58 protein-coding genes and 1 pseudogene (2 of these 59 only partly in view) are annotated in these 57,435 nt (G+C 48.2%); 40 read left to right on the top strand and 19 right to left on the bottom strand.

The window, feature by feature from the left end; genetic code table 11:
• A protein-coding gene (locus AZF00_RS18110) for a TetR/AcrR family transcriptional regulator (RefSeq protein WP_081482731.1) crosses the window boundary here: on the top strand, positions 1-617 show its 3' portion. It extends 40 nt beyond the left edge of the window; 617 of the gene's 657 nt are visible here — the last part of the coding sequence; its start codon lies off the left edge, out of view; it ends in the stop codon at positions 615-617.
• Positions 618-656: 39 nt separating this feature from the next.
• Here the strand turns inward: AZF00_RS18110 and AZF00_RS18105 are convergent, their stop codons facing one another.
• From AZF00_RS18105 to AZF00_RS18095, 3 genes are all read right to left on the bottom strand, one after another.
• A complete protein-coding gene (locus AZF00_RS18105; protein ID WP_008252918.1) occupies positions 657-1,790 on the bottom strand; it encodes a TRAP transporter substrate-binding protein in 1,134 nt (377 codons plus the stop codon).
• Between the two features lie 25 nt (positions 1,791-1,815).
• Positions 1,816-3,990: a DNA helicase II gene (gene uvrD / locus AZF00_RS18100; protein WP_008252916.1), complete on the bottom strand. Its 2,175-nt coding sequence runs from the start codon at positions 3,988-3,990 to the stop codon at positions 1,816-1,818.
• A gap of 341 nt (positions 3,991-4,331) precedes the next feature.
• Positions 4,332-5,957: a hypothetical protein gene (locus AZF00_RS18095; protein ID WP_008252914.1), complete on the bottom strand. Its 1,626-nt coding sequence runs from the start codon at positions 5,955-5,957 to the stop codon at positions 4,332-4,334.
• Between the two features lie 219 nt (positions 5,958-6,176).
• Between AZF00_RS18095 and AZF00_RS18090 the strand changes: the two genes are divergently transcribed.
• The 17 genes from AZF00_RS18090 to AZF00_RS18010 all read left to right on the top strand — a co-directional run bounded on the left by AZF00_RS18090 (position 6,177) and on the right by AZF00_RS18010 (position 19,119).
• Positions 6,177-7,040 (top strand): MurR/RpiR family transcriptional regulator, encoded by an 864-nt coding sequence (locus AZF00_RS18090; RefSeq protein WP_335338871.1) that lies wholly within the window; start codon positions 6,177-6,179, stop codon positions 7,038-7,040.
• Positions 7,041-7,091: 51 nt separating this feature from the next.
• Entirely contained in the window at positions 7,092-8,513 is a 1,422-nt protein-coding gene (locus AZF00_RS18085; RefSeq protein ID WP_062384615.1) for a COG3014 family protein, read from the top strand.
• A 12-nt stretch (positions 8,514-8,525) separates the two neighbouring features.
• Positions 8,526-8,909 (top strand): YcfL family putative periplasmic lipoprotein, encoded by a 384-nt coding sequence (locus tag AZF00_RS18080; protein ID WP_008252908.1) that lies wholly within the window; start codon positions 8,526-8,528, stop codon positions 8,907-8,909.
• 12 nt (positions 8,910-8,921) lie between these two features.
• Positions 8,922-9,524, top strand: a complete 603-nt coding sequence (gene lpoB / locus AZF00_RS18075; RefSeq protein WP_062384612.1) for a penicillin-binding protein activator LpoB — start codon at positions 8,922-8,924, stop codon at positions 9,522-9,524.
• A 245-nt stretch (positions 9,525-9,769) separates the two neighbouring features.
• Positions 9,770-10,522: a thermostable hemolysin gene (locus tag AZF00_RS18070; protein WP_197465690.1), complete on the top strand. Its 753-nt coding sequence runs from the start codon at positions 9,770-9,772 to the stop codon at positions 10,520-10,522.
• Positions 10,515-12,125, top strand: coding sequence for an AMP-binding protein (locus AZF00_RS18065; RefSeq protein WP_062384607.1), 1,611 nt, complete (start codon positions 10,515-10,517; stop codon positions 12,123-12,125). Before AZF00_RS18070 ends, AZF00_RS18065 begins: the two co-directional genes overlap by 8 nt.
• Positions 12,112-12,783 carry an iron-containing redox enzyme family protein gene (locus tag AZF00_RS18060; RefSeq protein WP_062384605.1) on the top strand — a complete coding sequence of 224 codons (672 nt, stop codon included), beginning with the start codon at positions 12,112-12,114 and terminating at the stop codon, positions 12,781-12,783. Before AZF00_RS18065 ends, AZF00_RS18060 begins: the two co-directional genes overlap by 14 nt.
• A 40-nt stretch (positions 12,784-12,823) precedes the next feature.
• Positions 12,824-13,633, top strand: a complete 810-nt coding sequence (locus AZF00_RS18055; protein WP_062384602.1) for an SDR family oxidoreductase — start codon at positions 12,824-12,826, stop codon at positions 13,631-13,633.
• A gap of 63 nt (positions 13,634-13,696) precedes the next feature.
• The gene (locus AZF00_RS18050; protein ID WP_062384598.1) at positions 13,697-14,359 is read left to right on the top strand and encodes a response regulator; all 663 of its coding nucleotides are present in this window, start codon (positions 13,697-13,699) and stop codon (positions 14,357-14,359) included.
• The gene (locus AZF00_RS18045; protein WP_062384594.1) at positions 14,356-15,741 is read left to right on the top strand and encodes a sensor histidine kinase; all 1,386 of its coding nucleotides are present in this window, start codon (positions 14,356-14,358) and stop codon (positions 15,739-15,741) included. Before AZF00_RS18050 ends, AZF00_RS18045 begins: the two co-directional genes overlap by 4 nt.
• Complete coding sequence (locus AZF00_RS18040; RefSeq protein WP_008252891.1) at positions 15,738-16,082, top strand: cupredoxin domain-containing protein; 345 nt, start codon at positions 15,738-15,740, stop codon at positions 16,080-16,082. Before AZF00_RS18045 ends, AZF00_RS18040 begins: the two co-directional genes overlap by 4 nt.
• 22 nt (positions 16,083-16,104) lie before the next feature.
• Positions 16,105-16,911 (top strand): FTR1 family iron permease, encoded by an 807-nt coding sequence (locus AZF00_RS18035; protein WP_062384591.1) that lies wholly within the window; start codon positions 16,105-16,107, stop codon positions 16,909-16,911.
• The gene (locus tag AZF00_RS18030; RefSeq protein WP_062384588.1) at positions 16,911-17,627 is read left to right on the top strand and encodes a hypothetical protein; all 717 of its coding nucleotides are present in this window, start codon (positions 16,911-16,913) and stop codon (positions 17,625-17,627) included. The genes AZF00_RS18035 and AZF00_RS18030 overlap by 1 nt, the downstream gene beginning before the upstream one ends.
• A 149-nt stretch (positions 17,628-17,776) precedes the next feature.
• A complete protein-coding gene (locus AZF00_RS18025) occupies positions 17,777-18,088 on the top strand; it encodes a hypothetical protein (RefSeq protein WP_062384585.1) in 312 nt (103 codons plus the stop codon).
• Positions 18,089-18,177: 89 nt separating this feature from the next.
• Positions 18,178-18,543 carry a YajD family HNH nuclease gene (locus AZF00_RS18020; protein WP_008252877.1) on the top strand — a complete coding sequence of 122 codons (366 nt, stop codon included), beginning with the start codon at positions 18,178-18,180 and terminating at the stop codon, positions 18,541-18,543.
• Between the two features lie 16 nt (positions 18,544-18,559).
• Positions 18,560-18,730, top strand: a complete 171-nt coding sequence (locus AZF00_RS19515) for a hypothetical protein (RefSeq protein ID WP_197465689.1) — start codon at positions 18,560-18,562, stop codon at positions 18,728-18,730.
• 50 nt (positions 18,731-18,780) lie between these two features.
• Positions 18,781-19,119: a DUF805 domain-containing protein gene (locus tag AZF00_RS18010; RefSeq protein ID WP_062384579.1), complete on the top strand. Its 339-nt coding sequence runs from the start codon at positions 18,781-18,783 to the stop codon at positions 19,117-19,119.
• Positions 19,120-19,169: 50 nt separating this feature from the next.
• Here AZF00_RS18010 and AZF00_RS18005 read toward each other — a convergent pair whose 3' ends face one another.
• The 4 genes from AZF00_RS18005 to AZF00_RS17990 all read right to left on the bottom strand — a co-directional run bounded on the left by AZF00_RS18005 (position 19,170) and on the right by AZF00_RS17990 (position 23,809).
• A complete protein-coding gene (locus AZF00_RS18005) occupies positions 19,170-19,544 on the bottom strand; it encodes a hypothetical protein (protein WP_062384575.1) in 375 nt (124 codons plus the stop codon).
• A gap of 65 nt (positions 19,545-19,609) precedes the next feature.
• A complete protein-coding gene (recG, locus tag AZF00_RS18000; RefSeq protein ID WP_062384572.1) occupies positions 19,610-21,733 on the bottom strand; it encodes an ATP-dependent DNA helicase RecG in 2,124 nt (707 codons plus the stop codon).
• Positions 21,730-22,704 carry a hydrogen peroxide-inducible genes activator gene (locus AZF00_RS17995; protein ID WP_008252861.1) on the bottom strand — a complete coding sequence of 325 codons (975 nt, stop codon included), beginning with the start codon at positions 22,702-22,704 and terminating at the stop codon, positions 21,730-21,732. The genes recG and AZF00_RS17995 overlap by 4 nt, the downstream gene beginning before the upstream one ends.
• A 106-nt stretch (positions 22,705-22,810) precedes the next feature.
• Positions 22,811-23,809: an NAD(P)H-quinone oxidoreductase gene (locus tag AZF00_RS17990; RefSeq protein ID WP_082793693.1), complete on the bottom strand. Its 999-nt coding sequence runs from the start codon at positions 23,807-23,809 to the stop codon at positions 22,811-22,813.
• 114 nt (positions 23,810-23,923) lie between these two features.
• On the opposite strand from AZF00_RS17990, the gene AZF00_RS17985 reads away from it, so the two are divergent.
• Positions 23,924-24,841, top strand: coding sequence for a sugar nucleotide-binding protein (locus AZF00_RS17985; RefSeq protein WP_156474878.1), 918 nt, complete (start codon positions 23,924-23,926; stop codon positions 24,839-24,841).
• 8 nt (positions 24,842-24,849) lie between these two features.
• Here the strand turns inward: AZF00_RS17985 and AZF00_RS17980 are convergent, their stop codons facing one another.
• The 4 genes from AZF00_RS17980 to gmk form a co-directional block, all read right to left on the bottom strand.
• On the bottom strand, positions 24,850-25,233 hold the full coding sequence (locus AZF00_RS17980) for a RidA family protein (protein ID WP_062384562.1): 384 nt from the start codon (positions 25,231-25,233) through the stop codon (positions 24,850-24,852).
• 104 nt (positions 25,234-25,337) lie between these two features.
• Positions 25,338-27,518 (bottom strand): RelA/SpoT family protein, encoded by a 2,181-nt coding sequence (locus AZF00_RS17975; RefSeq protein WP_062384559.1) that lies wholly within the window; start codon positions 27,516-27,518, stop codon positions 25,338-25,340.
• Between the two features lie 22 nt (positions 27,519-27,540).
• Positions 27,541-27,804 carry a DNA-directed RNA polymerase subunit omega gene (gene rpoZ / locus AZF00_RS17970; protein ID WP_008252847.1) on the bottom strand — a complete coding sequence of 88 codons (264 nt, stop codon included), beginning with the start codon at positions 27,802-27,804 and terminating at the stop codon, positions 27,541-27,543.
• Between the two features lie 83 nt (positions 27,805-27,887).
• Positions 27,888-28,505, bottom strand: a complete 618-nt coding sequence (gene gmk / locus AZF00_RS17965; protein ID WP_062384556.1) for a guanylate kinase — start codon at positions 28,503-28,505, stop codon at positions 27,888-27,890.
• 506 nt (positions 28,506-29,011) lie between these two features.
• Between gmk and abiEi the strand changes: the two genes are divergently transcribed.
• From abiEi to darG, 7 genes are all read left to right on the top strand, one after another.
• A complete protein-coding gene (abiEi, locus tag AZF00_RS17960; protein WP_062384553.1) occupies positions 29,012-29,536 on the top strand; it encodes a type IV toxin-antitoxin system AbiEi family antitoxin in 525 nt (174 codons plus the stop codon).
• A gap of 2 nt (positions 29,537-29,538) precedes the next feature.
• A complete protein-coding gene (locus AZF00_RS17955) occupies positions 29,539-30,426 on the top strand; it encodes a nucleotidyl transferase AbiEii/AbiGii toxin family protein (protein ID WP_062384550.1) in 888 nt (295 codons plus the stop codon).
• Positions 30,427-30,964: 538 nt separating this feature from the next.
• A complete protein-coding gene (locus AZF00_RS17950) occupies positions 30,965-31,108 on the top strand; it encodes a helix-turn-helix domain-containing protein (RefSeq protein ID WP_471633756.1) in 144 nt (47 codons plus the stop codon).
• Entirely contained in the window at positions 31,108-31,290 is a 183-nt protein-coding gene (locus tag AZF00_RS17945; RefSeq protein ID WP_008252834.1) for a hypothetical protein, read from the top strand. Before AZF00_RS17950 ends, AZF00_RS17945 begins: the two co-directional genes overlap by 1 nt.
• Positions 31,291-31,320: 30 nt before the next feature.
• Positions 31,321-31,905, top strand: coding sequence for a restriction endonuclease subunit S (locus AZF00_RS17940; RefSeq protein ID WP_008252833.1), 585 nt, complete (start codon positions 31,321-31,323; stop codon positions 31,903-31,905).
• Positions 31,906-32,547, top strand: a complete 642-nt coding sequence (gene darT, locus AZF00_RS17935) for a type II toxin-antitoxin system toxin DNA ADP-ribosyl transferase DarT (protein ID WP_008252832.1) — start codon at positions 31,906-31,908, stop codon at positions 32,545-32,547.
• A gap of 51 nt (positions 32,548-32,598) precedes the next feature.
• Positions 32,599-33,657 (top strand): type II toxin-antitoxin system antitoxin DNA ADP-ribosyl glycohydrolase DarG, encoded by a 1,059-nt coding sequence (gene darG, locus AZF00_RS17930; RefSeq protein ID WP_008252831.1) that lies wholly within the window; start codon positions 32,599-32,601, stop codon positions 33,655-33,657.
• A gap of 382 nt (positions 33,658-34,039) precedes the next feature.
• Here darG and mobF read toward each other — a convergent pair whose 3' ends face one another.
• From mobF to AZF00_RS17900, 5 genes are all read right to left on the bottom strand, one after another.
• The gene (gene mobF, locus AZF00_RS17925; protein ID WP_008252830.1) at positions 34,040-36,832 is read right to left on the bottom strand and encodes a MobF family relaxase; all 2,793 of its coding nucleotides are present in this window, start codon (positions 36,830-36,832) and stop codon (positions 34,040-34,042) included.
• A gap of 4 nt (positions 36,833-36,836) precedes the next feature.
• On the bottom strand, positions 36,837-37,157 hold the full coding sequence (locus AZF00_RS17920; RefSeq protein WP_008252829.1) for a hypothetical protein: 321 nt from the start codon (positions 37,155-37,157) through the stop codon (positions 36,837-36,839).
• Positions 37,158-37,385: 228 nt separating this feature from the next.
• Positions 37,386-37,634, bottom strand: a complete 249-nt coding sequence (locus tag AZF00_RS17915; RefSeq protein ID WP_008252819.1) for a hypothetical protein — start codon at positions 37,632-37,634, stop codon at positions 37,386-37,388.
• Positions 37,635-37,644: 10 nt separating this feature from the next.
• Positions 37,645-39,243, bottom strand: a complete 1,599-nt coding sequence (locus AZF00_RS17910) for a type IV secretion system DNA-binding domain-containing protein (RefSeq protein WP_008252817.1) — start codon at positions 39,241-39,243, stop codon at positions 37,645-37,647.
• Between the two features lie 336 nt (positions 39,244-39,579).
• Positions 39,580-39,894, bottom strand: a complete 315-nt coding sequence (locus tag AZF00_RS17900) for a hypothetical protein (RefSeq protein ID WP_008252813.1) — start codon at positions 39,892-39,894, stop codon at positions 39,580-39,582.
• A gap of 414 nt (positions 39,895-40,308) precedes the next feature.
• Between AZF00_RS17900 and AZF00_RS19675 the strand changes: the two are divergent.
• Positions 40,309-41,043 (top strand): annotated as a pseudogene (locus AZF00_RS19675) (IS30 family transposase).
• Positions 41,044-41,534: 491 nt separating this feature from the next.
• Here AZF00_RS19675 and AZF00_RS17890 read toward each other — a convergent pair.
• The 3 genes from AZF00_RS17890 to AZF00_RS19220 form a co-directional block, all read right to left on the bottom strand.
• Complete coding sequence (locus AZF00_RS17890) at positions 41,535-42,755, bottom strand: NAD(P)/FAD-dependent oxidoreductase (protein WP_008252809.1); 1,221 nt, start codon at positions 42,753-42,755, stop codon at positions 41,535-41,537.
• Positions 42,756-43,022: 267 nt separating this feature from the next.
• Positions 43,023-44,090, bottom strand: a complete 1,068-nt coding sequence (locus AZF00_RS17885; RefSeq protein ID WP_008252808.1) for a 2Fe-2S iron-sulfur cluster-binding protein — start codon at positions 44,088-44,090, stop codon at positions 43,023-43,025.
• Between the two features lie 24 nt (positions 44,091-44,114).
• Positions 44,115-45,233 (bottom strand): NAD(P)-dependent alcohol dehydrogenase, encoded by a 1,119-nt coding sequence (locus tag AZF00_RS19220; RefSeq protein WP_082793692.1) that lies wholly within the window; start codon positions 45,231-45,233, stop codon positions 44,115-44,117.
• A gap of 363 nt (positions 45,234-45,596) precedes the next feature.
• On the opposite strand from AZF00_RS19220, the gene AZF00_RS17870 reads away from it, so the two are divergent.
• From AZF00_RS17870 to dmpG, 13 genes are all read left to right on the top strand, one after another.
• A complete protein-coding gene (locus AZF00_RS17870) occupies positions 45,597-46,658 on the top strand; it encodes an alkane 1-monooxygenase (RefSeq protein ID WP_062384540.1) in 1,062 nt (353 codons plus the stop codon).
• 58 nt (positions 46,659-46,716) lie between these two features.
• Positions 46,717-49,059 (top strand): TonB-dependent receptor, encoded by a 2,343-nt coding sequence (locus AZF00_RS17865; RefSeq protein ID WP_062384537.1) that lies wholly within the window; start codon positions 46,717-46,719, stop codon positions 49,057-49,059.
• A gap of 43 nt (positions 49,060-49,102) precedes the next feature.
• Positions 49,103-50,362 carry an aromatic ring-hydroxylating oxygenase subunit alpha gene (locus tag AZF00_RS17860; protein ID WP_062384534.1) on the top strand — a complete coding sequence of 420 codons (1,260 nt, stop codon included), beginning with the start codon at positions 49,103-49,105 and terminating at the stop codon, positions 50,360-50,362.
• A 54-nt stretch (positions 50,363-50,416) separates the two neighbouring features.
• Complete coding sequence (locus AZF00_RS17855; protein WP_008252797.1) at positions 50,417-50,920, top strand: aromatic-ring-hydroxylating dioxygenase subunit beta; 504 nt, start codon at positions 50,417-50,419, stop codon at positions 50,918-50,920.
• A gap of 18 nt (positions 50,921-50,938) precedes the next feature.
• Positions 50,939-51,685 (top strand): SDR family NAD(P)-dependent oxidoreductase, encoded by a 747-nt coding sequence (locus AZF00_RS17850; RefSeq protein WP_008252795.1) that lies wholly within the window; start codon positions 50,939-50,941, stop codon positions 51,683-51,685.
• A gap of 24 nt (positions 51,686-51,709) precedes the next feature.
• Positions 51,710-52,021 (top strand): non-heme iron oxygenase ferredoxin subunit, encoded by a 312-nt coding sequence (locus AZF00_RS17845; RefSeq protein ID WP_008252794.1) that lies wholly within the window; start codon positions 51,710-51,712, stop codon positions 52,019-52,021.
• Positions 52,022-52,053: 32 nt separating this feature from the next.
• Positions 52,054-52,656 (top strand): TetR/AcrR family transcriptional regulator, encoded by a 603-nt coding sequence (locus AZF00_RS17840; protein WP_040804053.1) that lies wholly within the window; start codon positions 52,054-52,056, stop codon positions 52,654-52,656.
• 66 nt (positions 52,657-52,722) lie between these two features.
• On the top strand, positions 52,723-53,586 hold the full coding sequence (locus tag AZF00_RS17835) for a VOC family protein (protein WP_062384532.1): 864 nt from the start codon (positions 52,723-52,725) through the stop codon (positions 53,584-53,586).
• Between the two features lie 38 nt (positions 53,587-53,624).
• The gene (locus AZF00_RS17830; RefSeq protein WP_008252791.1) at positions 53,625-54,308 is read left to right on the top strand and encodes a P44/Msp2 family outer membrane protein; all 684 of its coding nucleotides are present in this window, start codon (positions 53,625-53,627) and stop codon (positions 54,306-54,308) included.
• 24 nt (positions 54,309-54,332) lie between these two features.
• The gene (locus AZF00_RS17825; RefSeq protein ID WP_008252789.1) at positions 54,333-55,160 is read left to right on the top strand and encodes an alpha/beta fold hydrolase; all 828 of its coding nucleotides are present in this window, start codon (positions 54,333-54,335) and stop codon (positions 55,158-55,160) included.
• A gap of 11 nt (positions 55,161-55,171) precedes the next feature.
• Positions 55,172-55,969 carry a fumarylacetoacetate hydrolase family protein gene (locus tag AZF00_RS17820; RefSeq protein ID WP_008252786.1) on the top strand — a complete coding sequence of 266 codons (798 nt, stop codon included), beginning with the start codon at positions 55,172-55,174 and terminating at the stop codon, positions 55,967-55,969.
• Positions 55,970-56,015: 46 nt separating this feature from the next.
• On the top strand, positions 56,016-56,930 hold the full coding sequence (locus tag AZF00_RS17815; RefSeq protein ID WP_008252785.1) for an acetaldehyde dehydrogenase (acetylating): 915 nt from the start codon (positions 56,016-56,018) through the stop codon (positions 56,928-56,930).
• 12 nt (positions 56,931-56,942) lie between these two features.
• Positions 56,943-57,435, top strand: the beginning of a protein-coding gene (dmpG, locus tag AZF00_RS17810; protein WP_008252784.1) for a 4-hydroxy-2-oxovalerate aldolase. It continues 527 nt past the right edge of the window; the window shows 493 of its 1,020 coding nt (coding positions 1-493); its start codon is at positions 56,943-56,945; its stop codon lies off the right edge, out of view.

The following is a 57,435-nucleotide window of genomic DNA, read 5'->3' as shown; positions in this document are numbered from 1 at the left end:
CACAAGAGAAGCCGAGTAAACTCAGTATTGATCAGCGTCTTTTGGAGGCGATGGAAAGGCTGCTTGAAGACAATAAAAATTTTGCGACTTTATCGATTGAGCAGTTAACGAAAGAAGCGGGTATTTCACGCGGCACTTTTTATTTACATTTTAAAGATAAGAATGAGCTCGTTGTCCGTTTAATAGAGCATCTAACTGGCATTATTGTGGATAGTATCGGCAATTGGGGTTTAGATGTTGAGTGGGCTAATGCGGCCGACGTTGAGGTTGCCGTAGACGGGATGATGCGCACGCTCTATAAACATCGCGCCATCATGGTGGCAATTCGAGACATGATGGTTTCTGATGGGAATATTCGCGAGCTTTATGAAAACATGATTAATCATGTTTCGTTGCGCGCTCAAAAATCAGTGGCTACTGTGATGAAGCGCGGTGAAGCAAGAGACGGCATGAGTACCAACGTGGGTAATGTACTCACTTGGATAGTCGCGCTTTACACCAACGATATTATCGATAAAGTTGATGAAGCTGGACTGGAGGATGCAATCCGCTCCATGAAGTATATCTGTGTAACGACGATTTTCAGCGGCGCGAAAGGAGTACCCGTGTCAAAGTAAAGCATGGGCAGCGCCAGTCAGCCGCTTACAAAGTGTTAGCTACAGGTCCCGCGCATTAATATACGCTTGCTCTGAGATGTGATGATACTCTTTGGCATCTTCCATAAACTGTTTCCAGCTTTGGTAAACTCGGCCGGTGAGTTCGTCAGTTTTAGATAATTCGAGTAAGTAGGTATCTGATACCCGATGTAATTCGCGCAGCACATCGTCTGGTAATTTGCGTAGCTGTACCTTATGTTTCCCCACTAACTCCTTTAACGCGGTATTATTGCGCGCGGTGTATTCGTCGAGCATATCGGCATTGGCGTAGCGGGCGGCGGCTTCAACAATGGTTTGCAAATCTTTGGGCAGCGCTTCAAAGGCGTCTTTGTTAATGATTAGTTCTAGAGTTGAGCCGGGCTCGTGCCAGCCGGGGTAGTAATAATATTTAGCCACTTCGTGAAAACCAAAGGCCATATCGTTTGATGGTGCTACCCACTCGGTGGCGTCAATAACGCCAGTTTGCAGCGAAGTGTATAGCTCACCGCCGGGAAGGGTTACTGCGCTGCCGCCGAGGCGATCCCAGACTTCGCCGCCGGAGCCGGGAATGCGCATTTTTAGGCCTTTAACATCTTCAATAGAATTGATTTCTTTATTAAACCAACCCGCCATTTGCACGCCAGTATTACCACCGGCCATGGGAATTATATTGAAAGGCGCATAGGCTTCGCGCCATAGCTCTATGCCGCCGCCGTGATACAGCCAGCCGTTCATTTCTTGGGCTGTCATGCCGAAGGGCACCGCGGTAAAGAAAATTGAGGACGCCAGTTTGCCTTTCCAGTAATAGGCGGCACCGTGGCCAGCTTGGGCGCTGCCCGCAGATACTGCGTCAAAAACCCCCATGGCGGGCACTAGCTCTCCGGCGCCATACACTTTGATGAGCAGGCGGCCCTGGCTCATGGCGTTGACGATGTTGGCGAATTTTTCCGGTGCAGTGCCTAAACCGGGGAAATTCTTAGGCCAGGTGGTAACCAGCTTCCAGTGAAACACTTGTTGGCCGCTGCTGCTCTTTTGTTGCTCGCTGCGGCTGTGGTCGCGACTGCGCTCGCCAACATAAAGCCAGCTCATGCCGACCAGTGCGGCGAGCAAAACGAGAATAATGAGCGGCGTATAATTATTTTTACTGGGCTTCATGGTCTTCCCTATTTCAAAATCGGTCTTACAAAATTTGAAGATTGGCGTATTGCAGTACCAGCCATTTACTGCCTTCGTCTTCGAAATTAACTTGCACGCGGGCGCTAGCGCCCTGGCCTTCAAAACTGAGTACTACGCCTGCGCCAAAAATGCTGTGTAAAACGTGTTGACCCAAGGCAATGCCCATTGCCGCTGCCGAGGCTTGTTGCGCCGTGGTTGCGCCGCTTTGAGCGTAACTACTTGGCCGACTAACGGTATTATTAATGCGCACTTCGTCAATGAGTTCATTGGGTATTTCGCGGATAAAACGTGACAAGCTATTAAAGCTTTCTTGGCCGTGCAGACGACGAGACTCCGCGTAGCTTAAGAACAGCTTTTGCTCGGCGCGGGTTATACCGACATAGGCGAGGCGACGTTCTTCTTCCAAACGCTCGGGATCTTCCATCGACATTTTGTGGGGAAAGAGGTTTTCTTCCACGCCCACAATAAACACCGCCGGAAATTCCAAACCCTTGGCCGAGTGCAAAGTCATTAACTGCACGCTGTCTTCGTGTTCGTCGGCCTGCTGGTCTCCGGCGTCCAGCGCGGCGCGGTCGAGAAAGGCGCGCAGGGGTTCGATGTCTTCGTCTTCCGGTTCAAAGGCGGCGGCGGCCGTAATCAGCTCGTGTAAGTTTTCGACCCGGGCCTGACCCTTTTCACCTTTTTCTTTTTCGTGAAAGGCCAGTAGCCCCGAACGATCAATGGCGATGTTGATCTGCTCATCGAGGGGTTTATCCCGACATTGCTCGGCTAAATCCTCAATCAGTGCTAAAAAGCCGCGCAGGGCGTTACCAGCACGAGCGGGGAGCAGGCCATTTTCGATGATGGCCAGTGCGGCACGCCACAACGAGGTTTGATGCTCGCGGGCGTATTCGCGCAGAATTTCTACGGTGCGGGTGCCAATGCCACGGGTGGGAGTGTTAATCACCCGCTCGATGGCGGTGTCGTCGTCGCGCAGTTCAACAATGCGCATATAGGCCAGCGCGTTTTTAATTTCTAGGCGGTCGTAAAAGCGCTGACCGCCGTAGATGCGGTAGGGCAGACCGGCGCGAATCAGATATTCTTCCAGTATTCGCGACTGGGCATTGCTGCGGTATAGCACGCCAATATCGCTGCGGCGGTAATCGTCGCGGACCAGCTCGGCAATGCGGTCGGTGAGAAAGCGCGCTTCATCTTGTTCGTTAAAGGCGGCAAACAGCGAGATTTTGTCGCCGTCGCCGTCTTCGGTCCACAGTTCTTTACCGAGGCGCTGGCTGTTATTGGCGATCAGCGCATTGGCGGCTTTGAGGATGGTGGCGGTGGAGCGATAGTTTTGCTCTAGGCGCACCACATGGGTGTTTTCAATGTCTTTTGAGAACTGTTGAATATTCTCAATGCGGGCGCCGCGCCAGCCGTAAATAGACTGGTCGTCATCGCCCACTGCGGTCATCGCCATGCCCTTGCTGGCTAGCAAGCGCAGCCAAGCGTATTGCACGGCATTGGTGTCTTGAAACTCGTCAACCAAAACGTGCTTAAAGCGTTGCTGATAATGGTCGAGAATCGCTGGATTGTCGCGCCACAGCTCCAGTGCGCGCAGCAGCAGTTCGGCAAAGTCGATTACCCCTTGCTGGCGACAGATCTCCTCGTAGCGGCGGTAAACCTTGAGCATGGTGGTCAGGTAAAGATCGCCGCCAAAATCGTCGATGTGGGCAGCGCGGCGGCCTTCATCTTTGTGACCATTTATAAAATACTGAGACTGCCGGGGCGGCCAGCGGCTATCGTCGAGCGCTAGCTCGCGATGGATACGCTTGAGCTGGCGGAGTTGGTCGTCGCTGTCCAAAATTTGGAAATTATTGGGTAGCCCAGCTTCTTGGGCGTGGGCCTTGAGCAGGCGATGAGCCAAACCGTGAAAGGTGCCCACCCACATACCGTGATTTAAACTGCTACCTAGCAAGTTTTCGATGCGCCCGCGCATCTCCTTGGCGGCCTTATTGGTAAAGGTCACCGCCATAATGCTGTGGGTCGACAGCCCCTCTACCTTGATTTTCCAGGCAATACGGTGAACCAGCACCCGGGTTTTACCGCTGCCAGCTCCGGCAAGTACTAAGGTGCCTGTGCTGTCGGCGGTGACCGCGTCGCGCTGTGCGTCATTGAGTTCGTCAAGAATATAAGATACGTCCATGGCGCCGTATTCTACTGGGATTATCCGCCGCTGGCACCGCTAAAATGGAGATTAGCGGTGGGTGAGTGGCAATATTCGCAGCGAGTTTTATGGCTAAGGGCCTAAATCGATAGGGTGAGGAGGGTATGGCAGGCTTTTCACGCTTTACGATCAGCGTTAATCGTATGCAGAAAAATGCAGAAAGCCCTAGGCATCATGCTCGGATGGGCAGAATACCTAGGGCTTTTGTGGACCAGTGTATTGTTATGCGCTTTGTCGCGTCCGCATTTTGAGTTTCTTTGTCGCCAATGGCAGCTTCAATTCCACGGGTCCAGTCACTTTAACGTGATGTGGTGTTGTCCTTACTTTTGTAGCTCCTTGCTTGTTATGGGTGTAAAGCTTGCTTCAACGAGTACATCGGCAAAATCTTCTTGGCCGGCGGGGCTTTTGCTATCAATTAACACACTATTTGCCGCGCCTTTTACCGGTGCAATGTTGAGGCGCCAAGTGTCGCCAGAGTCATCGGTCTCTGTGTAAGACAGGGTGCCCGCTGAGTTGACCTCCCAGACAAGAGTGGTGACATCATCTTCTCCGAAAGTTACGGTGCCGGTGCCATCTGTCTTGAGCTGAACGCTAAAGCTTTCAACAAAGCCCACTTTGTCGTGATAAGACGGCGAGGTCGAGGTGACCTGCCAATTGCCAACTAAGGCGGTTTCATCAAAGCCGACGCCACGATTCACAAGAATATCGACTAAATCGTCACCCTCGGCAACGAGTGTGCTTGTGAACTGTCCTACTCGCGCAAAAAATATTTGATCGCCTTCGTCCACGAACTTTAAGTCGCCCCACCGCTCGGCCGTTAAGCCACTGATGTTGTAACTCAGCTCATCCTTATTGTATAAGCCGCCATCACCGTCGCTATCTACACTGGCAGTGAAGGTGTAGCTGCCCCCATCCACCGTAAACGTACCAAACTCACCCGATAAAGCCTGTGGAGGGAGGTCCTCGTAGCTTTCGAGGTTATTGGTGTGCGCGAGGACGTACTCGGAGTTAGACAGGAAGGTGAGGATATTGAGGTTATCTGCTTCGGGCTCATAGAGTTGCCACGCGCCCTGTATTTCATTGTTCAGATTTTTTACGCGGCTAAACGCGATTGTGCCGCTGTCGGTGTCGGTAAAACTGAGTGTCAGAGTGTCGCCGGTGACGCTGGCCGTTGATACTGAGCTGCCTTCATCGTAAAGGCCGCCAGAATTATCGGATTGGGCGATTAGCGAGGTGCTGAATGCCCCATCCTCCACGTCCCAGGTGTAGTTGCCAAATTCAACTGAACCGGCAGTTTGATCACCGTCATCGCTGTGTTCATGAATAATGATATAGCGTGATTCGTCAATAAAGGTCAGTACATTGCGCTTACCTTCCCCTTCACTGTATAGCCAGCTGCCGAGAATTTGCGATTGCTGCGCGCGTTGAAAATGCGCTTCAGCCTGGGCTTCGCTGACAAGCTGAATACCGTCTTTGATGGTATCCAGTATCGTTTGGGCTTCGCTGTCGAAGTCGGCGCTTTCTAAATCTAAGGTGCTGCCTTTAAAGGCGTTTTCTGCTTCCGCTGAGATCTCAATGCCATTGTCGGGGTTGCCATCGCTGTCTAGCGATTGCAGTAACTGCAAGATATTGGTGCGAACCTCGCTGTTATCTTGGGCGAGGTCGGTTGGGGTGATTTGCTCATTAGCGCTGATGCTGGGGAACTGTAAGTCGCCAATAGAGAATACAATTGACTCACCCTCGCGGTAGTTGAATTCGCCGAGGGCATTGGTCAGACCCTGCAAGCTATCGGTTTGGTATTTAACACCGTACACCGGGCTATCGGTAAAAATGCCTTGCAGGCTATCATCGGCTGCGGGCGAGCCGCCGCCACCGCTAGAGCCACTTCCACCGCCGCAGGCACTGATAAGAAATATACAGTTCAAACCAAGCAATTTTAACTTCATTGTCGCTACTCCAATAGCCGCACTATTTTTAATAAGATCAAACCCTAAATACACATCTTGTGCAGAGCCTCCCCTAGAGTAAGGCTAGGGCTTATTGCGCGGGGTGACCTCCCCAATATTGGGGGGAAGCGCCGTTTAGCGGCGAGTAGGCGCCAATACTTCTAGGCTGAGTTACAATAAAGGGCCTAAATAACTAAAACTGAGCTGTCGGAGTTAAATTTGCGACCGAGAAATATTATCCGCGCCATGGAAACCTGCAGGGAGCAAATGCGTCGCTCCGAGCGCAAGGTGGCCGACTATATTCTTGAAAACCGCAAAGAAGTCATTCATATGCGGATTGTCGATTTAGCTCAAGAGGCCCATGTTAGCGAGCCAACGGTGGTGCGCTTCTGTCGCGCGATAGGTTGTGATGGCTTTCAGAACTTTAAGGTTGCCCTCGCTCAGCATATCGCCCACAGCCCAGACTACGAAGAATTCAGCTTTGGCGACGAAGACTCCGCCCGCCAGTACACCTTTAAGGTGTTTGATTCCACCATGGAAGCTTTAAAAAAAGTGCGCGACAGCATTGAAGTCAGCGCCATTGAACAGGCTGTAGCCCTGCTTAGCGCCGCGCGGCGGGTGGAGTTTTACGGCTTTGGCGCCTCGGCGGCGGTGGCCACCGATGCCCAGCACAATCTGTTTCGTTTGCAAATTTCGGCCAGTGTGTATTCCGACCCCCATGTGCAAGCGATGTCGGCCATGTCACTGCAGAAAAACGACGTGGTGGTGGCCATCTCCCAGTCGGGCCGAACCCGCGCCCTACTTGACGCCATCAAGTTGGCCCAGCAAAGTGGCGCACCGGTGATTGCTTTGGCGCCCTCGGGTTCGCCAGTAGCGGTGTTGGCTGATCTTGCCATTGCCATTGATGTCGATAAAGACGACGGCGATTACACACCGCTGCCGTCGCGCCTCGCCCATATGGCGGTATTGGATATTCTTGCGGTGGGTATCTCGCGTAGCAAAGCCGGGGTTCGCGAGCATTTGAACACCATTGAAAAAGGCTTGCAGGCACTGCGCACGGATTCTAAAAACAGCGGTCTATAGCGCACAGCCTTAGGGCTATTCAGCGTATTTGTATTGGGAGTGGACTAATAAGTGATAGATCAAGTAAAAAGGCTTAGTCAACTTTGGCCGCTACTTGCTCACGCCTGCTATTTATTATTGCTGTCACTATTTCTAAGCGGTTGCGTTAGCTACCAAAACAGCGATTTTGTCCAAAATATCGACCAGCGCTACCAGGCAGGGCAATACCTCGCTGCCGCTGAGGCTATTGAGCAGCAGCTCGGCTTAATGGATCTTAAAACTCGAGAACTACAGCCGGTTGTGGCTCGCTCTGGCGAAGTATTATTGCATCTTGAGGTGGCCGAAAATTGGCGTTTGGCGGGCAATCCCCGCCGGGCGATTGCCCATTACGACGCCCTAGAGAACCTATTTAAAGACAAAGATGTGCAGGGCGGCGCCCGAAAACTCGGTGAAAATATTGGCGCAGTCTTGGTGAACGACGCGGTGCGCTCCTATGAGCCGCCGCCGGCCGAGCGTATTTTAAGCAATTTTTACAAGGCACTGGCATTTTGGTCATTGGGCGAGAAAGACAATGCCCGGGTGGAATTTAACCGTGCCAATGAGCGGGCACGGATTGCGGTAGAACGCTATCAAGAGATGATTGTCGAAGCGCAACAAGAAAGTGCGGAGGCCAAACGTAACCTGCGCTCACCCGGTGTGCAGAGTGCGTTGCGCCAGAACTTTCCGAATATGGATCAGTGGCAGGTCTACGACAGCTTTGTGAACCCCGCCGTGGCCTATATGAATGCGATGTTTCTCGCGAGTGGTTCGGGTAGCGACATTGGCCAGGCCGAGACCTTATTAGAACGAGTGAATGGGATGGTTGGTGGCCACCCCATTATCGCTGAGGATTTATTGAACTTGCGGCAGCGGGGGCGCTTGAGTACGGGAGCTGCTCAGCGCTGGATAGTATATGAAAGCGGCTTAAGCCCGGTGTATAGCGAAAAGCGCTTTTCGATACCGTGGTTTACCATGAATGCCTTTATTCAGGTAACGGTGGCGCTCCCGGAGCTAGTAAACCGACCTAGCCGCAGTGTAAATAGCATTGCGCTGGGCGCACAGGTGGTGGAGCTGCAGCCCTTTGCGCGTATGGACAGAGTCATGCAAACCGAGTTTCAAAAGCGCTGGTCGGCAACGGTAACACGGGCAATTGTGTCGGCGGCGAGCAAGGCCGTGCTCCAAGATCGCATGGCAAAAGAGTTGGGGCCGCTGGGCAATATTGCGGGCATGGTCTACGCCAATGCCAGCGCCTCAGCAGATACCCGTGGCTGGCATGCCATGCCGGAACAGTGGTCTTTAGCAAAAATGCCCGCTAAACAGGCAGTAGATTTACGAATACCTTATGGTAGTGGTTTGGCGACGACAATGAGTTTGCCTGCAGATAAAGATGTGTTGATCTATATTAAGCAGCCAAGCCCAAATGCCGCGCCTTATGTCGAGTTGTTTTATTTATAAAAGGAATCATCGATGACTATATTAAAGCGGATTATGGTGGTTTTTGGACTAGCCCTATTGGTCTCGGCTTGTGCCGGTTTACGGCAGGGAGACGATGCGCCAGCGTGGGCGGCACACGTTAGCTACGACGGTCGCTACCTCGATATTTTGGAGCTGCGAGAGTGGCCAGACCGTGAAACCGGTACCAAATTAATGCTGCGGGCTGAGTCCAAGGCCATGAGCACAGTGCGGATTTCTTTCCGTGTACTGTGGTATCGAGCCGATGGCCAGCCAGTGACAACCGTATTAGGTAAATGGCAGGAGCGCACGATTGAGCCGGGTCAAACCGTGGAAATTGTGCAGAGCGGGCCGGGGCCAGAAGCCGTTGATTATCGTTTTGAAATTGCCGAAAAATAAAGGGGTAAACACATGAAAAAATTATTTGCAGCCTGCGCTATGGCGCTGGTACTAACGGGCTGTGCCAGCGGCGTGAAAATTGTTGACACCAACAACGACACCGCCGATTCGGTAATGGGCTTGGAATACCGGGATTTTGAAAAGGCAGCCGGTGAAGCTGTGCAGTCGATGATTGCCAGTGGGGCGGTGAGTAAGCCTGGCGGCGGTCGTTATATTTTGGCGATTGGGCGCATGATTAACGACACCATGCAGCGGATTGATACCGATCAATTGGTAAAAAAAATCCGCATTGAATTACTGAATTCTGGCAAGGTCGTAGTGACCACTGCTGTGGCGTTTAATGGCCCCGAAGACGAAATGAGTTATGTTGCCCGCGAACTGCGTGGTAATAGTGAATTTGACCAGAAAGGTATTGCCGCAAAGGGGCAGTTGCAAGCACCAGACTTGTCGCTCACGGGTAAAATATTGCAGCGCAATCACAGCATGGGTCGTAACAAAACCCAGGTGGAGTACTTCTTTCAGTTGAGCTTAACAGAGATTAAATCTGGTTTAGCTATTTGGGAAGGCGAAACCCCGATTGTAAAGCGTGGCTCCTCTAAGTCGGTAAGCTGGTAAGTTTTGTAGTGCTTGTTTGGCTGGTACCTAGCGAGCGCTAGGCATTCATTTTTCCGAGTGCTGTGTAACGCGGCACTCGTGACAAAGTGCTGCCGCATACCTTCCCGTCGTTACTGCTTGTCATTGCCAATGTATTCTTTGCTCGATAGATGAAGGCAGCCACAATATCGCCGTGGCTGCCCTTGTTTTCTCCCTTCCGTTATTTTCTTAAGTATTCCTTAAAATTTGATCTTTACGCTACCAGCATGAAATTGCGATGTGAGGGCGAAAAGATGTACTCAATGCAAAGCGCTTCGGTAGAAGCCCGATTAAGCACCACGGCAAATAATTTGCGGCGAGATACCAGTCACGATACGTCGCCGAGACTGTGTGTTATTAGCCGCAATGCACCGGAACGTGCCGAGATTGAGACGTATATCGCCAAAAAATTTGCGGCGAGTTATGGCGCGACGCTGCGAGAATTTCTGCCCTATTTACTTGTGCTACGTGCAGCCAATGGCTTCGGCGGTGTGCTTGGTATGCGCCGCGCCGCTTATGATACGCAACTATTTTTAGAGCAGTACCTAGAGGCCCCTGCCGAGCTTATTTTGGGCGACTTACTTAAAATTTCCGTTGCACGAGGCAGCTTGGTGGAAATCGGCAATCTTGTTGCAACATGGCGTGGCAGTAGTCAAATGCTGTTCATTGCACTTGCGGCGCTTATTGTTCAGGTGGGCGCGCAGTGGGCGGTATTTACCGCAACCCCAGAGGTGCAGAAGTTATTGGCTCGTCTCGGCGTAAAGCAGTATGTTTTGGGTAAGGCCGACGGCAGTAAGCTCGGTGAGCAATTGGTTGACTGGGGAACCTACTATAATAGCTCGCCCTCTCTGGTTGCGGTGAACGCCGTTGACGCGCTGACCAGCTTTGCCCGCCAGTCCACGTCGAGCATGTTATTAGCCAGCTGCAAATACCAAATAGAAGCCTGCAGCAGCGATAGCGTTGGCGCTTTATATGACTGATTTAATAAGCGAATTACGCCGTATTGCAAGCGCTTTGGGGGCGCGGCCGGCCTTGTCGGGCGAGCGCGATCACTATGTATATAAAGACTTGATTGCAGTGGTAGATACGCTTGCCGGGGAGCTGAGCGCAAAAGGAATTCGTCGTGCTGCGCTAATTGCTGATAATAGTCCCGCATGGGTTATTGTCGACCTTGCCTGCTTGCAAGCGGGTATTGCGCTAATTCCCATTCCCGGTTTTTTTAGTCAAGCGCAGTTGACCAATGTTTTGGCGAGCAGTGCGGCGGATACACTAATCAGTGACCGTCTTAGTAGTGATCCGCAACTGCAGATTGTGTGTGACAGTGCTGGGGTGGTGGCCACCGCGTTTAATTGTTTGCCAGAGCTTACGGCGTGGCCGCTTGCCGTGGCAGCACACAACACCAGCATGCCTCGTGGCACTGCGAAAATCACCTATACCTCTGGATCGACCGGGGCGCCAAAAGGCGTATGTTTGTCTGCGCCAAATCTATTTGCTACGGCCACGGCGCTGAACGCTGCGCTGTCGACAAGCACCTTGCGACGGCATTTGGCGGTGTTGCCTCTGGCCACCTTATTAGAAAATGTGGCTGGTGTGTACGCGGGGCTGCTACGCGGCGCCGAAGTTGTATTACCCGGCTTACAGAGCTTGGGCTGGGCGGGCAGCTCTGGACTTGAGGTAAGCGAATTGGCGAACAACATAAGTCGGTGGCAGCCCGACAGCTTTGTGTCACTGCCCCAGATACTTAAGGACTTGATCGCCCTCGTGGAACGAGACCATTGGCAGCCGCCTGCCAGTTTATTGTTCGTGGCAGTGGGCGGTGCGCGAGTCGCGCCGGAACAAATTGCCCAGGCGCGGGAACTGGGCTTTCCTGTGTATGAAGGATATGGCCTGTCTGAGTGTGGTTCAGTTGTGAGTTTGAACACGCCTGGCGGCGAGCGGCCAGGATCAGCCGGTAAAGTTTTATCTCACTGCGATGTTGAGATTGTCGAGGGCCAGGTGATAGTTAAGGGCAATGTATACCTCGGCTATCTTAACGGCGAGGAGGATCCATTCGCCCAAGCATTAGCTACCGGAGATCTCGGTGAAGTAGATGATAATGGCTTTCTGTGGCTCAAGGGTCGTAGCAAAAATCTATTGGTGAGCAGCTACGGCCGGAATATATCGCCGGAGTGGCCAGAGAGCGAATTAATGGCTTACGCCGGTGTGACTCAATGTCTGGTGATTGGTGATGCTGAAGCCTATTGCAGCGCCCTGATTTTCATCACACCAGGCTATAGCTACGACGATATTGGCCAATATATTCGCGAGTGCAATCAGCGTTTACCTGATTACGCTCAGCTCAAATGTTGGGCGGCTTTGCCCAAACGTTTGACGGTTGCAGACGGTCTGCTCACGGCGAATGGACGTTTACAAAGAGACGCCATTTTAACTGCCTACCCAGAATTGCTTGCGCACTGTTACCCCAGCATTGTTTATTCACAAGCTGGATCGCAGCGTCATTTTAGATCGTCCGGTCAAACAATTCGTCGATTAGATACTGATACGCAGCGCAGAAGCAACGGAGAACAGCATGACCTTTTATGATCGTTTACAAGAAGAGACCCAAGCCGACCGAGGGGCCCTGTATCACATCCCATTCCTGCAGCGTGGCGTGGCGGGTGAGTTAAGTTTGCAAGATTACATTGGCTTTTTAAGTCAGGCCTTTCACCATGTTAAACACACCGTACCCTTGTTGATGGCTTGTGGCGGCCGTTTACCGGATCATTACGAGTGGCTGCGAGAGGCAGTGGCGGAATACATAGCAGAAGAGCTTGGCCATCAGGAGTGGATACTTAGCGATATTCGCGCTTGCGGCGGTGACAGTGAATTTGTTCGTCATAGCCTAGCGGGGCAGGCGACCGACGTGATGGTGGCCTATGCCTACGACAAAATTAACCGAGTGAATCCAGTGGGCTTTTTTGGCATGGTCCAGGTATTGGAAGGCACCAGTATCGCCATTGCCGACAGCGCGGCGGATGCTATTCAAACGAGTTTGAGTTTGCCCAATAAGGCCTTTAGCTATTTGAAATCCCACGGCGCCTTAGATGTAAGCCATGTCGAGTTCTTTAAAGACTTAATGAACCGTATCAACAATACCGCTGACCAAGCTGAGATTATTCGCAGCGCAAAAGTATTTTACCAGCTCTATGGCGATATCTTTCGTGAGCTGGGGGATACCGCCACGCTATCGAGTGCCGCATAAGATTGGGCAATAAAGCTAAGCGGCTTAACAGGGCGACAACATGACTGTGCTTAAAATTGTAATAACGGGCGCTACCGGTGGAATCGGTAGCGCCATGGCGTTAGCCTTTGCGCAAGCGGGACATCGTTTGGTATTAGTCGGAAGAAATAGTGACGAGCTGGCCGTGCTACGAAATCGCTTGGCTCAGCCTGAACGCCATCAAATTATGCTAGCCAATTTAAATAGCGCCGCGGCTATTACTAGCCTCGCAACTGAATTGGCCGACATCGGAGGCGTGGATGTCCTCATTAACAATGCCGGTGTTGCTGGTTTTGCTTTGCTCCCTGAGGTGCAAGATGATGATCTAGCGCAGATGCTGGGATTAAATTTACTGGCGCCCATGCGCTTGTGCCGCGGCCTCTTACCCCTGCTCAGCGCAAGTGCGAACGCCTGTATTATTAATGTTGGTTCAAGCTTTGGCAGTATCGGCTATGCCGGTTTTAGCACCTACTGTGCCAGCAAGTTTGGTTTGCGCGGTTTTACCGAGGCTTTACAACGAGAATTGGCAGACCAAGAAATAGCAGTGCATTACCTTGCCCCACGCGCAGTGCGAACTAAAATGAATAGCGCGGCTGTGGTCGCAATGAACGCAGAGCTGGGTAATCGCGAGGACGAGCCTGCAGTGGTTGCGTTAGCCGCTATGCGACTACTAACTGAGCGGCACAGCTGTAACCGTTACCTGGGTTGGCCAGAGAAGTTTTTTGTGCGCTTAAACGGCTTGTTTCCCTGCCTAGTCGCAAAGGCACTGAAAAAACAGCTACCGATAATAAAACGCTATGCCAAGCAGCAAGGCGATGCTCCCTTGCGCTAAAGCAGTACGTGTTAGTATGCCAACACCGAATGCGCTACGCTTATTAAAAAGTGAGTTTCAATAATGCGTTTACTGCTTATCGAAGACGATGAAAGTTTAGCCCAAGGTATGTTGACCGCGCTGCGGCGGGCGGGGTATGCCGTTGACCACGCGGCGACTGGCGCCAATGCTCTGCGTTTTTATGAAGCAGGCCAGTTAGATTTAGTAATATTGGATTTGGGCTTGCCAGATATCGACGGTCTTAGTCTGTTGCAGGCGTTGCGCAAAATTCAAGCCGGTATACCTGTTCTTATCCTCACCGCCCGGGACGGTCTTAGCGATAAAATTGCTGGACTGGATGCCGGCGCCGATGACTATCTTACAAAGCCATTTGCTTTCGAAGAACTATTGGCTCGCATTCGCGTGCTGTCGCGGCGCAGTGGGCCACTGCGCGAAGCAGAAATTCATATTGGCAATGTCAGCCTTAATATCGCCAGCCATGAAGTGCAATTGAATGGTGAAGTGCAAAAGGTCTCTCGCCGCGAATTTGCCATTTTACGGGCCTTGGCTGACCGCCCTGGTCAGGTATTTAGTCGTGAGCAATTAGAGGAAAAACTTTATAGTTGGGGCGATGAAGTCAACAGTAATACTGTGGATGTACATGTGCATAACCTCCGCAAAAAATTAGGTCACTCGGTTATCAAGACCATTCGTGGGGTTGGCTTCATTCTCGGTGACAGTGAATGACCTCGCTGCGCCGTTTTTTGATCATTAGTGTGTTGTCGGCACTTATGCTGGTTAATTTTATTGCCGCGCTGCACGGTTATCGCTCAAGTATGCTCGAGGCCGAAAGCCTATTTGATCAAAAGCTAAGCGAAATGGCCGCGCAATTTGCGGCTATGCCATTGCCGAATGAGGAATCGCCACCGTCGGCAGATGATGAGCAAATGGTCTTTCAAATTTTTTCAGGCGAAGGCAAATTACTGTGGCGTTCTGTCCACGCGCCCGCGCAAATTATTAGCGAAGTACCGGGTTTTGGTGAGCATAATTTTAATGATTACCGGTGGCGCACGCTAAGCTATTTAAACCCGAATACGGGGCGACGAGTGGTGGTCGCTGAGCGCGTAGATCAACGCTATCGCTTAGCCGAGAGTGTGATATTAGAATCTATTGTACCAGTGGTTCTGGTATTACCCGTGGCGGGAATATTAATTTGGTTAATCATTGGTCGCGGCTTAAGTAGCCTTGGCGTACTGGCGGGCATTCTGCGCCGAAAACCGACCGACGATTTTGGCGCCATTCGAGTCGATGGTGCACCGGTAGAACTGTTGCCGGTTATTCAATCGGTAAACTCTATGCTAAGTCGCTTGAGCGCCTCGTTTGAACGAGAACGCCGCTTCTCTGCTGATGCCGCACATGAATTACGGACACCCATCAGTGCAATTAAAATGCACCTTCACAATGTGCGCGATGAGCTGCCCAACGGCAGCGATTCTCTGCGCAGCTTGACTAAAGACGTAGACCGCCTTGCACATTTAGTAGAGCAAATGCTATTGCTACACCGCACTACACCAGATCACTACCCAGCAAAATTTGAAAAAATCTCATTGCCAGGCTTAGCTCGCGATGCGATTGCGGAGCGCTACGCCGATTGCGCTGCTAAACAGCAAACCATCGAGTTAGCGGGCGATGCGGTAACAGTGGATGGCGACCGCTTTGCACTCGGGATTTTACTGCAAAACTTGGTCAATAATGCCAGTAAATATACCCAGCAGGGCGGACGCATTGAGTTGCGCACCGAGGTCAAGAGCAGCGAGGTTTGGCTAACCGTTGCAGACAACGGACCGGGGATATCGGCTGAGGCGCAGAGTCGGGTGTTCGAACGTTTTTATCGGCTGGGGGGAGACCGCCACAGCTCGGGAGTGAGCGGCTGTGGTTTAGGCTTATCGATCGTTGAGCATATTGCAGAATTACACGGGGCTAACATCGTCATGGCAACAGGTTTAGAGGGCAGGGGCTTGGCGGTATCGATCGTATTCCCCGCACCGTTGCGCAGTGATAAGGCATTACCGCCTAGCGCTAAATCAAAAAAAGCGCTCGGTCGTAGCGATGAGGGCGAGCAGGTATGAGCAAATTAATGTCGACCTTGAGCCATTCAATCGGCGCTGCGCTATTGTTGTTAGCCGCGACCTCAGTTTGGGCAGAAAAGCCCAGCTTCAACCTGGAAATACGCGAACATTTATTTACGCCCTCAGAATTGCGGGTGCCCGCCAATACCAAAATAAAACTTTGGGTATACAACCGCGATAGCACGCCGGAAGAATTTGAAAGTTACGAGTTGAATCGCGAAAAAGTAATTTTGGGCGGCCAGAAGGCCTTACTATTTATTGGCCCGCTACCGGCGGGAGAGTATCCATTTTTCGGCGAGTTTAATCCCAAGAGTGCTCAAGGCAAGATAATTGCTGAATGAGAATTAAATCGAGTAAGGTAAAATGCTGCTGACTAGCGTCGTCATTATCATTCGTGAAGTACTTGAAGCGGCACTGCTGATAAGTATTCTATTGTCTATGTGCCGACAATTGGGCGTGAGCCAGGCCTGGTTTAAATGGGGGGTATTAGTAGGCTTGCTTGGGTCCGTAGGTTATGGTCAGCAGATGGGCAGTATTTCATCGGCCATGGGTCGCGTGGGCCAAGAGCTGAGTGATGCGGGGATTCAATTATTGATTTATCTCTGCTTACTGTATAGCTGTCAACAATTAGTGTTTTACCTTAATCGTCGTCAGTCACTAAATAGTATTTTATTCGTGGCGATGGCCGTCGCTATTGCCTTGGCAGTGATCCGCGAAGGTTCAGAGATTTATATTTATTTATCAGCCTTTCAAGGTAATCAAGAATCGCGCTTAGGTTTATATAGCGGCGCGGTAATTGGCTTGGGTATCGGCTTTAGTTTTTGCGCCTTATTTTATTATTGGCTGCTGAGTTTTAGTCCGCGTCGCGCCGTATTTTTTGGCAGTATGTTACTTACCCTAGTGGCGGGCGGCATGATTTTACAAGGCTGTAAAATGCTGATTCAGGCGGATTACCTACCCGACGGTCAAGCTTGGGATAGCAGCGGGTTTTTACCCGAAGACGGCCTGCCGGGGCAATTGCTTTACGCCATGGTGGGCTATGAAGCCACTCCCGCACCAGCGCAAGTTGCGATTTATGTATTTGCGATTGCGGTCATGCTTGCCACCTTAACATTGCGTTATCGCGCGGGTATAAATGCGGCATCGCCAACTAAGCCGGATGAGCAATAATGCTAGGCTCGCGCAAGCTTGAATTAGGCCTGTTGGTATTGAGTTCATTGACTGGCGCGGTGTTTGCCGACGGTTTGGCTGTAGACAAAATTTACGCGCCTTACGTTAATGTCCTTGAAAAAGAATTGGAATACCGGGTCAGCCGAGCGCAGGGAGGCGTTCAAGCGCCAAATGGCATTGTTATTCAGCGTCTCGGTTTTGGCGCGGCAGTTAGCGAAACCCTCGCCCTCGAGGCCTATGTCATCGGTCGCGGCGATGACGATGCTGCAAGCTTCAGTGGTTATGAACTCGAAGCTCGCTGGCAACTCACCGAGCAGGGCGAATACGCAATAGATTGGGGTGTACTGCTGGAGTACGAAAATAGCCGCGACAGTGATGTGGAAGAACTGGCGACCAAAATCATCGCGCTGCGGGAGTGGCACAGCTATATCTTCACCGCCAATGCTGGATTACTTTACGAAGACAGCGAGGTTAACGGCGACGAGTTTGAAACCAGCTTTTCGGCACAGGCCCGCTACCGCTATAAACCCTATCTGGAACCCGCGCTAGAATTTTATGCCGCCGAAGATTATCACGGTATTGGCCCCGCGCTGGTGGGGATGACTCGCTTAAGCAGCACCAACAGCATTCGTTGGGAATTGGGCAGTGTCCTTGGTTTAAATGAAAGCAGTGCTGATTACACCCTTCGCTTAAAGCTTGATTATGAGTTTTACTAGCTGCTGGTCGACAATCTAGCGCAATTCCTGTATTGAATAACGGTGTGGCTACTTTCTATATCAAGGTGGATTTTTGATCAGTTAAATTTTATAAGCCGGCGCGCAGTATTGGTGTCCTCTCTTGAATAAGTAAGGAATTATTAAATACTATGAGCAATTCGGCGCTAGACCAAAACGGCGATACAGTGTGGAACCCATCAGTAAAGCAGAGGCGGAGTCTTCTTGGGTCGCTCAGCGCAGATGACGCAGAAGCCTGTGTTTCGCTGATACATGATGGCCAGTGGAGTATCTCGGCGTTTCACTCCGGGCTAGTTTGTCTTGAAAACGCCGTTACCGGCGAAGGTCCTTGGCATATGGCCGAAATTCCCGTGACCAAGATTCTTGATCTATGGCTATTGCTAGCCGATGGTAGTCTTCAGGAGCTTCGCCAGTTACCGTGGCAGGACGGTGATGGCTTCTAGGTCGCACTGGAATTCATTTTCTGGGCTGTGCTAAGAAGAGCTAAGCTCATATATCAATAATTTAAATATTTCCATTTATAGGCAAGTTAATGAGCGGTCAAAAGAAGACACTGGATCAAGTTTTAGCAGAACAGCGCGAGTACAATACTAAGCGCGCCAGCGGTTATCGAGAAAAAGCCTTAAAGCTGTACCCCTGGGTTTGCGGGCGGTGCGCGCGTGATTTTGAGCGTAGGAATTTATCTGAGTTAACGGTCCATCACGTCGACCACGATCATGATAATAACCCGCCTGATGGTAGTAATTGGGAACTGTTATGTATTTATTGCCATGACGAGGAGCATACCAAATACGAAAACTTAGTCCGCTATGGCAGTACCACGGAGAAAAAGTCAAAAGCGGCCACATTCAACCCCTTTGCTGATCTCAAGGCAAAGATGGACAGCGATAAAAAATAGTCTGGTGGAAAAATTTATGTCAAAGAAAGTCCTTAAATTTGAGTTTGAAAAAGAGACAAAAAACAGTGTTCGCTATAAAGAAGTTCCCGACGAAGGAACTGCGCCTATTGTCGGTTCCTTATATATACAAAAGTGGTTTGCGGGTAGTAGTAAAACCATTGAGATTACAATCGACAAAAAAGATTAAATAGCCTGTGACGCCTCTTTACAGCAGAAAAAATGAATAAAGGATTAACGATGGAATATTTTACTGACGCGTTTAAAAAGTATGCTGAGTTTTCCGGCCGGGCAAGTCGACAAGCGTATTGGATGTTTGTGCTGGCTTACTTCCTTATTTATGTTGCCATTTCTGTTGTCGACTATGTGCTGAACACGGTTTGGCTGGCCTCGCTTTTTTCTTTGGTGGTATTAATGCCAAGTATTAGTATTACCGCGCGGCGGCTTCACGATACGGGCCGGTCGGGTTGGTGGCAGCTAATTTATTTGGTGCCGCTCATAGGTCTCATTGTGATGCTGGTGTTTCTTTGTCAGGCGAGTGATGGCGACAATGAATACGGCTCAGTTAACGCATCTTAATATGGCGCAGCTTTTTCGGTGACGGAGGCTTAGCTGGGGGCGGCAGTCAGTTAATGGCTTGCCTTAAAGTTCTCTCGTATCGTGTAGCGGAAAAACACCGGGAACGTATTTTTGACGTAAATTTGTTCCTGCATCATGTATTTGGGGCTAATGCCTTGGCTTAAGGTAATAATCACCCCACGGGAGTCTAGGCGGTACACTTGGCCTTCGATTTCTTCGCAGTGTTGGTCGTGAAACCTAATATTGCCCCGTAGGGTTTCGCCGATTTGTAGTGGCGCATCTGATTTTTGGGCCAGTAAAATACCGCGCTCGGAAATTTCTAGAACGCGGTAGGTGGTGTCTTTATCTACGGTGAGCGGCGGTTCGGCGGCCTTGGGGTAGGGCAGCCGGAAGAAGCGGCGCAGGTTTTTAATTTTATCGATCATTCTTTATGTGTAGTCGATGTTTTCGGTGATGTCGACTAAGAGCGCAAGGCTTTTGCAAAAAGGCTTTATACCGAGGCGTATACACTGCGCCCTGAAAGCCAGCGTTGGATAAGCGGTTTAATGTTATTTGGGTGGTTTTCGATGATGTGCTGGGCTTGTTCGCGCACCGCGTCGAGCAAGTCGTCGTCGCGCTGTAAATCGGCTATTTTAAAACTCATTAAGCCGGTTTGGCGGGTGCCAAGTACTTCGCCGGGGCCGCGCAGTGCTAAATCTTGCTCGGCAATAACAAAGCCGTCATTGCTGTCGCGCAGGGCGGCTAAACGCTCGCGACCATTGCGTGACAGCGGCGTTTGGTAAAGCAGTACGCAAAAGCTTTGCTGGCTGCCACGGCCGACCCTGCCTCGTAATTGGTGTAACTGAGCTAGGCCGAGGCGCTCGGCGTTTTCAATGATCATTAGCGAGGCGTTGGGCACGTCTACCCCGACTTCAATTACCGTGGTGGCGACGATTAAATCTAATTCTGCCGCTTTAAAGTCGGCCATGACAGCGGCTTTTTCTTTGGGCTTCATGCGGCCGTGCACTAGACCAATGCGCAATTCCGGCAGGGTTTCTTTTAATAGCTCCCAGCTGGCTTCAGCGGCTTGCGCTTGAAGCTTGTCAGATTCTTCGATCAGGGTGCACACCCAATAGGCCTGCTGGCCGCTGGCGCAAACACCTCGGAGTCTTTCCATTACATCGCCGCGCCGGTCGTTGGCCAGTACCACGGTATTGACTGGGCTGCGGCCCGGTGGCAATTCATCGATGACCGAGGTATCGAGGTCGGCGTAGGCGGTCATCGCCAAGGTCCGTGGAATAGGGGTTGCGGTCATGATGAGCTGATGGGGCTGGCCGACTTGGGCCGCGGCTTTTTGTTTTAGCGCTAGGCGCTGGTGCACACCAAAGCGATGTTGCTCGTCGATGATGACTAAACCGAGTCGGGCGAACTCTACATCGTTTTGGAATAGCGCGTGGGTGCCAACCGCGACATGGGCGCTGTGATCGGCAATAGCGTCGCTTTGCAATTGACGAGCTTTGCCTTTTAATTTGCCGGTAAGCCAGGCCACATTTAAACCGAGGGGCTCAAACCACTGGCTGAAGCTTTGGTAGTGTTGCTCCGCCAAAATTTCAGTGGGCGCCATAATCGCGACCTGGTAGCCGCTGGCGACTGCCCGCAATGCGGCGAGTGCCGCCACGGCAGTTTTGCCGCTGCCAACGTCACCTTGAACCAAACGCAGCATGGGGGTGTGGCTGCGCAAGTCCTTGGCAATTTCCTTGGCTACGCGTTGTTGTGCGCCTGTTAGCGTAAACCCCAAGCCTTTTAAAAATCCGCGCTGTAGTGTTGTTGGGCCGTCGAGGGCCGGGCCGCCACCGCGCTGGGTTTCGCGTCGCAACTCTTGCAGGGCTAAATTATGGGCAAGCAATTCTTCAAAGGCCAGGCGCCGCTGGCTGGGATGCAAGCCTTCTTGTAATTGACTGATCGAGGCGTCAGTCGGCGGATGGTGTAAGTAGCGCAGCGCCTCGGCCAAGGTCCATTGGCTGTTACTAAGGGCATAGGGCAGTGATTTAGTTGGTAACCATTCACTTACTGGGTGGTGGTCTAGATACTGTAGCGCTTGATCGCAGAGCTTGCGCCAACTGGTTTGGGCAAAGCCCTCTGTGCTTGGGTAAATCGGCGTGAGTCGCTCTTCTACAGGTACGGGTTCGTCGCCGCCGAGAACGCGGTATTCGGGGTGGTAAAATTCTAGGCCACCGCTGCCCCGGCGGGGTTCACCAAAGCAACGCAGTCGCGCACCAGGGGTGAGTTGGGCTTTTTGCGCCGCACTAAAATGGAAGAAGCGCAGGGTGGTGGTGCCGCTGCCATCTTGGATTCGGCAGACTAAGCTGCGACGACGGCCGAATACGACATCGGCAACCAGCACTTTACCTTCAATGACGACGTCGGTACTTAATTGCATGGCCCCAATCGGCGTAATACGGGTGCGGTCCTGGTAGCGCAGGGGCAGGTGGAACAGTAAATCTTGTACGGTTTTAATGCCCAGTGCGTCGAGCTTTTCGCGCACCTTGGGGCCCACACCTTTTAAGGTGGCGACACCAAGTTGATGTAGCGCCACGGTGGTAGCCGGATTGCGCTTGTCAGTGGCTTGGCTCATCCGGACTTTTTAATTTTACGTTTTGTTTTGGATGGACTTTGTGAGCTTGGCAGCGAGGTTAGTGCCGCCGCCGAGGCTTTTATAGCGCGGCTAATGACATCCACGGCCTGGTGGCGGGGGAAGCTCGCGCGCCAGGCCAATGCTACGGTGCGGGTTGGCGAGGGGTCGACAAAAGGCCGAGTACACAGCACGCCATCGCCATAGGGAGCAACTTGCGCGGCAGACAGCGGCAGTATGGTAATACCAAGCTTGGAGACGACCATGTGCTTTAAGGTTTCGAGTGAGCTGCCCTCGACAACGGACTGGAGTAGGCGATCTCCATTGGCAAAGGTTTGTCGAAGTCCCGGGCAGGCGGCCATGACTTGGTCGCGAAAGCAGTGGCCTTCACCGAGGAGCAGAACATTTTCATTGAGTAAGTCGTCTTGGTGTAGCGCCGTTTTTTGCGCTAAGGGGTGGTCGCAGGGCAGCAGCACAACAAAGGGTTCTTCGTAGAGCGGCTGGGTAACAACGTCGGGTTCATTAAAAGGGAGTGCGACAATAATGGCGTCGAGCTGGGAGGAGCGCAGGCGCTCTCGCAAGACCCCGGTTAAATTCTCCTCAATATATAAAGGCATCTCCGGCGCATACTCGCGAATTAGCGGAATACAGCGCGGGTAAAGATAGGGGCCAACGGTGTGGATTGCGCCAATGGCCAGCGGCGTGCCCAAGGGATCGCGGCCCTGATTGGCGAGCTCGCGAATATGGTCGGCTTGCTCTAGCACATAGCGCGCTTGGCGAATCACTTGTTCGCCCACCGGCGTCGTTTTAATTTGCCCGCGATTGCGCTCAAACAAAGAAATGCCGAGTTCGTCTTCCAGTTTTTTAATGGCCACGCTGAGGGTGGGCTGGCTAACAAAGCATTTTTCTGCCGCCTTGCCGAAATGCCCTGAATCTTTCAGGGCAAGAATGTAGCGCAGTTCGGTAAGCGTCATAAAAATACCTGTGCAATAGTGAAAACGTAATAGTTAATACCTATGACGCTCAATACTACCCTGCCGCGCTGAAAAGGCAATTTATACTTTAACGGAAAAGCCGAGTTTACTCCGCTAGCCGTAGTAAAATTTTGCCGATATGGGCGCCACTTTCCATGCGGGCATGGGCGGCGGCGATATCGGCAAATGGAAAGACCTGATCAATCACCGGGTTTATTGTGCCGTTGCCGTACAGCGGCATAACCTGCTCTTCTAGTTCGGCGGCTATTTGCGCTTTTTGTTCAGCACTTTGGGCGCGCAGGGTTGAGGCGGTTAAGGTCAGGCGTTTCATTAGTACCGGTAAAAAATTCAATTCGGCGGTAAAGCCCGCTTGAAAGGCAATAAAAACGATGCGGCCGTCGGCGGCGGCGAGCTTAATATCTTTTTGCACATAGTCGCCGCCTACCATATCTAGAATTACATCCATGCCGTGGCCGCCAGACGCCTCGGCCAGTACGGTTTCAAAGGCTTCGGTTTTGTAATTGACTGCCTTGAACGCGCCGAGATCTTCACAGGCCGCACATTTTGCTTCGCTACCGGCGGTGGTATAAACCTTGGCGCCCATCGCGGTGGCGAGACGAATGGCAGTTGTGCCAATGCCGCTACTGCCGCCATGAACCAGAAAGTGTTCGCCCGCTTTAAGTTTTGCGCGCTGAAAAACATTGTGCCAAACCGTGAATAAGGTTTCTGGTAGCGCCGCCGCATCGAGTACCGACATGCCATTGGGAACAGCGAGGCATTGGCTGGCGGGGGCTACGGTATAATCGGCGTAGCCGCCACCATTACACAGCGCGCACACCATATCGCCCACGGCCCAGCGGCTGACGTCGCTGCCGACGGCGACAATTTCACCCGATACCTCTAAACCCAGTACAGGGCTGGCGTCTGCTGGTGGTGGATAGAGACCATAGCGCTGCATTAAGTCGGGACGATTGACGCCGGAGCCAATAACGCGAATCAAAACTTCCGTGGCGGCGGGCTCTGGCATCGCCTCATTGGCGAAGCTCAGGTGGTGATCTTCGCTGTTAACGGTAACGATACGTCGCATGATGGGAAGGCTTGCCATGGTCGTCCTCGGGTGCAAAGTGCTAAGCTCTGCAGCGGCGCTCGTAATTGCCGCTAACACCTAGCAGAAAAAAGATGAGAGCCAGTATAGCGAAGACTGCTGGCACTGGGCGAATTGTCGTTTTATTTATTGGAGTTTACGCTGGCGATGGCTGTTGATGGCAAAAGGGAACAAAAAAAGCTGCTCATTGTGGGTTGTGGTGATATTGGCAATGGTTTGGCAGAGTTGTATTTACCCCAGGGGTGGGAGGTGCAAGGTTTACGTCGTAATACTGCCAAATTGGCGCCGGGGATTACGGCATTTGCGGCGGATGTTTGCGATCCTGCGAGTGTGGCAGCTCTTGGCTCGCTGCGGGCAGACTATGTGGTGGTGACCTTAACGCCTGGCGGAAATAAGGCCGAAGCCTATCAAGCCGTATTTGAGCGGGGTTTGGCCAATGTTTTGGCTGCGATCGCGGTGCCACCCAAGCACATATTTTTTGTCTCCAGTACCGGCGTGTACGCGCAGGCCAATCACGACATAATCGATGAAACTAGCGAAACGGCCCCCGACCGATTTTCTGGTCAAAGTCTCTTAAACGCTGAGCAGGCAATAGCCGCTACTGCTTGGCCCCACAGTAATATTCGCTTTGGCGGCATTTACGGCACTGGCCGATTTTTTATGCTGAATAAGGTTTTGGATGGCGACTGCGCGCCGGCAGCGCCGCTGCACTATACCAATCGCATTCACCGCGATGATTGCGTTGGCTTTATCGCCCATTTAATAGATAAAACCGAGGCGGGTGGCAAACTCAAAAACTGTTATGTTGGCGTGGATGATGAGGCTGCGAGTATTCAAGATGTACAGTCCTGGTTGGCTGCGCAGTTAGGCGTGACTTACGCGAGCAAGGGCGAGCCGATTGCGCGCACAGGGAGCAAACGCTGTGTGAATCGCCGTCTGCGAGAAAGCGGCTATACATTGAAATACCCGACTTTTCGCGAGGGTTTTGAACCGGTACTACGCGCGTGGCGCGCGAGTACCGCTAAAGATTGACGCTGTAATTAAAGCGCGAGTATGACTTCAACTTCAATCATGGCGCCACGGGGTAGCGCGGCAACTTGAACGCAGGCGCGGGCGGGGTAAGGTTCGGTAAAAAACTTAGCCATTACCTCGTTAACCTGAGCAAACACGCTTAGATCAGTTAAGGAAATATTTACCTTCACCGCGTTATTTAAGCTGCCGCCGCTGGCATCGGCCACGGCCGACAGGTTTTTAAACACCTGGGTCGCCTGCTCAAGAATCCCACCGTCAACCATGGTCATGGTTTCTGGGACCAAGGGAATTTGGCCAGACAAATAAACCGTATTGCCCACCTTCACCGCTTGCGAGTAAGTGCCAATAGCCTCTGGGGCGTGGAGGGTGTTGATGTATTCTTTAGTGCTCATGGTGGCTCCTAGTTATTTAGTCGGATGTCGGGAGTCGGGCGTCTGACGAAAAACCAGACCGTGCGGATGCGTCGGACATCAGACCCCAGACGTCCGACTTTCCCTTAATGCCTTTCCCTAGTCACCTTTATCACCGCGGGAATATTCCGTATGCGGCGCATAATATTGGCTAAATGCACTCGCGAACGGACGCCAACAATAAGGTGAATGGTGCTAATTTTGGCATTTTCGTCTTCTACGCTGATTTTTTCTATGCTGCCGTCAGCGCCATTTACGCGGGTTGCTAACACAGCAATAATGCCGCGCTGTTTGGTTAATTCAATTTTCATTTCTACCGAGAAGTCGCGGTCAATATTCTCGGCCCAGCTCAGGGGTACTACTCGGTCGGGCTGGCTGCTAAGTTCAATACTGTTGTGGCAGTTTTCGCAGTGTACTACCACCCCTTTTTCGGAACTGACGATGCCAATAATGTGGTCGCCGGGTATGGGGTAGCAGCAGCGCGCAAAATTAACCAAAAACCCTTCGGTGCCATGGATGACCATGGAGTGGCGGGTTGGCGGTGGCCGCAGGGCGTCGCCGTCGGCAATATTGTCGCGTAAATTTAATAATTGGCGGGCGGTTAAATAGGCAACTCGGTTACCCATGCCAATTTGTTCATAGACATTGTCCGGCGTTTTGGCGTGGGTAGTGTCGACCAGTTGCTGAAGGTATTTGTCTTCGAAGTCGGCAATGTTCTCGTTCATGCTGGCCAGTGCGCGTTCGAGCATACGCTTGCCCAAGGTTAAGGCTTCGTTTTTGCGCTGGTATTTCAGGTGGTGACGAATACCCGTACGGGCCTTGGCTGTGACCACAAAATGCAGCCATGCCGGATTGGGCTGGGCGCCGGGGGTGGTAATCACTTCTACTGTCTGACCGCTTTGCAGGGTTTCTGACAGTGGCGCTAAGCGGCGGTTGATTCGACAGGCCACGCAGCTATTGCCGATGTCGCTGTGAACCGCGTAGGCAAAGTCCACGGCAGTGGCGCCGGCGGGCAACTCCATAATGTCGCCGCGCGGGGTAAAGACATAGACCTCGTCGGGGAAAAGGTCAATTTTTACATTCTCGATAAATTCTAAGGAGTCGCCAGCGCGCTCCTGCATTTCTAAAAGACCTTGCACCCATTGCCGAGCGCGGGCATGGCTGGAATTGCGCTTGGGCTCTTGGTCGCTGCTTTTGTACAGCCAATGGGCGGCGATGCCGTTATTGGCCATTTCTTCCATTTCGTGGGTGCGGATCTGAATTTCAATCGGCACGCCTTCCAGACCAAATAACACCGTGTGCAGAGACTGGTAGCCATTGGCCTTGGGAATGGCAATATAGTCTTTAAATTGGCCTGGCACCGGCTTGTACAAGCTATGTACGCAGCCTAATACTCGGTAGCAGCTGTCGACAGAGTCTACGACTATGCGAAAGGCATAGAGATCCATAATCTCTTTTAGCGACTTACGCTTATTGCGCATTTTGCTGTAAATACTGAATAGGTGCTTTTCGCGGCCGATGACATTGGCGCTGTGACCTTCTTCGGTAAGGCAGTTCTCGATGCTTTCTTTAATGCTGGTGATGGTTTTTTTTCGGTCGCCAAAGCGCGTTGTAATGGCCTTGCGAATGCGTCGGGCCCGCATGGGGTGCATGGACATAAAGCCCAGGTCTTCGAATTCAACCCGAATATTGTGCATGCCCAAGCGTTGGGCAATGGGCGCGTAAATCTCCAGCGTTTCTCTGGCGATACGGCGGCGCTTATCTTGGGGCATGGCCCCGAGGGTGCGCATATTGTGTAGGCGGTCGGCGAGTTTAACCAAGATAACGCGAATATCCTTGGCCATGGCCAAGGCCATTTTCTGGAAGTTCTCGGCTTGTTGCTCGGCTTTAGATTGAAACTCGATACGGGTTAGCTTCGAAACCCCGTCTACTAGCTCGGCGACGACATCGCCAAATTGATCGCTTAAACCCTGTTTGGTGACATGGGTGTCTTCAATGACGTCATGGAGCATCGCCGCCATGAGGCTTTGAACGTCCATGTGCATTTCTGCAAGAATACTGGCAACTGCTAAGGGGTGGGTTACGTATGGCTCACCACTGCGACGGTTTTGACCTTCGTGGGCTTGTTCTGCGTAGTAGTACGCGCGTCGAACCTGATTGACCTGATCGGGCGTCAGGTATTCAGCAAGGGAGATTGCAAGGGCGTCGATTGATCCGGCTGGCTCTTTAACGCCGCTGCTCGGATTGAAAAAACTGTATTGATGCATCGACGCCCCTTTCAGACGCGAATTACAGTGAAGCGGCGCCCAATTCAGCGCCCAGATCGATTTCTGGCTCGTCGTCGTGCTTATTGGCAGCCATGACTTGCTCGCGGGTGATCTTGCCTTCGGCCAGCTCACGCAGTGCAATAACCGTTGGCTTATCGCCCTCTTCTGCAACTAAGGCAGTTTTGCCGCCGGTTGCCAGAGCATGGGCGCGTTTGCTGGCGACCATAACTAATTCAAAGCGATTATCGACGGCTTGTAGGCAGTCTTCAACAGTAATTCGGGCCATGATGTGTTTCCTGCAGACTAAACAAAATCAGCGCACAAATTGCGCGCTGTTAATTACTTGGCAGTCTAACAAAAAGTTGACACTTATGACAGTAGCGCACTAAGCAGTGTGGCATGGCGGTCCTGTTGTTTGTCTAATTGCAAACGACGGGCGCGAATTATGGCCTCTAAGTCGGCCAGTGCGGTGTTGAAGTCATCATTTATGACCACATAATCGCCTTCAACATAGTGAGACATTTCCGCCACGGCAGCGTCCATGCGGCGCTGAATGACACTGTCGTCATCCTGACCGCGACCAGTAAGGCGTTGATTTAAGGCCTCCCGAGAGGGCGGCAGAATAAAAATCGCGATGGTTTCGGGCATTAAGCGGCGCACTTGCTGGGCGCCCTGCCAGTCAATTTCCAGAATCACATCTTCGCCACGGGCGAGTTCAGACTCTACCCACTTTTGAGACGTGCCGTAAAAATTATCAAAAACCTGGGCATGCTCCAAAAAAGCGGTCTCTCCCAGCATCTGTTGGAACACCTCGTGGCTGATAAAGTGATAGTTCACGCCATCCTCCTCACCGGGCCGCATCGGCCGCGTGGTGTGAGATACCGACACACTGAGTTGGGGCGTGCGCTTGAGTAACTCTGCGACTAAGCTGGTTTTGCCGGCTCCCGAGGGTGCTGAAATGGTATAGAGCGTGCCTTGACTGTGCATAGCGACGGGGTCGTCCTCTGATTGTAGTGCTCGCGGCGGATGGCAGCGCGATAGATAGCGTTTAGATTATACGACCAGTTTAGCAAAGCGTCACGGAAGGGTGGGTCGTTCTATGAAATTGAGGCGCAGCGAACAGTATTCAATATTCTGAATCTGCCCATTGAGTAGCGGTCAAAGCCCGATGAAACTCAATAATTTGCCTAAAAGAGACCGTTCAAAGATGCCTATTTGTCCAGCACTTGCCTTTGGTTTTTACTGAATCTTGGTGGTGAGTAACGGGAAAACCGTGCGGTTTTTACGCTGCTGTCAGGCTTAAAAAATAGCGCAATATGGATACTATGGTGTCTCTAGCTGGGCAACATATAAGGTTCGAGAACGAAGATTGCCCTGTCTCAATAGGTATGCGCTAAGTGAGCTATATTGTAACAATGTGCATACCTCCGGTTTGCGTGAGCGCAACATCTGGTCTACACTAAATTACCTTTTTGGTGATCTAGTGTAGACCTATGACGAAATCTGAGGAGCTATTAAGCGCGTTAGCCAAAGCGGTGAATGCTGGTGGTGGCATTCACAGTGCAACAGAGCTTGCTTTTATGCTGGGTGTGCCTTGTGGCCCAGCTTTTAGAAAGTTCCTCGCAGATAGCGTAAAGAAGGGCTTGCTAAGGCGAGTGGTGAAAGGCTTTTATGAAAGTATGATTACACCGCCAGAGCCAGAGACGGCCATTTATAAAATCATCAAAAAGTTGCGTAGTGGCGTGTTGAGCTACATCAGCTTAGAAAGTCAGCTAAGCCATACCGGCGATCTTTCACAAATTGTGATAGGCAGAGTCACTGTAGTCACTAAAGGCCGAAGTGGTTGTTTTGATACACCCTATGGTGTGATCGAATTTACCCACACTAAGAAGCCAGTCGAACAAATCGCACCTAATTTGTACTATGACCCTGCCATCAAAATGTATCGCGCGCATAAAGAACAAGCAATTGCAGATCTAAAGCACTGCCGACGCAATCTACATATGCTGGAGAGTTAAGTATGCTGAAGCAACAAATTCGCCAAATCGTACAGTCAAACCCTGACTTTGCAGCAGTAACGCCCGTGATAGAAAAAGAGATCTTGCATCACGACATTATGGACGTGCTGATCAAGCAAGGCGTTATGCAGCGATTAACCTTTATTGGCGGCACCTCATTACGCATGTGTTACAACAGTAGTAGGTTGTCAGAGGATCTTGATTTCAACGGCGGCTATGACTTCAAGCCATCCGAGTTTGAAGGGTTGGAGTCCGAGATCCAGACCTATATTCAAAATAAGTATGAAACCGAAGTTTGGGTAAACAAGCCCTCTAGCGAGCAGCAAGGAGATACTGTTTCGTGGAAGATTAGTATCGTGAAAGAGCCTAATCGTCCTGATTTACCACGACAAAAAATGCATATTGACGTCTGTGCAATACCCTCATTCGATATCGAAAAGCGTCCGTTAATCAATCATTACGACATTGTTGTGCCGACTGAAGGGATCTTGGTTCCGGTGCAGTCATTACAAGAAACACTGGCCGATAAGCTTATTGCGTTAGCGTATCGGGCAAGACGTATCAAGCCTCGTGATATCTGGGATATTGTTTGGATTAAGCAGCGCGGGATTGATTTATCCAAAGTATTGGTTGACAAGAAACTCACCGCCAGACACAAGCAAACAGATGACTTTCGACAGGCGCTGTCTACTGCCTTAGCCAAGCTAATGACGGAAGAGGAAGTGCGAAATGACTTTAATATGGAAATAAGCCGCTTTATTCCTAAGCAAATTAAAGAGAGAACCCTAGATAGCCCAGAATATTGGACGTATGTTCAGGGAGAGGTGAATGCCATCGTATCTGAGTTACTTCATGATGGCACACCCAAAAAACCATTTGATATGGGTTAGTTCCTTACCTTAGAGCTTCATGAATTAGGCAGGTTTAATCTAACTCTCGTTCACACTTTTACCTGCTGAAAAGTGTGTTTAACGGTTTCTGGAATTTTATTGCTAGTGACAGAAATAAAATTGCTTAGGTGTATAAAATACCAGCCGTCCTCAACGGTAAAAACCTACTCAATATTCTGGATCTGTTTATAGGTATATTTCTATAATTCCATAAAAAACAATAAGGTATGATATTTTTAAGTGGCATTTCTCTGGTTATGTCACCATTTCTGTCACCGTTTAAGGTTGGGCTGTTCATATCACGCATTCCTGTCACGGGAGCAGTGTTAAATCGGCTCGCAGAAGAGTCGCTAATAATGACAGGCATTATGTCCGACTTTTAATGTAGCTGCATCCAGAAGTCATATTGAACTTAGAATATGTGATTTTAACTGGAAAAATATTAATTGATCTCTAAAAATGGTAGTTTTCAGTTATCTATAACTTCCTTTTAGAATTCGTGGGGAATCGAATGATTCGCTGCCATTTGGCTCGTCTAATGGGCGAACGCAAAATGCGTATTGCTGATGTCGTCAGTGAAACTGGGCTCAGCCGCAATACAGTAACATTGCTTTATAAAGAAACTGCCCAAAAGGTTGATTTAGATGCTTTGGATAGCAAGAGGCTATATCTTCGTTTCTGATGTCGATCGATAAAAAAATCGAGCTTAATAACCAAATCAACGCTCAGCTCGAATTCTTGGTCAAGCTCATTTACGACTATTGGTTTGTGCAGTTTGACTTTCCCGACGCCAATGGTTTGCCCTATAAATCTTCAGGCGGAAAGATGGTTTATGATGAGGCGCTTAAGCGACACATTCCGTAGGGCTGGGGTGTTGAAGAATTAAACCAGTGTGTGGAGACAATTCTTGATCATCGAGGGAAGACACCAAAAAAATTAGGTGGTAATTGGACTGATAGTGAAAATGGAGTTATAGCTCTATCGGCTAAGTTGGTAAAAGGCGGGAAACTCCGTAATCTTGAAAAAGCAAACAAGGTAGACAGAGCTTTGTTTGATAAATGGATGTCGGCAAAATTGAAAGATGGTGACATCTTGATGACTTCAGAGGCTCCAGCTGGGGAGTTTTACTTTATCCACGGAAAGACTGATTATTGCATGAGTCAAAGATTGTTCGCTATTCGAGCTAATCAGAGATTGTTAGTGCCCAGTTATCTATATTATGAGCTATCAAAAGGACATGGCTACTCTCAAATATTGGGAAGCTTGAGCGGAAGCACGGTATTTGGTATTCGACAAGATGTTCTTAGAACTATAAAAGTCGTAATACCTGATTTTAATCTTCAGCAGCGCTTTGATGAAAGCGTATTACCACAATTAACGCAAATTAAGAATTTTGATCAAGAAAATGTGGAGTTAGAAAAACTCCGAGATTGGCTCCTCCCTATGCTAATGAATGGCCAAGTGACGGTGAAAGATTAAATGCCTAGTCCTGCTAACCCAAAGCTATATCACATAGCGCATGTTGATCGCCTAGCGTCGATTATCGCGACGGGAGGTTTGCTCAGTGATGCGCAAATTGCAGTTCAAGCTGTGGCAGGTAGCATGATTGGCATGAGCCATATAAAGCAGCGCCGGTTGCAGGAGTTAACACTAACTACTCATCCCGATTTGTATGTTGGTCAGTGCGTGCCGTTCTATTTCTGCCCGCGTTCTATTATGTTGTATATAATTAGTCAGGCGAACAGCCCTGATCTGGCTTATAAAGGCGGGCAAGGTCCTATTGTGCATTTACAGGCAGACCTCAATGCTGTTGTTGCGTGGGCAAATCAGCAGCAGCTGCGCTGGGCGTTTACCTTATCCAATGCCGGTTCGCGTTTCTTTGAGGATCGAAATGATTTGGCTAATTTGAACGAGTTAGATTGGCCTGCGATTCAAACTAGGCAGTGGCAGGGATGTAAGGACGGAAAGCAGGCTGAATTCTTGCTGGAGCAGGGCTTCCCTTGGCACCTTGTCGAAGCTATAGGGGTTCGTTCGCAGCCTATTTACCAACAAGTGATGAATGCGCTGTATACGACGCCACACAAGCCTGCTGTGACGATTAAGCCAGAATGGTACTATTAGTGAAGCCGATGAGTAGAAGAGAAGGTTTTAGGTATATATGGGGAGCCGCCAATGATTAAATTTACATCAGGTGACATTTTACGCGCTGATGCAGAGGCGATAGTGAATACCGTGAACTGTGTAGGTGTGATGGGCCGGGGAATAGCACTACAATTCAAAAAAGCATGGCCTGATAACTTTAAGGACTACGCTGCTGCCTGTAAGCAAAATGAAGTAAAGCCGGGTAGCATGTTTATCGTTGAAACCGGTCAACTGGCGAATCCTAAATACATTATTAACTTCCCCACCAAGCGTCATTGGCGGGGTGCCAGTAAAATAGAAGACGTGGAGCTAGGGCTTAATGCTTTATCGCGCGATATTAAGGAGCTAGGCATAAAGTCTATTGCTATTCCGCCACTGGGTAGCGGTTTGGGCGGCTTAGATTGGGGTGATGTACGCCAAGTGATTGAAGCCACATTAAGCGATTTAGGTGATGTCGAGATCTTGGTTTATGAGCCAAATGGTGCGCCAGAGAACGATAAGATGGCGCAAAACCGTAAAGTGCCGAAAATGACCGCAGGCCGCGCGGTGCTCATTGAGTTGATGCAGCGTTATTTATGTGGATTACTTGACCCAACAGTGACGTTATTAGAAGTGCACAAATTGCTTTATTTTATGCAGTCAAGTGGTGAGCCTTTACGACTCGACTATCAAAAAGCCTCCTATGGCCCTTATGCCCAAAATTTAAGGCATGTTCTTAATGCTATTGAAGGGCATTTTGTATCGGGTTATGCCGATGGAGGTGATGCACCGGGTAAGGAGTTGAAGCTTGTCCCCGGTGCGGTAGATGAAGCCGCAGCGTTTTTAAAGCAACACCCAGATAGCCTAGCGCGGTTTGAAAAGGTAGTAGAGCTCGTTGAGGGCTTTGAGTCACCTTTTGGCCTAGAGTTACTTGCTTCTGTACATTGGGTATTAGAGAAAGAACATGCTCAAGGGCCAGCTGATGTTGTACAGAAAATTCATTCTTGGAACGACAGAAAAAAGCAGTTCACTCAACGACAAATTTCCCTCGCTATTCAGACGCTGAGTGCGAAAAACTGGTTGGGCATGGCGAGTTCTTTTCCATCTTAATCGTAGGACGGCTATAGATCTTATTAATCTCAAAAATTAGTAAATATGCAAATAAATCAGTATTTTAGGTGTTTTTGTGATCTAGTTCAGTGTGCTGTGATTACAGCTCCGAAGGTGCTGGCCAATACTAATTGGCTAGTACCTTGTATCTGTCCTGTAATCCCTGTAGCACGATACATCCCCTAGTTGTAAAACACGAAGGTGTCGCAATTGACGGTCATACCCTGCGAGCTGAATACCGTGCTGACATTAGCAGGGGGCAGATAGGTAGGTTTTATTATACGCTTCCTAAAAATAGCGGTATTTCCAGTTGGAATCCTCCGGCGTACAACTGATACTGACGTGTTCCCCTCTAGCAGCAGGTAAGAACGATAACGAACTCTCAGTGACTGTAGTCCAGCGCGTGCTGATCGATATGCTGACTGGCATTCTGTTTTTCACCGCTATGCGCCTGGAGCTGCTGCTCCAGCAACTGTCGGCTATCTGTTACTAGAACAGCCTCCTGACGCGCCCTACTGAGTGAGACATATAAGGCTTTTTGGCTGGACAGGTTGGTTCGGTAGCTTTCCGCATGGTAAAAAACACGTTCGCATGTTTTTCCCTGCGCGGCGTGGACGGTAGAAACATAGTCATGGGTCCAATGATAGCAGCGTGCGGAATTAAGGTGCAACGATAGCTCGCGGCCGCTCTCCAGTCGGATCATAGCAGTTCGAGTGCCGTCATTGATTGATATAACTTCCGCTCTCGTACCGTTGCTGAGACCGCTTTCTCGGTTATTGGTGGTCCAGATGATCCGGTCCCCACGAGATAGACCGGCCTCAAGTGAGGAATATACCTGTGATCGTCCTCCCCACGACGCGGGGTTCCACATAACCTTCTCCCCGTTTTCGCCTGTTAATGTAGCGACATTTAATTCAGGATTAAGTGTCTGAATCGTCCAATAGGAATTTTTTTCTATGCCTTTACGCTTATAGCCCCGGCAGAATTTGACGGTATCTCCCACAGAATAATTGAGAATATCTTTAGCAGAGGTCGTGGTCATATCGATGCGGCTGAAGGAGGTTGCATTACTTTCTTGTTTTGACAGGTCACCGAGCTCCTTTAGCCCCGCCCTGATTGCGCTGGTAAGATGCTGTCGGCCGTTCCGACTGGGTTCTATGATCAATGTTTTTTGTCTTTCATCAATAGGGAGGGCTAGATAGCGCTCTGCCAGGGCTTTATGGCGCATCTTTACGCCACCAGAGATCTCGATGATCTGGCTATTACCTTTACTCAACATATTCAGAGCTTCGACGGCTTGACCTTTAACTGAATGGTTTACGGCGTCAAGTAAGGAGATATCTTTTTGTCGGACGATTTCCTCAAGCTTTAGTGTCGTTATTCCAGATTCCTGGATTTGTCTGAATGCTGCACCGGCGTCAACGGAGCCTAGCTGATACATATCACCTACAAGTACCAGCCTTGCCTTACATCTGTGTGCTTTGCCGATGAGTTTGGCCATATCCCGAGTTGAGATGAGGGAAGCCTCATCAACTAACCAGACCTCGGGCTTTGCTAAGCTGTTATTATGGTCGGTCTTTATAAGGTGGCTGGCTACGGTAACAACATTTTTAAGCTCGGCGCCTTCAGATAATGACGTACAAGCCGAGACTGATGGTGCCATCCCTCTGACAAGGTAGCCCTGATGTTTATAGACGTCGGCTACCAATCTCAGTGCGGTACTGGTTTTTGCCGTGCCTGCGTATCCTTGAACAGCAACTAGCTGATCTTTCGTGGTGAGCAAACCTCTTACTGCTGTCTTCTGGTCCGCGGTCCAGCCGTCGAATCCATCACTCAAGTTTTTGCGTTCAGCTTGTGCCAACCACGCTTCGGCATTTCTTATCGTCAACACTGGGGTGGCATTGAGGCGCATGCATCTGGCGGTCCTGATCATGCCTTCTTCTAGCTTGATCGTCTCGGGAGTGGTAAATGCTTCAACTTGCTGCCATGACTTTGAGGAGCGCCTGTACTCCGCGCATCGATATCCTCCAACGAGTAATGACTCGCGTTCGGCCCACTCAATACCTTTGCATACCTGTTCAGTCGAGATACCATAGCCGACAGCTTGAAAATTCAGTTCATCTCGTAAGCGGTTCTTTGAGAAAACACTGTCCCTTTCCGAGATGGATAAAATTGTATTACGGATTAGATCGTAGATAGTTTCGGTTTGGTCTATTCTGTCTTGCCGCTGCCAGCTTTTTGACTGTGACTTCTGCCTTGACTGGCCTACTATTTGGTCAATATCACAACCAAATTCGCGCGATCTGAGTTGCCATTCCTTGACGAGCTCATCCCTGTCTGATGTTTTCGCTTTCGGTGATCGCGTATCGTGGGAAACTTTTTCTTTCAGGGCCGGCGACGCTTTTTCTCTGGTTAATCCCTGCTCTGATAATGTCTTTTCGATTTCATTAGAGCGTTGGCTGAAGACGCGTAATTGTTCATTCGAAAATCCCGCAATCTCGAAGTTTCCATCTCTCCCCTTGCTAATCTCATAGCCGAGGACTCTGAGTTTTGACGCTAAAGTTTGACGATAAAACAAACCAGCCGCTTTCTGTATGTCGAAGAAAGGCCTGGTCTGGATGCTGCGCCAGTTGCCTTCTGCGGTTTGAGATGCATTTAGAATAACCACGTGGTGATGCTGAAGTGGATCAAGAGAGCGGCTCGTCTCGTGGCGGAATACGGCGCACAATAGATTGTCAGCAGGAATGTTGTCGAATGACTCTGTGCCATCTGGAAAGCGCTTGTGACTTCGGGTGTAAGCCGCCATTTTGGTGATAAAGCTGATCATCTCCTTAATGGATTCCTGGTCAGCCGTTAGAGCGCGCTCATCTCTGCCCACTAATGCTACCAGACTTACCGACTTTGGAGGGGATGTTGTGAAATCTATTCCGGCTTTGTGTTCACGTTTGCCGGCCCGAAACCGCCCGAGCTCTTCGCCGGCAATATTACCGTGAAGGTAACGAATAAGGCGGTCAACTTCGACAGCTGACCCTTCTATGCCGAGACGCCTAGCTCCATCACCGGCCCAGAAAGAATGGCAGGACTCATCTTCCAGGTAGTAATTGGCGTGATCCTGATTCAACAAATAGCGCGCGGCGTAAGGTGCACTTCGGATCGCGGTGGGGTTGCACGTCATAGCACTAGGTAGAAACGTATCGTTCAATCAATTTATTAACTCGCTCCCTGACATCGGCTTGATCCAGATGGAGTCCATCATTATTGACAATTTCGGTTATTAAAACGCGCGTGAATGATGCGCAATGCAGCAGTGCATCAAGGCTTGAATGAATATGATCAAGGCTTTCTGTTGGTGCGGTATTCTGTGTATTCAATGACCTTTCAACTAATAGTTTTATGGCTGCACTCTTGGAGATATCGCGATCTTTTGCAAATTTCTGAATGTCATTATGAAGCGCTTGATGACAGTACATTTGCAAACGCTTTAACTTTCCTGATTTCATAGCGAGTCACTTTTGAGTTGCCTTAGAGTCACCGATTTCGCGAAATAACTCATATATGAGTCATGTTGCTGAATCATCCCATATTCCTATAACTGTCTGATATTTCGAATATTATAGCTCGGCACCTCAGGTGCATGAGGTGTCCTGCTTTTGTAGGCGGGATTACCGCCTCCCAAAGCAAGTAAAAACGGGGTCCCAGCAACGCTGGGGAACGCAGGACTTTGCCGCTCACTCATTAGTTGGCCGTGTTGTATGATTCGTATGTGATGCCTTAATATCTCTGAGCTCTGCATTTGCTTGCTTGACCAGTCGCTCGATGGCTTCTTCAACTAGCTCATTCAGTCGGAAACTGACGCCGTACTTTTCTGCGGATTGTTCTACGTGGGAAATATCACGAATCAGTGCTTGAGATAACATAAAAGCTTTCCGCTTTTTGATTTGTGACTCGGCACTGAAAAATAGTTTTTTGCTGGACATATTGCGTCTCCTAGATTTCATCTAAGTTTATTGAATTTGTTGGATCAGGTTCCCTGTTTAGAGATCCGTCATTCTTGTTCGGTAGAGAAGTTGTTGTCCTGTATTGAAACCGGGTTCTGACTTTTAAATTCTTGGCAATGATGGGGACAACGATTTTCGTCCAGCCAGCAGCGCCAACCTTCAGATAACCGGTTCGGTCTGGCAAGCTCATGATCTCAGCAGGAAGAGAGACATCACGGAGTTCTCGGGTCTGCTCATACCGGCTTTCTCCGCGATGTACCGTTCTGGAAATCTCCTGCTGTCCGATTGTAGCTGCGAGTAGTTTGGCTGTTTCGCTTTCGGGAGACCTGAGGATTAGAGAATTTGAAAAGTTAGAGAGTAATGAGCGTGCGCCGTCTGCGCCAAAGATCTCATTCAGTTGCGAGGCACTTTGCATGCCCGCGATAACTCCGAGGCCATATTTTCGTCCTCGGGACGCGGCCAGGTTCAGGTCGTCGAGAGCACTATTACTAGCAATTTCGTCAACTATCAGCCACGTTCGCTTATTTCTACCTTGGGATGGATCTTTGGCAGACATCAGGGTTCTAATAATGATCCGTGCCCAGCAGCGGCGTAGCGGGCTTGTCAACGACGCTGATATATCCGAGTAGGGCAGCCAGAGATTTTGGCAACTGCTATGACCTTCACAATAAGCTTTCAGTGAAAAACCGCTGTCATTTGTCATTGGATTGAGTTCGCGAAGACATCGTAGATTCGAAGATGCAATTCCTTGGATGGATGCCAGCTGCCTGTCAGCACCGGAGTCGGTGAATCGGGAGGAGGGCGTATCCGCGAGTAGCTCCCGGAGGGTCGCGTTCGGAGTTTTACTTAGTAGTTCAATCAGATCAGCATTAGATGTTTGGCCGTTTTTGAGGCACGTTGCCATCAAATCCGACGTGTATTGCTGCGCGTTTTCATACCATGATGCAGCTTCGCCAGTTTGGTTTGAGATTAGTCCTTCCGAGATCGTCAAACAGTCACTTGGCATGCGAATTTCCGCAAATGGGGACCAATTTACTGATCTCTCATCCTCCGTGGATAAAATAATGTCATTATTTGAGTACAGGTACTTCATCAGGTCGCCGGACGGATCGAAGACAACCAATCTGTCACCTTTTTCGATGAGCTGCTTCATGATTGATAGGATAGCCTGCGTTTTTCCCGAACCAGTTTCTCCGGCCACACAAAACATCATTCCCTCGTTTTTGGTTAGTGGAATTTTGGCTCCGCTTAGGGAAATGAAGTCACGGGATTTGATCGTGGAAATTTTATTTATTTCAGACTTTGATTTCAGCTTGGTTCCTCGGATTACGTTCGTTCCATCAGAGATTTGCTGTACCAAGAAGTAAGTAAGCCCTAGGACGCAGATAGAGCCGAATAAAGCGAGATGTGCAAGATCTAAATCTTCAAAAATGCGGATTGCGGAATTATTTTGACTGGACACGTAAAAGCAGGTGCCTACAATTCCAACATTAGACAGAATCCATAAGCGCCAATGTTCAAAGAAGAGCATGAGTCCGCCGGCATGCATCACCGCAGCAATAACAAAAATATGGAGAGAATTATCCACCGTTAGCCTCACTCTTACTGCTTTCTAGTATTTTATTTAGGTCGTCACGAGTCCACCCCTTAATCTTACCTCGGGCAAAATACCTTGACGGTGGAATGTCACCGTCACGTTCAAAACGCCAGATCGTTGTTCGAGAAACGCCCAGAATTTTCATCAAGTCTGTTATGTGGAAAATTTTTTCTTCCGGCATGGCTAAGAGCCCTCTATCAGCAAGTTACTTATAGTTAAAGACAAGAAACGGAAGAAATATATCGAAAATTGGACTTTTCGAAAGAAAGTCAGATCATGAAAGTCTAACTTCCGAAAAGTGCTGTTTTTTGTTGCTGGTGATCGAGTTTATATGTTAGCGCGAAAAGACAATATGTATCCTTTTTCGTCGTCCGTTAGCTGCATGAAAATCTCTCTTGCGATTTTGGTCACGATGTCGGGAGGGGCAACAGTTGTATTACCAGTAAGCAAAAGGGAAATTGCCGTTTTAACGGAAATCACGTTAAGACTGTATGCATAGTCGGCCAATGCATGAGCGCGAGGTTCTAAGTTCTTTTCCATGATGAGTTTAAACTTTCTAACTATCGCGAAATCGGCAGAAAAATCTTTATCGAGATTAATCAAAAAATATATTTCAGTGAGTAAGAGATCTCGGTTTGACATAAATCTAATCCTTCTTCTAATTTAAATAAGGATTTTTAGGGTCCGATAGAACGTACCAAAAATACAGCAATTTTTGAGGAAAAGTGGAGATTTACAAGAAATTGGTCAGAATTTATTGCTACGATTGAATATAAAGTGTTGTAGGTTTGTGGCGGATGTCTTAAGTGAACTGATTCGCCGATAATCGATTTCCGGGATTAATGAAGATAGTACTTCGTGCTTAATATCGCACTAATCGATACATTTTAAGGAGAGTAAAACCCGATATCTCCTCACTTTTTATTACGCGGATTCAAATTCGAAGTGCATCATCTGATCAGGTAGAAGAAGCGGCCAGCTGAAGGTAAGTTCCCCATTTTTCTCCGGCAAGAGATGAAGTGATGATGGGAACTTACCTATGACCAACGATGCCAGATAGCAACCCTAAAGAAAAGAAAATGCACACAAAGTGAGATAGCCGATATTATTGAGGTGAGCCAGTCAACGGTAAACCGGGAGCTGGCTAGAAACACCGGAGGTAGAGGGTATCGTCATAAACAAGCACACAGGAAAGCTGTTCTGAGGCGCGAAGCGGCGGTTAAGCCGACGAGAATGATGTCAGAAATGATAGCGTCAATTGAATTGAAATTACGCATAGAGTGGAGTCCAGAGCAGATATCCGGCTGGCTACTGACGGATCAAGATCGCTTGATTAGCCATGAAAATATTAAGCTTTATGTATGGGCAAATAAGCAGGCAGGCGGCAACATTTATACGCATTTTCGTCAACAGGGCAAGAAGTATGACAAGCGCCGTAACGGTAAATCGACGCGGGGTCAGATAAAGAACCGCGTGAGCATAGAGGATCGGCCAGGCATTGTTGATGATAAATCGCGGATTGGTGTCTGCACAGGTTAACAGTAAGAGCGCTAAAGCAGTTGCCAAGGCGACAATTAAGCTGCTCAAGCCTTATGTAAAGATTCAGTGCTTAGTATAACGGCCGACAACGGTGAAGAGTTTGCGTCCCATGAACAAATCAGCAAGGCACTCTCAACCGGATTTTACTTTGCGCTCCCTTATAGCTCTTGGGAGCGGGGCTTAAATGAGAACACCAACGGTCTTTTGCGGCAGTATTTCCCGAAAAGTACAGATTTTAAGATAGTGAGCTAAGCGGAAGTGAAACGCGCGGTAAATAGACTAAATTCTCGTCCAAGAAAAAACCCAGGACTCAAAAATTCAGGTGGATTAATGAATGAACATAGGGCTGCGTTAGCAGCTTAAACTTTGATGCACTTCGGATTTGAATCCGCGTTACCTGATTGGCAGAGGCCTTCTTTTGAGTGCAGGTAGACTCAGTCATTCAGTTTTTTCGGAAAGTATCGAAACGATACAGGATTTCAGTGTGCTTGACTCTTCCGGCGGCTATCAGTAGGAATATTTATTATCGGCCAATGTGGAGCTCCAATCGCAGGATCAACATTTGTCGAATTGCATTGAATTTTGAACCATTGGGGAAGATATTTTAAAAATAGACTGATCCTAGATATCTGCCTGTAAATAGTTAATTGAAAAGTGAAAGCACTACACTCGTTGATCATTTACAAATACAAATCCGGGATCAGTATTAAACAAAAATTAATAATTGCTAATCAGACATTGCTTCAGTCTATAAACGAGTCTACTAAATTTATAGACTGGTCTGAAAGCATGGTTGGATTAGCTGTCTTTTTATCCACAAGGAGGCGTTTGATAGCCATGAATTCTTTGGGACTATTAATGCAGTCAGCAGATAGAAGGGTGGAACCTTTAAAATAAAATGCTATAAAACAACGGCCGGTGTTCGGGTCCCCACGTAAAATTACGTTGTCAAAACCTTGGGCGAGCCCTGCAATTTGTAGTTTTAGATCGTATTGATCTGACCAAAACCAAGGCAGGGCGGAATAAGTTTCTAATTTACCGCATAATGTTTTAGCGGCAATTTTGGCCTGATCGTTGGCGTTTTGGATTGACTCCAATCGCACTCGATGCCCGTATATAGGATGGAATTGATTAGCGCAGTCACCTGCAGCTACTATATTATGGTCATTCGTGCGACAGAATTCATCCACCATAATGCCGTCGTTTATATCCAACCCCGCAGCGCATGCTAGCTCCGTAGCTGGAAGTACGCCTATTCCGATTAAGATAATATCAGCTTTAAATATGCGGCCGTCATCGAGGCGCACTCCCGTCACGCAGTCTGCTCCTTCTATGGCGGTCGCAGATGCATTAGTGATGATAGTGACTCCTTCTTCTTCATGGATACGAGTGTAAAAAGCAGAGACTTCAGGGGAGGTGATTCTGGCAAGAACCCTAGGCATTGCTTCTAGTATGGTTACATTCATTCCTCTCTTGCGCATTGATGCGGCAGCCTCTAATCCGATGTAGCCTCCGCCGATAATCACCGCAGATTTGTTAGGGGCCATGGATTCTCGAATTTCGAGTGCATCCCGTAGATCTCGAAGATAGCATACCCCTTTAAGGTTGTGACCGGGAATTGATATTTTCCTGGCGTAGGCTCCGGTGGTGAGCGCTAGCTTGGTGTAATTTATTTCCTCGCCGCTATTAAGGGTGACGTTGCTTTTCTCGCGATCTATTCGTAAAACTTGTTTTCCAAGAAGCAAGTTGATATTGTTTTTTTCGTAAAATTCAGTAGCGCGGATGGGTATGTTAGGCACACTAGATTCACTGCTGAGTACTATCTTTGATAGTGGAGGTCGGTGATATGGAAAATTTTCATCTGAACTTATAATGGTTATATTTCCGTTCCATCCCTCTTGGCGAAGTGAGAAGGCAAGTTGAACAGCTGCGTGGCTGCCCCCGATAACTATACAATGTTGCATTAAATTTAAACCTCAAAAGTTGTAATGCATCTTATTTTTTAAAGAAAATAAATCGGAAATAATGCGCGTCTTCTTGGTGGTGTTAGTTTTATAGCGCTAAGTTAATAAGCCCTGTGTTTAATATTGTTCGCATCGAGTAATCGCCAATAATTACTTAAAATTATGATAAATTTTACTAGCAAAGGGTAATGCAGCGAGACACTAAATCTGTTGATGCCACTGTCGGCGGAGTGGCAGCGGTTAGTCTCGACGTTTATGTGGATATAGCTACGACATCTTCGCGCTATGGCTTTGGTCTGTAAACTTGTCGTAATGTATCGAGCTAAGTTGTACACCATTCTCTGTCAGTGTGGCGATTCCTGCGTCAATCATTCCTGGTGGCCCGCACATATAGGCTTCAGCATTTTCAGTCTCAATATTCGGAAATGCATCTAGTATGAATTCCGTCACGAGGCCGCGAGCCCCGTCCCATGTGCTTTCCTTAGGTTCATGTGAGAGGACTGGTAGGAACAAAAAGTCACCGTTCCATTTATCTGATATTTCCTTTATAACATCTAGTTCATATAAGTCTTTTTGAGTTCGAGCGCCGACTAAAAGAGCGCAAGGTCTATTTACATTATTATTAATTGCATCTTTTAATATGCTGAAGATGGGCGCTAGACCACTACCGCCAGCAATGCACAGCATAGGAGAAACACTGTCTCTTAGGTGGAAGTTTCCATGAGGTCCGGTTAAATCTAATATTTCGTTTTGCATGTTTCCAGAAAATAAACGTTCAGTAAATCCGCCGCCGTCTACTTTTCTGATATAAAAAATAACGTCGGAAACGCCAGCGTCTTCTGGAGCGCTGGCAAATGAATAGTTCCTTTCGCGTGCAAGACTTTGAGCTTTAATATTTGCGTATTGGCCGGCAATGAATTTAAGTGGCTGGCTTAGTTTGATGGTGACCTTAGCTATGTCATGTGTAAGTAGTTTGTTTTCGATGATTCGGCCGGTAAAGCTACTAAGATTTGAGGGGGTGGTCTCGTCAAGCTCAACAGATATAATTGTTTTTTCTTGTCGAGGGGTTGACTGGCAAGCCAGGATATAGCCGGAAGATACCTCTTGGCTTGAAAGGGTGTAGCCGAACTCGGAATGTGCTGAAATTTTGCCTTCTAAAAGACGGCATTTACACGATCCGCAGGTTCCTACGGTGCAATTGTGTGGGAAGTTGATTCCGTTTCGTAGTGCGGACTCCAAAATAGTGCTCCCTGGCTCAACAGGGAAGTCCAACTGTTTTCCTTCTAGAAATACAGTTCTTATTTTCTTTTTAAAAAGTGATTTAAAGATTTTCATGAAATTAAATATTCCTTTTAAATATCAAAATATCAAAATAGGCTTTACTGTGGCGCCACTTAAAGAGTCTTTGATAGCTTGATTTATATCGGAAAATTTATATTTTTTGATTAGTTTTTCAAATGGTAGTTTCCCATCCTCATAAAGCTTAATCAGTTCTGGGATGAAGTCGTTAGACACTGCGTCTCCTTCGAGTACGGCTTTGATTCCAACGCCCCGAAGAAGCATGCTCAATAGATTTGAGGGTAGCGTAGCATCAGCTGGAGGGACGCCAATCATGTACAGGGTTCCGTTTGGCATTAATGAATCTACGCCGGTGCCGATGAGGCTGGGTATGCCTGTCGTATCAATTGCGTGCTGCACCCCGCCTTGATGGAGCTGCTGAATATACTCTAGCATATTTGTTACTGTAGCAGGATCAACGACATTCGTGGCTCCGAGTTCCGTTGCTAGCAGGCGTCGGGCGGGATTGGGCTCTACTACCGTCACGACAGTTCCATCTACAGTTTTTGCGCCGAGTAATGCGCTTAATCCAACCGCGCCTCCACCAAAGATAATTAGAGATTCGTTTGGGCGAATTTTCATGGAGTTTAGTACTGTGCCCACTCCTGTCTGTATGCCGCATCCTAAAGGTCCAAGAAGTTCTAGCGGTAAGGACGATGAGACGGGGACGGTGTTTCTTTCGTGCGCTATAGCGTATTGAGCGAAGGAGGATTGACCGAAAAAGTTGGAATAAATGGAATTTTTGAGATCGTGTGCTGGCACACTTTGATCGTCGGGTCTCGATCCGCCGAAATTGTGGGCAAAAAAGTTATAGCAATAGGCTGGTGCGTTTATTCTGCAGTTCGGGCAGGAAGCGCAATAGTCGTAACTAAGTACGACGCTATCTCCAGGTTTAACTTTTGTTACTTTGTCGCCTACGGATTCAACAATACCGGAGCCTTCGTGGCCAAGAACGATCGGAAGTGGGGAGGCGAAACCTTTTTGAACTGCTATATCGGTATGGCATATACCGCAACCTACCAATTTAACTCTTACTTCGTATTCGCGTGGGGCGTCAAGTTCAATTTCCTCTAATACAAAATCTCCGCCTACTTCTCGTACTACGGCTGCTAAGGCTTTTAGGGGGGATGGTTTTAGCATGATAATCTCCTAGGTAAAAACGTATAAGTTTGTGGGTAATTATTCTTGGCTATCTAGGGGCCGGTATCTAATATATATGCCGCCCTGTTATTCACGGGTCGTGTATTGGCTAATAGGTTTGTTCTTAATCTGGGATATAACATAATCCATATTCTTCATACTGTAAAATATTTTGTATAAATATGGTTTCTAAATAGAATTTTAAAATTAAAATAATACACAACTTATTGTAATTATTAATTTTTTTATAAAGTTGTATGAGGATTGCTGTTTTGACTGCAAAATGGTTGACACAGGAGTGTTAGCGTAGTTTACTAGCTTTACCGTATTTATGTACTGTTTAAATAATAATGGTGAGTTAAAGTGGATTATATAAAGTATTGGGTTCCAGTATTGGCGGTGGTCGTTGGTTATTTGGGTATGATTGCTGGCGGGGTGTGGGTGTGGTCAGGTTTTGCAACGCTACCTTTGCTGGCTGTAATGGATTCAATTGCTAGCCATGACCTAAGTGTAAGGAATATGAAGGACGGTATCGGTGCTTTGTTGCCGTTATGGTTGTCCGCGTTAGGCCCGGTTGGGTTATACATTGTTTTTGCTTATCACGTTAGTTTGGGTGACGGTCCGCTGGTTGTGCTGGGTGCAATGTTGACACTTGCATGGCTCAATACCGCTCCCTTGCTCCCTGCTTGCCATGAGCTATTTCACCGAAGGGGCGCCTTCTCGAGAACTCTTGGTAGATACTGCCAGGTCGGTTATTTTGATCCAATGAGGGATATAGCGCATGTAGTTGGTCATCATATAGACGTGGCTACATACGAAGATGGCGATACCTCGAGGAGGGGCGAAACACTTTATTTCTTCGCTTTGGATGCGATGTTTAAGTCTGTTCAGCATTCAATTCGTATGGAGTGCCAAGCAAATGAGGCGGCCGGTCGATCACGGTGGAGTATTGGGAATAGGCTATATAGATCAGTAGCTGCACTGATATTATTTCATCTCGTTATCTACTTTATTGGTGGGGTGTTTGCCTTGGGTGTCGCGTTATGCGCGCAATTGATTGCTAGATTTTTAGTAGAGGCATTCAACTATTTTCAGCATTATGGGGTAGTTCGGATTTCCGGGAAGCCGATTCAGCGACGCCACCTCTGGAACCACCATAAATGGTTTTCTCGCGTTTATACTTTTGAGATAACTAATCACGCAGAGCATCATCTTGATTCCTACAAGGAGTATTACAAATTGGTACCGGATGAGGGGAGTATAAGAATGCCTAGTATATTTATATGCTTCTTTTTAGGGTTAGTTCCTCCGTTGTGGGAAAAATATATCATTCGACCATCTTTGCAGAAATGGGATGACGAATATGCTAGCGAGGATGAGCGCGCTGTGGGGGAAAATGATAACAAGCTGGCAGGATGGTTATAAGTCCGATTATTAGTGCCGGATTCGTAATTTCATATTTTGTTTTCAGAGGGAAATTTTTGTGACGAAAGTTAATAATATAATAAGTAAGTCCAGCAAACTAATTCCAGGTATCGCTGTAGCAGCTACTATAGTCTATTCCGCGAGTTCATTTTCTCAGGTAGCAGATGGGGAAAAGAAAAGGTCGTCGAGCAGGCTGATCGAAGAGGTTATGGTAACAGCGCAAAAAAGAGAAGAAAATCAGCAGGATGTAGCAATCGCTATATCCGCTTTTTCAGGAGATAGGCTGGAAGCTCAGGGCGTGGAGACAACAATAGACCTGCAACTTGTAACACCGAGTTTGACAATGACGAGTACCGCCGGCTTTACCTTGATTTATTTGCGCGGAATCGGGTCTTCGGCCTTTATATCCTCTTTTGATCCTTCAGTGGCAACATATGTCGACGGGATTTACGTGCCAATGCAGCAGGGTGCGGTTACTGATCTAGCTGGTATAGAGCGAGTTGAGGTGTTAAAGGGCCCACAAGGAACATTGTTTGGGCGAAATTCGACTGGGGGAGCTATTAGTATTACTTCAAAGACTCCTGGCGATGAGCTCGAGGCCAATCTGTCTGCTGACATAGCGAATTATGACAGTGAAAAATATAAATTTTATGTGGCGGGTCCGATAACTGATACGATCTCTGGAAGCGTTTCGGGGGTAAAGTCCGTCGCCGATTCATATTACACGTTGGTAGATAATGAAGGTAATGAACGCGATGGCCTTCAGGGAGAATCGACAGAAGGTGCGCGGTTGCGCTTTAGATGGTCGCCAAGTGATTGGTTCGAGATGAATGTGGCTGGATATAAAATAGATTTCGGTTCGGGTATGGCGATGTTGGAAGCAAACAACAGTCCATCAGCTATCGGGACTGCCGCGGGTGCCCAGCCAGCAGATGACTATGAAACAAATGTAAGCTCGCCACCTCGCGCGTTAAGTAGTGTAACGACTAAATATTTAGATCTATTTGCAGAGCTCCCATTGTTTGACCTCAAGATGATCTACGGGGATCAAGATGTGCAGACGGACGAGATCGTATGGGATTTTGATGGGGGAAATGTAGATGCACTTTCGTTTACAACGTTTAATTTGCCGAATCAGCTTGAAACGTTGGAGTTACAATTTTTATCAAATGAAAGCACTCCAAGTTGGATGTCTTGGGTGGCTGGTCTTTACTTTCTTAAACAGCATTCGGGGTACGACCCCTTTATACTCACAGCTGCCGGTGCGGGCGGGGAGCGACCTGGCGGGGCGCTATTAGGGTTGGTGTCGCAGGAAACTTTAAATATTGCTTTGGCGGCGGCGCCGCAGCTTGGGGGTGTGCCCTTGTTGGCCGGCCCTGGGCTAAAACTAAATCTGTTTGGAGTGATGGACACAACGTCTAACTCAATTTTTGCGCAAGGGTCTTTCGATATTACTGATGGGTTAAGCGTTACTGTCGGGGGCCGGTATCAGGAAGAAGAGCGGATTCTGGTTAAGCAACATGTGTCAGCCCCAAATGCAGATGGTGGTGAAACTATTATCTTTCAATATGATGAGCCGAATGTGCAAGAAACGAACTTCGCACCCAAAATATCACTTGAATATAGAGCGCTTGATAATCTCCTGTTTTATACCACCTGGACCAGAGGTTATAAAAGCGGTAGTTATAATGTCCTAAGTATTTACAATCCTCCGCAGTATGTTCGTCCAGAGGTTGTGACCTCCAAAGAGTTTGGTGGGAAAACCGAATTTTTTGATGGTGGGATGAGGCTGAATTTTGCAGTATTTGATACGACGATAGAAAACCTCCAAGAGCTTTCTATATCTGTTCTCCAAGGCGGAGTACTTTCGGCAGAGAACGCAGCAACTGCGAATAGTCGAGGTTTCGAATTTGATGCGGTTTTAGTTCCATTTTCTAATAATGTTGGATTTGCAGTGACTGTAAGTGGTACTTATTTGGAGCCGTTTTATGAAGACTACCCAAATGCGACCGGTTTTGATGACACAACTGGTTTTCCGTACAATGATGGCGACTTTTCTGGTAATCAGATTGCGAGAGTTCCGAAGAAAACAGCTGCCATATCACTCTCTCAGCTTATAGAATTTCAGGATTCTGAGTTAGAGATAGGGGTAGACGGATATTATAATAGTGGGATGTACTTCCATCCGCAAAATTCAGATTCATCTTATCAAGAAGCTTATAGCATAGTGAGTGCTAGGATCGGATTCTTTTATATTCCGTGGGGCCTTCGGCTCACAGCGTATGGCCAAAATATAACCGACGAAGCATATGTTAGTGATAGTAGCACTATAGACGTTGGAACAAAGGTAAGGTTCGGTCCACCGTTAGAGTATGGGCTAAAATTGAGCTTTGATTATTGATTTTGTCTTTTAAAAATAAATACTATTTTAGTATGGTGATGATATGGTTGTTAAAAAAGAAAATTCATTAAAAATAGACGCTGATAAATGTGAGTTTCTGGTTGGGCGTATAAATTTTGTCAGCGATGAAATATTTGAATTGGAAAAAGAAAAAATTTTTTCAAAATGCTGGCTATATCTTGGTCATGAAAGTGAGTTAGCAAAAGCCGGCGATTTCGTGACAAGGCAGGTCGGTGGTAGGTCGATAATATTTGTTAAGGACCGTGAATCCGAGGTCAAGGCATTACTAAACACATGCCCTCATCGGGGTGCGCAAGTTTGCCGTGAAAAATCTGGAACTGCAAAATCATTCCAATGTTTTTATCACGGTTGGGTTTTTTCTAACTCGGGAAAACTGGTTGGCATTCCGGGTGATGATAGCTATCCTGATGGGTTTATTGATAACCCAGAAAAGAGTTTGACTCCAGTTCCATTGCATAGTTCGTATAGAGGTTTTCATTTCATTTGTTTTGATAGGGGCTCAATTTCCCTAATTGATTACCTTGGGAATTCGAAAGAATATCTGGATCTAGTTGTTGACCAGGCAGAGTTTGGAGCCGAGATTATAGGCGGCACACAAGAGTACTCGATTGATGCCAATTGGAAGCTTCTTGCGGAAAATAGCTACGATGGTTACCACGCGCCAACAAATCATTCTACGTATTTCGATTACTTGAAAAATACGACAGGCGGTTTAAATGGATCTAAATTAGAGGGTGTGGGCTTGGATCTCGGTAACGGGCATGGTGTTATCGAGTACACGGCGCCGTTTGGTCGGCCCATAGCTAGTTGGATAGAGGCGTGGGGGGAGGATGGGAAGGTTAGAATTAACAAAATATATGCGCGGTTGGTTGAACGTTTTGGAGAGGAGCGGGCTAGTCGAATTGCTAAATTCAACCGAAACATACATATTTTTCCAAATCTAGTTGTTAACGACATAATGGCGCTGACCATAAGGACGTTTTTTCCACTAGCTCCTAATCATATGCATGTGAACGCTTGGTCCCTAGCGCCGGTCGGCGAGGATGACGTTGATAGAAAGGAGCGTATGTTTAATTTTCTCGAATTTCTGGGGCCGGGCGGGTTTGCCACGCCTGATGATATCGAGGCTTTAGAAAATTGTCAGTTAGGTTTTAGGAACATGCTGGAAGCTCGGTGGAATGATGTTTCTAGGGGTATGAACAAAGAAGAGCCCGCATCAGACGATGAAGAGCAAATGCGGGGTTATTGGAAAGAGTGGTCTCGACGAGTATTTGATACCTAGCCGTGTGGCATTTCTATGTTTTAGAGATTTGTCATTGAGTATTGAGGATACATTATGAAAAATTATAAGTGCGTTTCCGATATTTCAAAGTCGGATATAGAGGATTTTATCGTTGAGGAGTCTTATTTGATAGATAGCTGGAAATTAGAAGAATGGTATTCGCTATTTTCGACTGGCGGTAGCTATTTAGTCCCGTCGACGGATATTGATTATAATTCTTCTCCAGCGGAAAATTTATTTTATATTGCGGACGATTACTTTCGGTTAGGGGAGAGGGTGAAAAGGCTTTTAAAGCGAAATGCACACTCGGAATTTCCACGATCTAAGGTTTTGCATCAGAATACTAATTTTCGAATTATTTCCTCGGATCTCGACACCTTGTATGCGTCATGCAATTTCCTAATCCACCGAACAAAGATTGATACGGTTAAATGCTTTTATGGAACCGCGTACTATAAATTTAATGTTGATGGTGGCGAAATAAAAATAAAAGAAAAGAGATTGGCCATGGCAACAGAAGGTCTTCGGAAGCAAGGTCGGATTAGTATAATATTATAATAATGGGATGTTTTGATTATGGATGGAGTAGCAGTAGTAACTGGATCTGGTCGTGGCATAGGTTTTGCGCTCGCTAAACGGTTAGCAAAGGATGGTTTCTCACTTTTGATTGCGGACATAGATCGTGATTTGGCATCTGAGGCAAGGGATAAAATTCGGCACGAATTTTCGTCTAAGGTAGAAATATTTGTTGGTGATATTTCGGCGCAAGACTCAAATAAAGAAATGATCGAATATGCCATCGAGAATTTTGGTGGAATTGATGTGCTTGTAAATAACGCAGGTGGCGGTGTAATTTCGCCATTTTTAGAGCACACGCCTGAGTCATTGCATACCACTATATCTAGAAATTTATGGACCACAATTTGGAGTTGCTGGCATGTACTTCCATTTATGGTTGCAAAGAATTATGGGCGTATCGTCAACATCGGCGCTGACTCAGTACGGAATGGATTGTGGAATCATGCGGCATATAACGCTGCGAAAGGAGGCGTGCATGGGCTTACAAGTGGTTTGGCAAGGGAGTTCGCTCAGCAGGGCATTACAGTTAACACCGTTGCGCCCTGCGCTGTGAGTACGCCTCAATTAGCTGAAATAGGGCGGCTAGATAAGGATATGTTAGCTAAATATTTGAGCGTCATTCCGATGGGGCGCGCCGCGGACATGGATGAAGTTGCTTCGGCTGTTAGCTATTTAGCTTCGGAGGAGGCACGCTACATCACTGGTCAAGTGATTAGCGTAAATGGTGGAAGTACGATGTTGTAGAAAATTCTAGAATAGGTGATATGGATGAGTTTGATAGAGCTTTTTGATGTAAGTGAGATTTCCAGTGGTGAGATGCGAAAAGCAGAGTTGCCATGTGGTAAAACAGTTGCGGTTTATAATGTGGATGGAGAGATTTTCGCCACAGCAGATCTGTGCACCCACGAGGATGTGTCGCTGTGTGACGACGGGAGCTTACTCGGTGGTGTGGTCGAGTGCGGGTGGCATTATGGGACGTATGATGTAAAGACTGGTAAGGCCCTTACTTATCCTTGTGAGGTGGATCTTGAAGTGTACCCAGTAAGAATTATCGATCACAGGGTGCTTTTAGAGGTATAATATTAATAAATATTATACCTCGGGGGTTGCTTGTGAGTGCTAAGAAAAGAACGCAGTCTGAGCGGAGTTTAGTGACCAAAGAAAAGATTTTGATGGCGTCGTCGCATTTGATAGCGCTAAATGGTTTTTCTCAATTACGAGTGGCGGATATCGCAGCTGAAGCAGGGATATCGGTAGGGGCAGTTCTACATCACTACAAAACGAAAGATGCCATTTTGCTCGCGACAATTGAATATGCTTTTTCGAATGTTACACACCTATCTTTGAGGCGTGCAATGAAGAATTTTGACGGAAAGGATGTGTGGGCGGAGTTGATTGATGATGCTAAAGAGTTTTTCTTTAGCGACTATTTTTTCATCGCAGTTAATATATTGCTCTCATCCATGACTCCGTCCGCATTGAGGGGTGAGATTGTTGATATCACAAGATCTGCCCGCGTACCAGTTGAGGATGCATGGGCTAAGGCTCTCGTCTCAAAAGGATACTCTGAAAAAAGGTCAGCTGGGCTGGTGGCAATGACGTTTTCAATGATACGGGGCTTTGCTGTCAGGAATTTGTGGGATAACTCGGTAGGTGTGTGGGATGAGCATCTTGCGATGTGGAAGGAGTTGGTTGAGAGCGAAATGAAAAAATAGCAATAGGTATTTGGATTTCGGTAAAGCGGGTGTGGTGATTTTAATTAAACTCTAGTGGGGTAAGATATGTCTGGCGCCTTGGTTAAAGATATAGCGTATGTACGTATTGTTACAAGTAATTTTGTAGAGTCAATTGATTTTGCGGTTAATGTCCTTGGATTAGAGATTTCTTTTAAAGACAAAAACAAAGCGTACCTACGGTCAGATAATAGGTATTGCACAATATGCTATGAATATGGGGTGAACTCAGAACAGGTCGTAGGTTTTGAAATTGATGGGCCGAATGAGTTGCGGGTAGCTACAAATGCCCTGGAGGAGCGTGGGGTTCCACTTCGCTGGGGCACGCGGGAAGAGTGCGCTGAACGTCATGTGGAGGAATTTATCTCTTTCAGTGATCCGTCGGGAAATATGATTGAGATGGTGACTTATCCTGAATATACCGGCCGGAGGCATTATCCTTCTCGAGACGCTGGTATCACGAAATTCAGCCATGTAGGACTTTTTTCGAAAGACCCAAGGTCTGACCAGGATTTTTGGTGCTCTATTTTTAATGGGCGCGTAAGTGACTGGGCGGGACAAATTGCATTGCTTCGATTTAATGAGGTTCATCACACTCTAGCGCTAACGCCGAGAGAGGAGTCGGGGATTCATCATATTAATTTTCAGGTGGAATCTATTGATGATGTTATGCGGTCTTACTATTTCTTGAGGGAGCGTGGGACCAAAATAATATTTGGTCCAGGGAGGCATCCAACGTCAAGTGCTGTTTTTTTATATTTTCAAGGGCCGGACAATCTAGTCTACGAATATTCATGCGGTGTTCGGAGTATTTTGGATGAGGAGGGTCACAGGCCGAGACAGTTTTCGAGAAGTAATTGGGGGGCTTGTCTATGGGGAGCAAGGCCAAACGGGTTTTTGCCGGATGGCTAAAATAATTAAATACTAAAAATAAACTAATAGGTAATTGTATGAAACTATTAAATAAATATTGTTTTTCAGGTGTTTTTGTTGCTTTTTTTAATTTCAATGGAAATGTGTTGGCGGCTGAGCGGTTATATGTTTCGGCTTCATATACTGAAGCTAAGACCTCAGATATCAATATCTTGGAGCTCGAAACGACCCGCACCTACGACCCCGCAGCTAGTCTTCTTTTGGTGAATACAGATCGAAAGTCGTCATCGTATAATGCAGGAATCGGCGATAGTACTGGCTCGTCGATATCTTTCGGCTACGACAATGTTGGAAGTAGCCGAATGGAATTAGAACTTGGGTTTAATGAGTATGAAGTAGAGTCCGTGTCCGGCGGAACCATTCTGTCGGCTGGTGACTCGCTTGAGTCAAAATCATTGGCGTTTAATTACTGGTACGATGTGGGCGAGTTCTTAGGTGTGAATCCGTATGTCGGTTTTGGTTTGGGTGGTGCGGAATATTCAATGGAGGGCGAAAGGTCGTCTAGTTTTGAGATGATGCTTGGTGCGGGCCTGTCATATAAGTTTACGAGAAGGTTGGTAGTAGATTTTTCCGCTCGCTACAAGAAGTCTAGTGAGTACGAATTTGTATTTGAGAGCGATGATGGAACTGTAATTAAAGAGTTAAATTTAGAGCAAGATAAGGTAATGCTTATGCTTGGAATTAGGTATAACTTTTTTTAATAAACAATAAATAAGGGTGTAAGTATGAAGACAGAAGTTGGCAAGTCAGTAATCATTAATGGAATTAAAACTAATTATCATGATGAAGGTGATGGATATCCGTTGATCCTTTTGCATGGATCCGGCCCCGGTGTTACAGCTTGGGCTAATTGGAGGAATAATTTTGATCATTTCGCTTCAAAATACAGAGTCATCGCTCCGGATATGGTTGGGTTTGGATACACCGACGCGCCAGATGGCGTTAAGCTTTCACCAGGCTTATGGGTGGACCATGTTGTTGGCTTGCTTGACGAGTTAGGTGTTGATAAGGCGCATGTCATAGGTAACTCATTTGGTGCGGGAATTACGCTTTCGATGTTATTAAGTCATGGCGATCGGTTTGATAAAGTTGTGTTGATGGGGGCGGTTGGTGTTGATTTTGAGATAACTGAAGCGCTGGATGATATTTGGGGCTATAAGCCTTCTTTGGATAATATGCGAAAAGTAGTGTCGTTTCTCAGTTCGGGGAAGTTGAATATTGCAGATGAATTAATTAAGTCTAGATATGAAGCCAGCTTGAGTGAAAGTTCAATGAAATCATATCGAGATAATTTTGGAATCGAAAATAGGCAGAAACTTGTAGATATGTTTGCGTTACCTGATGCGGATATAAAGAGCATTGATCATGAGGTGTTTGTTGTTCACGGGAAAAAAGACCAAGTCATACCGCTTAGTAACTCGATAAAATTGTGCTCCCTTATTAAAAATTCCGACTTATTGGTATGCTCAGACGCTGGGCATTGGGTTCAAATTGAACGGAAAGAAACCTTCAATACATCCGTATCTAATTTTCTCGAGCATGGTTTTTCATAAGGAAATAAAATATGCATTGCAAACTTGGGATTAAGCGTTTGGATAGCATAGCGACGGAGCTCTATGAGTGTTTAAAGTCTGCGACTACAACACCGCCATTGAGTGATGTGTATAAAAATATTGATATCGAAGATGCATATTATATATCCAAGCGAATCCTTGATCTAAGGATCGGAGATGGGGAAACAATAACGGGGAAAAAAATTGGCGTCACTAGTAAGGTTGTACAGGATATGCTGGGTGTACACCAGCCGGATTTTGGATTTCTAACCGATGCAATGTATTGTGAAAATGGCGTATCTATCGAGTTGGAAAAACGCCTTATTCAACCTAAAGCGGAGGCGGAAATAGCTTTTTTTCTTAAGTCTGATCTTGTTGGGCCGGGGGTGACGGAGGCTGATGTGTTAGCTGCAACCGACTATATTATGCCTTGCTTTGAGATCGTGGACTCTAGGATAGATGGCTGGAGAATAAAAATACAGGACACGATTGCGGATAACGCCTCCTGTGGGATTTATATTCTAGGGGATTCCAAGCTGGATCCCCGAGATATCGATTTACCTAATCTTCGGGTGTCGGTTTGGAAAAATGATGAATTCTTAAGCGAAGGTATAGGCAGCGCAGTGCAGGGAAACCCATTAACGGCTGTGGCATGGTTGGCAAACACTCTGGGGGGGTTTGGTATTTCCTTAAACGCCGGTGAAGTCATACTGTCAGGTTCCTTAGTTCCTCTTGAGCCAATCCAAGCCGGTGACAAAATGCGAATGGAGCTGCATGGGGTTGGTCGTGCCGCAGTGCAGTTTGTGTAATTAATTATTCGTAGCAAGCCCAAATTTACTGTGAGAGTTAGCAATAATGGCTGAAAAAATTAAGGCAGCAATTATCGGTCCAGGCAATATCGGTACCGATTTATTGATGAAAGCACTTAGATCCGAATTTATCGAACCGGTCTGGATGGTGGGTGTAGATCCCGACTCGCCTGGTTTGACGCGGGCTGCGGAAATGGGCTTAAAGGTCACCTCAGAAGGCGTTGATGGCATGTTGCCGACGATGCGCGCTGACGGTGTGCAGATATGCTTTGATGCAACCTCAGCCTATGTTCACGCAGAAAACTCTCGCAAGGTAAATGAGCAAGGCGCGCTCATGATCGATTTGACGCCTGCGGCGATTGGTCCGTACTGCGTGCCACCGGTCAATTTGAAGGACGCTCTCGCTGAAGGCTGTATGAATGTAAATATGGTGACCTGCGGTGGCCAGGCGACCATACCCATGGTGGCGGCAGTCTCACGGGTACAGGAAGTGAGCTACGGCGAAATCGTGGCCACTGTGAGCTCTCTCTCCGTTGGGCCGGGTACCCGCAAAAACATTGATGAATTTACACGTACAACCGCCGGCGCAGTTGAGCGAGTTGGTGGCGCGGCAAAGGGCAAGGCGATAATCGTTATTAACCCCGCTGAGCCACCGCTGATGATGCGCGATACGATTCATTGTTTAACCGTCGACACGCCTGATCAAACGGCGATAACAGCTTCTGTCCATGACATGATTGCTGAGGTGCAAAAATACGTGCCCGGCTACCGCCTCAAGAATGGGCCGGTATTTGATGGCAATCGGGTGTCAATTTTTATGGAAGTCGAAGGGCTTGGCGACTTCCTGCCGAAATACGCGGGCAACCTCGATATTATGACCGCAGCGGGCTTACGCACTGCAGAAATGTTTGCCGAAGAAATGTTGGCTGGCCGTTTAACACTAAAGCCAACGGCGGCCTAAGGGGATACGAGAATGGATCTACGCGGTAAAAAAGTTGTGTTACATGATATGTGCTTGCGCGATGGTATGCATGCCAAGCAGCATCAGATATCCCTAGAAGAAATGAAATCCATTGCCAAGGGCTTAGACGAGGCGGGCATGCCGCTGATTGAGGTCACCCACGGTGATGGCCTAGGCGGTTCTTCAGTTAATTATGGCTTCCCGGCCCACAGTGACGAAGAGTACCTTAAGGCGGTTGTGGGTGTTGTCAAAAACGCCAAAATATCAGCTTTGCTATTGCCCGGTATCGGCACGGTCGACCACTTGAAAATGGCTGCAGATTTGGGTGTGACCACCATTCGGGTTGCCACGCATTGCACTGAAGCCGATGTTTCAGAGCAGCATATTGGCATGGCGGCACAGATGGGCTTGGATACCGTCGGCTTCTTAATGATGACCCACATGATTGAGGCCGAGCAGATTGTTGAGCAGGCCAAGCTCATGGAGTCATACGGTGCCAACTGTA

The sequence above is a fragment of the Zhongshania aliphaticivorans genome (assembly GCF_001586255.1).
GTDB classification, from domain to species: Bacteria; Pseudomonadota; Gammaproteobacteria; order Pseudomonadales; family Spongiibacteraceae; genus Spongiibacter; species Spongiibacter aliphaticivorans.
The sequence above is the reverse complement of the archived record's forward strand: the minus strand, read 5'-3'. Positions and strand labels throughout refer to the sequence as shown.

Bases quoted from the DNA above. Each gene is read 5' to 3' on its own strand.
- AZF00_RS18105 (WP_008252918.1), bottom strand. From the start codon at position 1,790: ATGAAGCCCAGTAAAAATAATTATACGCCGCTCATTATTCTCGTTTTG.
- uvrD (WP_008252916.1), bottom strand. From the start codon at position 3,990: ATGGACGTATCTTATATTCTTGACGAACTCAATGACGCACAGCGCGAC.
- AZF00_RS18095 (WP_008252914.1), bottom strand. From the start codon at position 5,957: ATGAAGTTAAAATTGCTTGGTTTGAACTGTATATTTCTTATCAGTGCC.
- AZF00_RS18080 (WP_008252908.1), top strand. From the start codon at position 8,526: ATGACTATATTAAAGCGGATTATGGTGGTTTTTGGACTAGCCCTATTG.
- lpoB (WP_062384612.1), top strand. From the start codon at position 8,922: ATGAAAAAATTATTTGCAGCCTGCGCTATGGCGCTGGTACTAACGGGC.
- AZF00_RS18070 (WP_197465690.1), top strand. From the start codon at position 9,770: ATGAAATTGCGATGTGAGGGCGAAAAGATGTACTCAATGCAAAGCGCT.
- AZF00_RS18065 (WP_062384607.1), top strand. From the start codon at position 10,515: ATGACTGATTTAATAAGCGAATTACGCCGTATTGCAAGCGCTTTGGGG.
- AZF00_RS18060 (WP_062384605.1), top strand. From the start codon at position 12,112: ATGACCTTTTATGATCGTTTACAAGAAGAGACCCAAGCCGACCGAGGG.
- AZF00_RS18055 (WP_062384602.1), top strand. From the start codon at position 12,824: ATGACTGTGCTTAAAATTGTAATAACGGGCGCTACCGGTGGAATCGGT.
- AZF00_RS18050 (WP_062384598.1), top strand. From the start codon at position 13,697: ATGCGTTTACTGCTTATCGAAGACGATGAAAGTTTAGCCCAAGGTATG.
- AZF00_RS18045 (WP_062384594.1), top strand. From the start codon at position 14,356: ATGACCTCGCTGCGCCGTTTTTTGATCATTAGTGTGTTGTCGGCACTT.
- AZF00_RS18040 (WP_008252891.1), top strand. From the start codon at position 15,738: ATGAGCAAATTAATGTCGACCTTGAGCCATTCAATCGGCGCTGCGCTA.
- AZF00_RS18035 (WP_062384591.1), top strand. From the start codon at position 16,105: ATGCTGCTGACTAGCGTCGTCATTATCATTCGTGAAGTACTTGAAGCG.
- AZF00_RS18030 (WP_062384588.1), top strand. From the start codon at position 16,911: ATGCTAGGCTCGCGCAAGCTTGAATTAGGCCTGTTGGTATTGAGTTCA.
- AZF00_RS18025 (WP_062384585.1), top strand. From the start codon at position 17,777: ATGAGCAATTCGGCGCTAGACCAAAACGGCGATACAGTGTGGAACCCA.
- AZF00_RS18020 (WP_008252877.1), top strand. From the start codon at position 18,178: ATGAGCGGTCAAAAGAAGACACTGGATCAAGTTTTAGCAGAACAGCGC.
- AZF00_RS19515 (WP_197465689.1), top strand. From the start codon at position 18,560: ATGTCAAAGAAAGTCCTTAAATTTGAGTTTGAAAAAGAGACAAAAAAC.
- AZF00_RS18010 (WP_062384579.1), top strand. From the start codon at position 18,781: ATGGAATATTTTACTGACGCGTTTAAAAAGTATGCTGAGTTTTCCGGC.
- AZF00_RS18005 (WP_062384575.1), bottom strand. From the start codon at position 19,544: ATGATCGATAAAATTAAAAACCTGCGCCGCTTCTTCCGGCTGCCCTAC.
- recG (WP_062384572.1), bottom strand. From the start codon at position 21,733: ATGAGCCAAGCCACTGACAAGCGCAATCCGGCTACCACCGTGGCGCTA.
- AZF00_RS17995 (WP_008252861.1), bottom strand. From the start codon at position 22,704: ATGACGCTTACCGAACTGCGCTACATTCTTGCCCTGAAAGATTCAGGG.
- AZF00_RS17990 (WP_082793693.1), bottom strand. From the start codon at position 23,809: ATGGCAAGCCTTCCCATCATGCGACGTATCGTTACCGTTAACAGCGAA.
- AZF00_RS17980 (WP_062384562.1), bottom strand. From the start codon at position 25,233: ATGAGCACTAAAGAATACATCAACACCCTCCACGCCCCAGAGGCTATT.
- AZF00_RS17975 (WP_062384559.1), bottom strand. From the start codon at position 27,518: ATGCATCAATACAGTTTTTTCAATCCGAGCAGCGGCGTTAAAGAGCCA.
- rpoZ (WP_008252847.1), bottom strand. From the start codon at position 27,804: ATGGCCCGAATTACTGTTGAAGACTGCCTACAAGCCGTCGATAATCGC.
- gmk (WP_062384556.1), bottom strand. From the start codon at position 28,505: ATGCACAGTCAAGGCACGCTCTATACCATTTCAGCACCCTCGGGAGCC.
- abiEi (WP_062384553.1), top strand. From the start codon at position 29,012: ATGACGAAATCTGAGGAGCTATTAAGCGCGTTAGCCAAAGCGGTGAAT.
- AZF00_RS17955 (WP_062384550.1), top strand. From the start codon at position 29,539: ATGCTGAAGCAACAAATTCGCCAAATCGTACAGTCAAACCCTGACTTT.
- AZF00_RS17950 (WP_471633756.1), top strand. From the start codon at position 30,965: ATGGGCGAACGCAAAATGCGTATTGCTGATGTCGTCAGTGAAACTGGG.
- AZF00_RS17945 (WP_008252834.1), top strand. From the start codon at position 31,108: ATGTCGATCGATAAAAAAATCGAGCTTAATAACCAAATCAACGCTCAG.
- darT (WP_008252832.1), top strand. From the start codon at position 31,906: ATGCCTAGTCCTGCTAACCCAAAGCTATATCACATAGCGCATGTTGAT.
- darG (WP_008252831.1), top strand. From the start codon at position 32,599: ATGATTAAATTTACATCAGGTGACATTTTACGCGCTGATGCAGAGGCG.
- mobF (WP_008252830.1), bottom strand. From the start codon at position 36,832: ATGACGTGCAACCCCACCGCGATCCGAAGTGCACCTTACGCCGCGCGC.
- AZF00_RS17920 (WP_008252829.1), bottom strand. From the start codon at position 37,157: ATGAAATCAGGAAAGTTAAAGCGTTTGCAAATGTACTGTCATCAAGCG.
- AZF00_RS17915 (WP_008252819.1), bottom strand. From the start codon at position 37,634: ATGTCCAGCAAAAAACTATTTTTCAGTGCCGAGTCACAAATCAAAAAG.
- AZF00_RS17900 (WP_008252813.1), bottom strand. From the start codon at position 39,894: ATGTCAAACCGAGATCTCTTACTCACTGAAATATATTTTTTGATTAAT.
- AZF00_RS17890 (WP_008252809.1), bottom strand. From the start codon at position 42,755: ATGCAACATTGTATAGTTATCGGGGGCAGCCACGCAGCTGTTCAACTT.
- AZF00_RS17885 (WP_008252808.1), bottom strand. From the start codon at position 44,090: ATGAAAATCTTTAAATCACTTTTTAAAAAGAAAATAAGAACTGTATTT.
- AZF00_RS19220 (WP_082793692.1), bottom strand. From the start codon at position 45,233: ATGCTAAAACCATCCCCCCTAAAAGCCTTAGCAGCCGTAGTACGAGAA.
- AZF00_RS17860 (WP_062384534.1), top strand. From the start codon at position 49,103: ATGGTTGTTAAAAAAGAAAATTCATTAAAAATAGACGCTGATAAATGT.
- AZF00_RS17855 (WP_008252797.1), top strand. From the start codon at position 50,417: ATGAAAAATTATAAGTGCGTTTCCGATATTTCAAAGTCGGATATAGAG.
- AZF00_RS17850 (WP_008252795.1), top strand. From the start codon at position 50,939: ATGGATGGAGTAGCAGTAGTAACTGGATCTGGTCGTGGCATAGGTTTT.
- AZF00_RS17845 (WP_008252794.1), top strand. From the start codon at position 51,710: ATGAGTTTGATAGAGCTTTTTGATGTAAGTGAGATTTCCAGTGGTGAG.
- AZF00_RS17835 (WP_062384532.1), top strand. From the start codon at position 52,723: ATGTCTGGCGCCTTGGTTAAAGATATAGCGTATGTACGTATTGTTACA.
- AZF00_RS17830 (WP_008252791.1), top strand. From the start codon at position 53,625: ATGAAACTATTAAATAAATATTGTTTTTCAGGTGTTTTTGTTGCTTTT.
- AZF00_RS17825 (WP_008252789.1), top strand. From the start codon at position 54,333: ATGAAGACAGAAGTTGGCAAGTCAGTAATCATTAATGGAATTAAAACT.
- AZF00_RS17820 (WP_008252786.1), top strand. From the start codon at position 55,172: ATGCATTGCAAACTTGGGATTAAGCGTTTGGATAGCATAGCGACGGAG.
- AZF00_RS17815 (WP_008252785.1), top strand. From the start codon at position 56,016: ATGGCTGAAAAAATTAAGGCAGCAATTATCGGTCCAGGCAATATCGGT.